Origin of the sequence: Emticicia sp. CRIBPO, assembly GCF_009905725.1 — a bacterium.
Taxonomy (GTDB): Bacteria; Bacteroidota; Bacteroidia; order Cytophagales; family Spirosomataceae; genus Leadbetterella.
On sequence record NZ_JAAAKV010000002.1, the window covers coordinates 634385 to 692055 of the forward strand.

Genomic DNA, 57671 nt, shown 5'->3' on the forward strand with positions numbered 1-57671 from the left:
CAGTACATTGTACCATGGTCCCATTTCAACCAGTTTATTTACTTCTCCGGTATGGATCTGGATACATCCTCTGCTTGAAACAAATACCATAATGGGCAGTTGGGTGTCAGATGCCTGTTGAAAAGCCTTCTTAACCTGCTCTACAGATATTTTGTAAGCATATCCTTCAGGAGCCAGTCTCAACGATTGCTCTCTGGCTACGTTAAACTTACGAAGCAAAGGGAAGAAATCGTGCGTATCCTGCAAGCCAAGCCATTCGGCTCTGAAGTTTTCAACGTCAATTTCGTTATCAGGAAGTTCTTCCGGAAGTTTAGCCACAGCTTCGGTTACGATTTCAGTGTCCTGGAGTTCGTCTTTAAACTGGTTCACGATTTCATGATAAGCTTCTTCGTTGCTTGATTCCTGCAGGAAAATTTTATGAACCGCCTCGCCGTCTGCTCCGAAAAACTGAAGGCTTTTGTTTTTATCATTTACCGCAAATCCGTATTTCCAGTGCATCATAAACAGACGCAGGTCGATGTCTTCACCCAATACCAGACCTACATGACCGTTGAATGAAACTGCTTTGTATTCTCCTTTACGCTCATGCACGCAACTGTCATTACGGGTCAGGGCCATTACGTAGCCTAATTTCGGCACTTCTTTTAGTAATTCCTTAAAATCGCCGGAAAGCTTGGTGACGGTATCACCAATACTTGTAGCCAGCAATCCTGCTTCTGACGATCCCAGCTGTTGAGCGGCATCCCTTATTCTTACTTTCGGGTTCTCTATTTTGAACTGCTCGTAGCGTTCCTTTAAACTGACAAGTGTTGCTTCCATGAAACTGATGGTTTTGATATTGGTTCTTTACAATGAATTAAAAAAGGACACTCTGCTCCTGCCGGATGCACAAGGTCCATTGATATGTTAAATGCTTCAAGAATATTGACCGGACTCAGTACTTCCAGAGGATGGCCAAATCCGAGGGCAGCACCGTCTTTTAATAAAAGTACTTTGTCTGCATACTGAATGGCCATATTGAGGTCGTGCAAAATAGCCACGACACAAAAACCTCTTTTGGTAAGACTGGCTGTTAATTCCAGCAACTGATGCTGATAATATAAATCAAGACTACTGGTAGGTTCGTCCAGTAACAGATACTTAGGTTTGGAAATGGCTTTTTTGTCATTCACCACCTCATCATGTTCCAGCAACTGGCACATGATTTTAGCAAGATGAACCCTTTGCTGTTCCCCACCTGACAGGGTCATATAAATCCTGTTGACCAGGTGACCTATTCCTGTTTTTTCAATGGCATATTCCACTACTTCGTGGTCCTGTACAGTAGGCCTTCCCTGAAAATGCGGATAACGGCCCATCATGACAAGGTCTGACACATTGAAATTAAAAGACAGGTTATTTTGCTGGGCCAATACAGCCCTTGACTTCGAAAGTTCTTTTGAAGAATAACTCTTTAACGGCTTGTTGTTGAATTTTATAGTCCCCTCACTGGGCTTGTTTTCATTACTGAGTGTTTTCAGAAAAGTAGACTTTCCTGCACCATTTGCCCCGATGATGGCTATAAATTCTCCTGCCCCGGCATCAAAAGAGATCTCCCTGAGAAGGGTCTTCCTGCCAATCTGGTAACCTACGTTTCGAACTTCCAGCATCACAATTCGTTTTTACGGTTTTTAATTAAAAGCCAGATAAAGAACGGGGTCCCTACCATAGCTGTGACAATTCCGATGGGCAATTCAGCGGGAGCCACAATGGTTCTCGACACCAAATCGGCCAGGGTAAGCACAATAGCTCCCAGCAACGCAGAAGCAGGCAACACCAGCCTGTGATCTGCACCGGCAAACAGCCTGATGATATGCGGGATGATCAGACCTACAAATCCTATCGTTCCACACAGGGCCACTGATACTCCCACGCCCAGCGTCGTCAGAATGATCACCTGGTTTTTAAGTCTCTGCGGATTAATGCCCAGGTGTCCTGCCTGGCTTTCGCCCAGGGCAAAAGCATTAAGGGCTTTCCCTAACCCCGGAACCAGAAGAATGGGGATCAGACAAACAGGGCCTGCCACTTTCAGGGCTTCCCAGCTCGCTCCTCCTATACTGCCTAAATTCCAGAATTGTATCGTCCTGATCTGGGCATCATTGGCCATATAAGTCATCAGACCTGTAGTAGCCATTGAAAGGGCGTTAATAGCAATTCCTGCCAGCAGCATCGTCGTGACCACAGCTTTGCCTTCTACTTTCGAGATCTGGAATACCAGCACCGTAGTAATAAGGGCTCCGAGAAATGCCGCAAACGAAAGGCTGTACATTCCCGCCAGCAGGTTAAATTCTTTGATAAAATTGATTTCCAGTACAACCATAAATACGGCAAAGAGGGTTGCACCGGAAGAAATACCAATAAGAGTAGGGTCTGCCAGCGGATTTCTGAAGAGTCCCTGCATAGAAGCCCCGGTAACACCCAGCACAGCCCCTACCAGCATACTCATTAAAACCCTCGGAAGCCTGATAACCATCATGATGGTCTCTTTTTGCTCTTCCACAGCTCCTCTCTCAAAACCTATCTGACTTAGTAAAATATTCCAGACTTCGCTGAAAGAGATTTTTACAGCTCCCACACCGACAGCCCACATGGACACTATCACCAAACCCAAACTCAGCACCGACAAAACCAGTGCTTTCTTTGACCATGTGTAGCCTCTTGTCTGAATATTGCTGATGGTTAATACACTCATCGGAAACTATAGATTATTTAATTTTTTCGTTCAATTGAATTACTGCATCACCCAGTCTCGGCGTAAATCCCAAAAGTAAAACGCCGTCCATTTCTATTATTTTCCTGTTTTTACCGGCATTGGTCTGAGCCACACCAGGCACTTTCAAAAGGCCGTCAACCCCTCCCAGGCTTTCCAGTCCGCTGTCAAAAAGCAATATATAATCAGGATTGGCTGCAATCAGAGCTTCGGCAGTGAGCGGTTTAAAACCATCAAAATCATTCGTTGCGTTTTTACCTCCGGCCAGTTCTATCACGCTTTTAGCCTGGGTCCCTTTCCCGGCTACACTCATGGTCCCGAGCCCTCTCGCATAAATGAAAAGTACCTTAGGGGCTTTAGGCAATTTTTTGACCCTGGCGATCTGGGTATCCAGTTTTTTGATCATTTTCGCCGCCTGGGCCTTTCTTCCAAATAAAGTGGCGACGTCGTTGATCAGTTTTTTAGTGCCTTCAACGGAATATACCTGGGTAAAAGTAACCACTTTGATACCCGATGACTTAAATTGTTCTTCAATTTCAGGCTTCAGAAACGACTGTCCTTTTTCATCTTTTGTGCCGACCACCATGGTCGGTCTTAATGAAAGGGTAGCTTCTGCCCCGATATTGCGGTTGTGTCCTACTTTAGGTAATTTATTGACCGATGCCGGATAATTCGAAGTAATGTCTGTGCCAACCATCAGGCTTTCCAGACCCAGTTCCACCATAATTTCAGAAACAGCACCGCTTAACGACACGACACGCTGGCCCTGAGCCTTTCCGATCGTCTGAACTGAGGTTATCAACAATAGAACAAAAAGTATTTTTTTCATTTTCAGAATCATTTCATCCCTTCGGGAATCAAATATAATAATTAGTTTTATAAAATTTATTTAGTCTTAATTTAAATTACGTTGTGACATTTCCAGTATCTGGTACTTGGCCATAGCCGCACTCAGCAAGACCTGCAACTCGCCGAACTCTTTTTCTGTAAAGGTGAAATAGAGGTTTGGCACACTGGTATTGACAATAATTTTAGAGTAAAACGGGCACCTTTTAAAATACTCCTCAGGCGAAGTCGCACTGATGTTTCTTTCCAGCACACTGAAATCATCATAACTGAAAAGCTGGAAAATAGGCCCAAACTCAAAAGAAATGCATTCTTTGCATCCGCGGCAAACAGCCACCTGCCCGTTTTTGCTGGTCGCTAAATTTATAGGTCTTTCGTTTTTGTTCATGGTCTGCTGATTTAAGAAAATTGTGCGGATCTAGTGCCTGAAGAAGCCGGAACCCTCTGACCCCGGCAACTCTTTCAGGGCTTTATATTCGTTATCCTTTTTTTACAAGTTTATAAGTGATGGTCGGTTTACCACGTTCTCCTCCGTCAGAGCTATGGAAGTTCACGAATTTCACTTTGTAGATGTTCCCGGCAGAATCCTTGATTACATAGAATCTGTCTGTTTTCACACCAATCGGTGTACCGCTTGTGATTCTCCAGTTGGAGCCGATCACAAACTTGCCTGCCACACCGCCGGCAAAAACGGTTGTCGCAATGTTAGATTCAGCGTAGTTGTCGTAAGTCACTGCAGAAGTCAATACTTCAGCTACCTGCGTGCCACCGTAGATATTGGTAAAAACAAGGTCTGAGAAATAATAAGGGATCAATTCAGCTCCGTTTGACGTCTTGTTAATAGAGCCTCCCCAGACAAAATCCCACGAAGTTTTGGCCGGTTCAACATCTACCGTTTTCTCTGTTTCTACTGAGAAGAAAGTAAAGTTGTTGGCAGGCACTTTGGTTATTGTAGCGGTCTTAAAGGTAGTTTCTGACAATTTAGCATATTGTAAAGTATAATTGCTTCCGTTTCTTAATACCCTCACTTTGACCAGGTCTTTGGCTGCTAGGCCTCCGCCTGTTCCTCTTCTTACGATGTAAACTTTGTTGTCAGCATCGGTAGCAGAAACGGGCTTGATGACAGTTTTAGTAAGGTCACCGTCGATATCATCTACCAAAGCCAGCTGACCTGCACCAAAGTTCAGTACCAGTCCTTTTCCTAGAGTATCTGCAGCAGTAACGGTATTGATATCAGATTTTGTAGTGGCGATGGCCGTGGTGGCAATGAAGTTGTTCAGAATGACATTGAAATCAGAACCTGTAGAGAATCCGAAGTCCCAGCTTCCGCGAACAGCTGCAGTCTGGGCGTTGTTACTCAAATCAACATACACCGCGTTCAATGCATTCGCTCCGCCGGTCCCGCCATTCAGCTGAATAGTGGTTCCTTCCGAAACGATGGTTGAGAACTTAACTTTCAGGCTTGGCACTGTTCCGACCAACACCGGAGAATCCACAGACTGCACTGCAAAAGTCACCGACTCTGTACCTTTAAGAAACACCCCGTCTTTTCTCGTCAATTTGAACGATCCTTCAGCAGAAGCCGCAGGAATGGTTAATGTGATAAGGTCAGAAGCCACTTCGGGTGTTGTAGTCACTTCAGTACCGTAAGTCACACCATCAAAAGTCGGCTTGATCACTACTTTGGTAGCCACATCCACGGCTCTTGATAACTTCAATTTAACAGTCAATTCTTTTTGTGAAGATTCCAGGCCTTGCTCGGCAGATTCAAATTGTAAAAGGTTATCCGGTAGCGGAGGATCTTTTTCTTCACAAGCAGAGAAGAGTGCAGTAAAAAGAAAAACCAGACTTACTTTAAAAAGATGTTTCATCGTTATTTATTTTTTTGTTTTGAACTGAAAGAATAATTTAAACCTAAGAAATACGAGCGTCCGTAACTGGTAGCCACCGGGCCACCTGTGCTATGAGCACCGCTTCCGCTTGTTGCAGTATTGTTGATTCTTGTGATATTGAATATATTTTTAACCCCGGCATTCACATTGAAAGCCTTGAAAGTTTTCAGCAAAGTGAAATCAGCCCAGCTGAAAGCCGAGATTTCGGTCAGCTTAAGGTCCGTTCCATCCATAAGGTAGCCAGGTCTTTTGCCGGTAAACTTGTAAAACAAGCCAGCTGTCAGGTTAACTTTTGGGATGGTATAGGAAACGTTCGCATTTACTTCCGGAGACCACAGGAAAGTAGCCAGGTTTTTGTCAGCATAATCCTGGTTATCGGTAAACGAATTATACCTTCCTATATGAGAGTATCCGATGGTTGATTCCAGGTTTTTAAAGTGTAACTGAGCCTCCAGCGTTCCCCCGGTAGTTTTAAACTTATCAATGTTGACCGTCATGCTAACACTCGGGTCTGAAGGGTCGATACCGTAGCTGATCAGATCATTGAACTGGTTATAGAATGACCCCAGGGTAACTTTGGCAAGACCCTTCGGCTCTTTAGCCGTCCAAACCAGGTAACCATTAAAGCTATTCGAATACTCAGCCTTCAGGTTCGGATTGCCTTTAATAGAGTGGCTGGCATCAAAGAAATTAAAGTAAAGTTCTCTCAAAGCCGGAGACCTGAATCCACGGGCATACGCCAGTCTCAAATCGAGTGCGGGAGTGATAATCAACTTGGTGTTGATCGAAGGAATCGCCGGAGGGGCATCGTAAACAGAGTTTCTGATGAACCTCAGTCCCGGGCGAAGCGAAAGTCTTTTACCGGCATTGACAGAAGAAGAAACAAACAAAGCCAGGTCGGAAATAACCGGATTGCCCAGAATTCTTTGTCCGCCGGCCTGCTCCCTGTTAAAATCAATCCCCGGCTGTAATGAAACAGCATCTGATATTTTGTAATGTAAGGTACTTCTGATCATCTGGGCATCCAGGTCAGCGACATCCTGTTCTCCCTGACCCAGCGACAAGGTTCTGCTCCCTGTGGCAAGGTCCAGAATTGAAGTCTGCGTTCTGCGGGTGTAATTGGTAATGGTGGCTACGGTCGTCCACTGAAAACGGTCATTGATTTTCCATTCAGACTGTGCCTGGTGCATCATTCTCCTCGTGATGTACTTCTGATCACGGGCTTTCTGTGTATTTGTGTTGACAAGACCTTCACTCAGGATGGTCTCACCAAGGGCATTATTCCTGTACCAGATGTTAAAATCCTTACGGGTGTATCCAAGTCTGATGGTTCCAAGCAGCTGATCTTTAGGCAGCCAGTCTTTTACCCTTGTGGTAGAATAACCCTGCCAGCCTCCGAAGTTATTCTGAGTACCCGAAGCTTCCACCGACCAGCCTTTCCTCTGGTAGGCTAAACCTAAGTTCCTGTTGTGCACACCTTCCTCAGTCAGGCTGTATTCTTTTCCTACGGTTTCTTCCTGCAGTTTAAGATTAATCCTGAACTGCTGTATTTCCGGTTTTTTAGTGATGATATTGATCACGCCCGCCAGGGCATCAGAACCGTAATTGACTGACATAGGCCCTTCTACGATCTCAATTCTTTCGATAGCGTTGATGTCGATCTGGTTAAGACTTTCCCTCGTATCTCCCCGGTCCACCATCGGCACACCGTCAAGCAAAATCTTTACGTTACGGCCCGTCATCCCCATCAGCTGGATGTCTGTCGTGCCTAAAGTATTATCGTTCGTAAACCTGATCCCCAGCTCATTATTCAGCAGCCCCAACATATTGGTAGCCCCTCTTTGCTGAATCCTCTGCTGGTTAATGGTCCTGACCTGGAACACTGATTTCTTTAAAGATTGTGGTTCATATTGCCCGGTAACTACCACCTCATCCAGGCTTTTCTGCGATGTCTTTAGCTGAACTAAAACCGTTTCCGGGTCACTTTTAGCCCTTGCTTTTAAGGTATAAGTTTCAAAACCGACCATTGAAATTTCGAGAGTGTAGATACCTGAGGGAATATTCCTGAACCTGAAGTTACCATGCTCATCGGCAATGGTATTCTTGCTCAATTCCTTTAATTTAACTGACGCAGAAGCAGCAGGGACCTGCTGATCAAGAAGTACTTTTCCAAGTATGGAAGCCGGTTCGGATTGTGCAAAATTCTCATGAAAAGAGCACAGCAATACCAGCAGGATAAATCCGATATTTAGCCTTTTTAAGTTCATTTTTTTAGTAATTACCAATAATAAAACCGGAGACACCGGATAAAGCACTTTGGCTTTGTGTCAGTTCTGTTTAATTTTTTTATTCTCGCAGTTCTCTTTCCGGCACTTGCCGAAGAGCAATAAATCATGGGACTGAATCTCAAATTCCATGATGCTGCTTACCGTTTGCTGAATCTGCTGTAATCTGGGGTCGCAGAATTCACTTATTTTGTTACAATCAAGACAGATCAGGTGATCATGCTGTCTGAAGTTGCTTGCCTTTTCGTAACGTGTCTTGTTGGTTCCGAACTGGTTTCTTCTGATAAATCCGCTGTCGCTCAACAGGTCCAGAGTATTATATATAGTAGCCCGGCTGATCAGTTGATTCCTGTTCTGGAAATCCATATAGAGTTCCTCAGCGTCAAAATGGTCATTCCTTGAGTATATCTCCTCCAGAATCATGATCCTTTCGGTAGTTTTCCTAAGGTTATTCTCCTCAAGATAGATGGAGAACTGAGCTATAATCTTGATCAATTGAGGATTTTTCATCGTCATTTCTTTATTTCCGTTACAAAGCAAAGTCTTATTTAGAATTTTTCCAAATAATTAGGATATTATTTTTAATTAATCTAAATAAAAAAGGATGAAGTGAGCGATTGAGAAGACAAAATGCGGAAGATAAGTGAGGTTAAGCTGTCCTCTGAAAGCTTTTAGCTCTAAAAGTTGCAGGAAATCTATCATTCCTTCACTCCATTCTATCACCGAAGCACTCGATTATTCTATCATTGAGGCATTCTATCATTGTCCATTCCATCACTGAATCATTCATCATTAACGCTGTCCGGAAACGGAGCTTCATTGTCCATTTCCGAACAAAAAAATAGCGGCCAAAATACATAAAACACTCACAATGAACCACTTACAAAATTGGCATATTTTGTGTAATTTCAGAAAGTGAAAAAGCATACCTGTTAAAAACATTCCCACCCAACTTGCAGCAATAAATCTTAAACCTTAAACAAGCTAAAAGTCTGATGCTGATAGCTTACAACCAGTTATGATACTCAATTATCTTAAAATCGCCTGGAGGAATTTACTTAAAAACAAGGTTTATTCTTTCATCAATATCGGTGGCTTAGCCGTGGGAATCACCGTATTTTCTCTTATCTCACTCTATGTTTATGACGAACTGAGCTTTGAGAATCATCATAAAAAAGCGGATGATATCGTGAGGTTGGTCCATCATGCAGAATGGACGGAAGGCGAAGCTCACCATGCCGTCACTTCAGCGGCGTTTGCTCCGGCACTTAAGACCGAATTTCCTGAGATAAAAGAGGCGGTCAGAATTGTACCGGAGGGCGGTGGAGTCATCACTTTCGAAAACAAAACCATTAAAGCGGGAAATATCTTTTTCGCTGACAAAAATGCCTTTGATGTATTTACCTTCCCTTTTATAGCGGGTAATCCGAAAACTGCCCTTTCAGAACCCAATACGATCGTTATCACCGAATCACTGGCGAAAAAGATATTTGGTACAGCACAACAAGCCTTAAATCAAACCATAGATTTTGATAAAACAGTACTTAACAAAGTGACCGGGGTCATTGAAGACATCCCAGGCAACTCACATCTGCAGTTTGAAGGCCTGCGTTCATTGCCTGAGGGCTTCACGGGCGGCTGGCAGGATTCTAATCTTTATACCTACTTACTTCTTGACAACGGGGTAGATAAAAACAGGCTGGAGGCCAAGTTACCGCAGTTTGCACAAAAAACCATCCTGAAAGAAATGCCGGTGGTATCATACAAAATGGAGCTGCAACCTCTGCGTGACATTCACCTGCATTCCAATTTACAATATGAAATAAGTGCCAATAACTCCATTAACCGCGTTTATCTGTTCATGGCACTGGCGGGTCTGATCCTGGTTATCGCCATGATCAATTACATGAACCTGGCCACCGCCAGAGCAGGCATGCGGATCCGTGAAGTGGGCGTACGCAAGGCTGTTGGCTCCACCCAAGGCAGTCTGATCGGCCTGTTTATGGTTGAGGCCGTCACCTTCAGCATCATTGCTTCCTTTATTGCATCCCTTTTAATAAGCCTTTTGCTTCCGTTTTTCAACCAGCTGGCAGATAAATCTTTAACATTGAGCAGCATCGGTTTTTTCAAATCTGTTTCTGTATTAGCCCTTTTCAGCCTGGTCATCGGGTTTATGAGTGGCAGTTATCCGGCCTTGTTTCTTTCCCGTTTTAAAACCATCCTGGCATTAAAAGGCCTGACAGGAAGTTTGAACCAAAGCATCATTTTCAGAAAATCACTGGTAGTATTTCAATTTGCAGCCACCATCATTCTCATTGCCGGAGCGTGGATTATTTACGAGCAATTGCAATTCTCGGAGAAGAAAGACCTTGGATTTAACAGGGAACAGGTGGTAACAGTCCATATTGACGACAGGAGTTTACGTTCAAAGATTGCATCCCTGAAAGACCAGCTGATGAAAAGCCCGCTGATAGAAGATGTGGCGGCGGCAGGCAACCCTATCGGCAATAATAACCTGGGACAGTCTTCCTACAATTTCGAAAAAGCTGATGGATCGATGGCTACGAACGGCAAAATAGTACAGGAACTGACTGTTAATCCTTCGTTCGTCCCAACGATGGACATAAAAATGAAACTAGGGAGTAATTTTTCGGAGAACAAACCGACTGAAGTCACCGATGCCGCACTTATCAACGAAACTTTGATGAAAGAGCTCGGTTTTTCAAATCCGCTGGGCAAAAGAATCCAGGTCAAAATTAATAATGAAGGGGTTGTAGCGGAAAGACAGATCATCGGTGTTTTTAAAGATTTCCACACTTATTCCCTGCAACATAAAGTAGAGCCGATGGTCATGGTGATGCGGGAAGAAGCTATGCAGTATGATAATCTCTATATTAAAATAAATTCAGCGAAAGCCAAAGAGGCATTGGTTCATATTGAAAAAACCTTCCGTGAATTTGACAAACTCAGTCCGATAGACATAAATTTCCTGAATCAGAATTTTGCCCGTCAGTATGAGTCCGAACAAAAACAAGGTGTCTTGTCCCTGACTTTTGCCATTGTCTCCGTTTTACTGGCTTGTCTTGGCCTGTTCGGTCTGGCGGCCTTCACGGCCCAGCAAAGGGTAAAAGAGATTGGTATCAGGAAAATACTGGGGGCCAGCCTGGGTTCGATATTCTTTTTGCTGAACAAAGACTTTATAAAATTGGTGTTGATTTCGTCAGTGATAGCTATCCCGTCTGCTGTGTTTCTTATGAACAGCTGGCTGCAAAACTTTGCGTACAAAATTGACATCCAATGGTGGGTATTTGCCGGATCCGGTTTTATTTCCCTATTGATTGCCTTATTAACGGTGAGTTATCAGGCCATAAAGGCAGCTTTGATGAACCCGGTGAGGAGCTTAAAGAGCGAATAAAGGGAGAACGGAAACTGAGCAGGCGGAATTGACTGGATGCTGAGAAGTTACCTGAAAACGCCTGCTCCGATAAACCCAAATCGGAATCAGACGAAAATGGAGAATACGAAAAACCAAACCCGTTTCTTCATTTTCCTTTCTGTGTTCTCCCGCCTTACAATCTCTGCATCAATTTTTTAACCATTACGGCCTTCCATTCATAAAAATCGCCTTCAAGGATATGCTTGCGGGCCTCACCGACCAGCCACAGATAGAACCTGAGGTTATGGATGCTGGCGATCTGGGCGGCCAGCAATTCCTGGCATTTGACCAGGTGCTTTAAATAAGCTTTGGTATAAAAGGTGCTTACATAACCACCCAGCTCCTCATCTATAGGACTGAAGTCGTCTTCCCACTTTTTATTCTTTATATTGATGATGCCTTGTGTTGTAAACAGCATGCCGTTCCTGGCATTCCTGGTCGGCATCACACAGTCAAACATGTCGGTTCCCAGGGCTATCCCTTCAAGAATATTTTCGGGAGTGCCTACGCCCATAAGATATCTCGGTTTTGACTCGGGCAAAATGTTGTTCACCACTTCCAGCATGGCATACATGTCTTCGGCAGGCTCCCCTACCGACAGTCCGCCGATGGCATTACCCGGCTGATCCTGTGCGGCAATAAATTCGGCCGACTGAATCCTGAGGTCTTTATAAGTACTTCCCTGCACAATCGGGAAAAGAGCCTGGGAATAACCGTATCTTCCTTCGGTTTCTCCGAATCTTTTGATACACCTCTTCAGCCAGCGGTGTGTCAGGTGCATTGATTTTTCTGCGTAATTATAGTCCGAAGGATAAGGAGGGCACTCATCAAAAGCCATGATGATGTCTGCTCCGATGACCCTCTGAATGTCCATGACATTTTCAGGTGTGAAAAGGTGCTTGGAACCGTCAATATGGGAATTGAACTGAACACCTTCCTCCGAAATTTTCCTGATTTCTTTCATAGAAAACACCTGGTACCCTCCCGAATCGGTGAGAATGGGCCTTTTCCAGCCGTTAAAACCGTGCAGGCCGCCTGCCTTGCTGAGGATATCAAGCCCTGGCCTGAGGTAGAGATGATAGGTATTTCCTAATATGATCTGTGCATTAACGTCATTTTCAAGTTCACGCTGGTGAACTGCCTTCACCGTACCGGCAGTACCGACCGGCATAAAGATCGGGGTCAGAATTTCCCCGTGATCGGTGGTAATTTTGCCTGCTCTGGCCCTGGTTTTGGTATCTTTTTTCTCTAAATCAAATTTCATGCTGCAAATTTCACCCTAACATGTGGCTAATACAAGGAGTTTTATTAAAAACCTTCGCTGATATTAAGATTTTAAGTAAACGAATACGTATTTTTGTACGACTTTGAAGTTTAACTACTAATACTGGCCAAATTTGGAAATAATTGTACCTGTCATTTACTTTACGGCGATATCCCTTCAGCTTATCTTTATTTTATTCATATTCACCAAGCTCAACGGACATCACGATTCACCGACCGATATTGAAGGACAGCAATTCCCGGGTGTTTCTATAATTATTGCCTCTTTTAACGAGTTGCATAACCTTAAAGAGCTTATTCCGCTCCTCGAAAGTCAGGACTATCCTGATCTGGAAATCGTAATTGCAGACGACCGCTCCGAAGACGGCACCTATGACTACCTCCTGACTAATGAGGGCCGGTTCAGTAAAGTGATTTTTGTCAGGATCAAAGACCTTCCTTCTCATTTCACAGCCAAGAAATATGCAGTGACCATGGGCATCAAGAAATCAAGCAAAGATGTGCTTCTTTTTACGGATGCTGACTGCCGCCCTGCCAGCGATCAGTGGGTGAAGCAGATGGTAGCCCAACTGACTGCAGATAAAGATATTGTCTTAGGTTTTTCACCCTATACCTATTTCCCGGGAAGGCTCAATGCTCTCATTCGTTATGAGACATTCCAGACGGCCCTCCAATACCTTTCTTTTGCACTGGCTAAAATACCTTATATGGGTGTGGGCCGCAACCTGATGTACCGCAAATCTCTTTTCTGGAGTACCAACGGATTTGCCAAACATGTCGGTCTACTCAGTGGTGACGATGACCTGTTTATCAATGAAGCCTCACGATCCAATAATGTGGCCGTTTGTATCGGTAAGGACACCCATACAGAATCCATCCCCAAACTGACCTGGGAAGAGTGGTATACCCAAAAAAGAAGACACCTTTCTGTAGGTAAAAAATACAAATTCAGGGATAAATTTAACCTCGGCATCCTTTGGTTCGGACAGATCCTTACCTGGTTCGGTCTCATCCCGATGCTCTTCGTCAATCCCGACTGGTTTATTGCCCCTGAGTGGTCCAGAATCCCCTCTGAACTGCTGAAAGAATACGGACTACGTCACTGGTATCCCTTCAACGACTGGATACGCCTGATCCTGGGTATTTTTGTATTCTGGCTGATCGTAAAATGGATCGTGCTCGCAGTAGCCAACAAAAAACTCGGCAAAACCATCAACGCCTGGAAAATCCCCTATTACGATTTTCTTTACGCCGTTTACCTGCTGATTTTCGGGGTTATCACGGTTTTCTCGAATCCTAAGAAGATTAAGTGGAGGTGATCACCTCGGTACCGTAAAATACATGATCACCGCGATCGTCGAGAACACAATATTCGGCAGCCAGACTGCGAGTATGGGGTTCATGTTGCCGGACTCTGCGATGCCTTTGGACATGATGTAAAAGAGAATGTAGACAAATGCGAGGACAAAGCCAATAGCGATCTGGAATCCGACCCCTCCCCTGGCTTTTCTGGCAGAGACAATCAATCCCATCAGGGCCAGGATAATGACGGCAAAGGGTGTGGCGAACCGCTGGTAAAATTCTATCTGGAAAACCGCAATACCCTCTGCTCCCCGGCTTTCAATCAGCCTGATCTTTTCCCTGAGCTGGGGTATGCTCATGGTTTCCTGTATGGCGTGGTTACTTTCAAAATCGGACGGAAACATATTAAGCGTGGTATCCAGGGGCGTGGCGGTGCTGAAAATGAGCTCATCTTTCATGATCCCCAGTTTTCTGACCCGGTAATCATATACCTGCCATTTACGGGTGCTGTCAAGCCAGACGATCCTCCTTGCAGTCAGTTTTTCTTTCAGCTGGTTGTTCTCAAATTTCTCCAACGTAAAATCGTAGGCAGTCTTGGAATTGTTATCGTAAGTAGAAAAATACGCATACACATTCGGACTGACGGCCATGTGAAAATCCCTGTCTGAAAAATAGAATTTGTCCTTCACATACTCATTTTCAAATCCGATCCTGACTTTATTAGCCCTGGGCAGAATCCAGCCTACCATAATAAATGAAAAAACAGCGACTACACTGGCAGCCCAGAAATAGGGCCACATCAACCTTCTGAAACTGGTACCGGTGCTCAGGATTGCGATAATCTCTGAGTGACTGGCCAGCTTGGCCGTAAAAAACACCGTAGAAATAAAAATCATCAAAGGGCTGATGTAATTCGCCCAGTACGGAGCCAGGTTAAGATAGTAAGAAAGGAGGATTTCCCGCATCGGGGCTTTGTTCTGAATAAAATCATCGTTTTTCTCAACGAAATCGATCACCATGATCACCAAAACAATGATAAACACCGCAAAGACATAGGTAGTTAAAAACTTCTTAATTAAGTAGCGGTCTATCTTCTTCATCCAACAAGTCCTGAAAATTGATTTTTATACCGCAAATTTAAGCTATTGACTTAACTTTTCTTAGCAATTAAGATATTTTAAGGCTCCCGGCACTTCTAAACCGGGTAATAAGATGCTTTGAAACTTACTTTTTACTCACAAGAATACTGCAGGCCACTTCTTTGCTGATGTGGATAGTGCCGGCTTTGTTGATCTCGATATGAAGGGACTGGTCGTAGCCGCTTACATCCAGCACCCTAAGTTTGGCTCCCAGATGAAGGCTTAATTTGTCAAGATGTTGTAAGAAAGGAGCCGAATCTTCTGAAACCCCCAGCATTACCAGCTCGGTGTTAATGACGGCTTCGGATAACTTAAAGCTCACCTGCGAAGGCATATTCCCTTTTTCGTCGGGAATCGGATCTCCGTGCGGGTCAAATTTCGGATTCCCCAGGAAATTATCCAGACGCTCGGTAAGCACTTTTGAATCGATGTGTTCCAGCTCTTCCGCTATTTCATGGATCTCATCCCAGCCGAAACCCAGTTTTTCAACCAGGAAAACCTCCCATAAGCGGTGTTTCCTGATGATCTTAAGGGCAATTGACTTCCCCTCTTCTGTAAGGGTAACCCCCTGGTACTTTTTATAAAGTATCAGTTCCTTTTCAGAAAGCCTTCGAAGCATGTCACTTACAGAAGCCGCACGGGTCTGGGTTATTTCAGCCAGCTCGTTGGTACTTACCGCCAGCCCGTTCTTATTCTCACAAAGGTGAAAAATGGCCTTAAGGTAATTTTCTTCTGTAAAAGAGGTCATTTGCTTGTTATTCATCATCCGTCTATCTCCAAATCCCGTATTGTTTATATGGAACGAGAGAAGGCCTGCAAAATTAAGTTATTCTCTGGAAAAATAAAAATTTAGACTAATCTAAAAATTTATTTTGATCGACAGGTTTTTTAATTTACATTTGTCTAATACTTAAGATTTTTATATGGATAACAATGCTCAAGGCTGGAAAAACAGAATCACAAACCACTCACTTCCTGAAGTCTACGGCTCGTTAGAAGTCAATGAACATGGCAATTTCTGGAAAAAACTCAGGTCATTTATCGGTCCAGGACTGCTGGTGGCTGTCGGATATATGGACCCGGGAAACTGGGCGACGGACATTGAAGGAGGGGCTAAATTCGGTTATACCTTGCTTTGGGTGATCATGGTTTCCAACTTTTTTGCCATGCTTCTGCAGCATCTGGCCTTAAAACTGGGCATAGCCACAGGACGTGACCTGGCTCAGGCCTGTAAAGATTCTTACTCCAGAACCACCTCTTTTATCCTGTGGGTACTGGCTGAAATAGCCATCGCCGCCACCGACCTGGCTGAAGTGATCGGTTCTGCCGTAGCCATCAACCTCCTGTTCGGTATTCCGCTTCCTGTCGGGATCATCATCACAGCCATAGATGTTTTATTGATATTGTTTTTACAGTCCAAAGGGTTCAGATACATAGAAATCATTGTAGGAGCTCTTTTGGGGATTATCTTCCTGTGTTTTGCGTATGAAATCATCATCTCCAGACCTGATATGGTGGCGGTGTCAAAAGGATTGATTCCCAATGCACAGATCATCTCGAATCCTACAATGCTTTATATCTCTATCGGGATTCTGGGAGCGACGGTGATGCCGCATAACCTGTACCTCCATTCCAGCATTATCCTGACCCGTAATTTTTCAAAAACCAGCGAAGGAAAAAAGAATGCCATCAAGTTTGCGACGATTGACTCCACGACCTCATTGTTCCTGGCTTTCTTTATCAATGCCGCGATCCTGATCATGGCAGCCTCTACCTTCCACTTCAGCGGCAACCAGGAAGTAGCAGACATCCATGAAGCCTATCACCTCTTAGACCCGATACTGGGGGTTAAATTTGCAGCGTTATTGTTCGCAGTAGCTCTATTGGCGGCAGGTCAGAACTCTACCCTGACCGGAACACTCGCCGGGCAGATCGTCATGGAAGGATTTCTGAACATCAGGCTTAAACCATGGCTGAGAAGACTGATCACGCGTCTGATTGCCATTGTACCTGCCTTGGTGGCGGCTCTGTATTTCGGAGACCGGGGGGTGAGCGAGTTACTCGTGTTGAGCCAGGTGATACTTTCTTTGCAACTGAGCTTTGCGGTCGTTCCTTTGGTGCTGATCACTTCCAACAAAAAGAAAATGGGAGAATTTGCCAACCCTGCCTGGGTAAAAAATCTTTCCTGGGCCGTGGCTTTGCTGATTATCTTCCTGAACGGCTATCTTTTGTTTGATACTTTTACCGGATAAGTTCAATCTTCATTTTTGAAACACCAGCTTTGTCCAGCATACGTTTTCCTTATGCTTCATGAGGCTGGGCTGATTTTCAAGAAATAACAAGGTCTTTAGTCCTGAATTCTCCGCATTTGCGATGGTTTGTTTTCCGTCCGTAGGAAAAACACGGGTGCCTACTCCTGCCGGGCCGCTTCTGAGTGTGAGAGCAAAAACACCACCAGGGCTTAATAATTGAGCTATCCTTGACATGGCCTGATGCTGCTCTTCCCCGTTGAGGTGATGCCAGACTCCCGAAGCAAGGATAAAATCGAACGCCCCATACAGCGACTTAAGTTCCGGCAAAGCATCACGGAGCCATCTGATATCCAATGTAGCATACAATTCCATTGCTCTTATCCTGAGTGCATCAGCAGGTTCTGCTGCAGTGACATCATGCCCCATTCCGTAAAACACAGAGGCATCCCGGCCTATTCCTGCACCGGCATCTAATATTCGGCTTGGTTTATGAGGTATAAAAGGCATGAAATCCCGGTGCAAATCTCTGCAAAGTCAATGGCCAGTGTGGCTTCAGTAAATTTCTGTACAGCACCGGAATATCCCTTGGTTCCTGCTACATTATTTTCTTTCATTTCTCTATTTCAGGAATCTCTTCGGTTTCTTTTTTATCCTTCTTCCCGGAAAGAAGCACGGGACGAATCACGACCTTACCTTTTTCATCCCGGGCTTTGAGATAAAAACTCCTGCCCACACTGTCAGGGTGATAAACTTTGAATTCATAGTTTTCATCCCGTTTTTTCAGGTTGGAAAAAGGTATCTGGATATTGATATCGGTCTTGTTGCCGAAGCTGTAAACACCATCCACAAAAAGTGTCAGGACATTAGACTCGACCTGCATTTTATTGATCTCAATTTCTTCACCCCTGAGCACAAACTCTCTTTCAAAAAGGTCAAACCTGACATGTTCGAGGTTTCTGCGTTTAAAAATCAGTTTCTTGATCCTCAAAAACGGCTCAAAGTTAATGATCTGGGCCTGGTTCAGCTTTATTTTGATCCGACCGCTCATGCTTGAAGGGATCAGCATGACATTGTTGCTCAGCAGCGAATTAAACTGGAAACTGGACGTCAGCTTTCCTTCGATGTTCTCATGGGTGATGGCGTTCTGCCCGAAATTTTCCAGTGAAGCAAAAACAGACTGTACATCGGCGTTATTCAGATTTCCCCTGAGATACAGCTGAGGGGTTGATTTCTGGTTCTGAAAGTTAATTCCCCCGGAGATTTTAACGGACCCTCCACAGGCATTCATGGAGAAATTGTCAAGCACCAGGCTTCCGGCTGTCAGGTTCATCTTACCTTTCACTCCGGAGGCCACGAGCGACTTGTATTTCAAAGTCTTCGCATCCAGGGTGGCGTCAATCTGTATATGGTCAATGGCATCATCCAGCAAATCTGACAGTTTGACTTTTGATGGCCTTTTTTTTCTTATTTTCTGTGGGTTATTGTTGATAAACTTACTGATCCAGTTCAGACTCCACTCCGGGATTCTGACTGCCAGCGAAGCTACCAAGGGCATTTCTTCCTGGTAAAAATGCTGCAGAAAACCGGTCATCTTACCCGAAAGGAAGACTTTGTTCTGCCCGTCAGAAAAATGTACATCAGGCATACTGACTATTTTCTCATCAAAATGCACATCCCCTTTGATTTTACTGACCGAAACCTTCTGCGGCACATACAACATGGCCAGGTCGTTAATAGAAACTTTACCTTTGAGTGAACCGTTAAGCCTGCTTTGTTTGTAATTGTAAAAATCTTTAAGCGGCCCTTTGTAATCCATTACCAACCTGACCTCTCCTCCCGTAGCCCTGTATCTTTGCGGATCCAGCATACCGTTCAGCGTATTTTTATCGCCCCTCACTTCACAACTCAGCACAGCCTGGGGATCTTTAAAGTTATTCACCGTCAATTTACCTTTAACAGGAAGTGTTTCAAAAAAACCGCTAATGTCATGGGCGGTCACCATAGAGTTCAAGCTGCCAGGCGGTAAAAGCGGGTTAGCCTGGTTCGTAAAAATACCATAGGCCTTTGCCCCTTTGATATTACCAAACCGCAAAACATAGGCCAGCGAGTCTGCCCTGAAATCTACAAAAACCCTCGTAGCTTTCGTCCCGAATTTATTGGCAATATTGACCTTAGCGGTAGCTCTTGCACTTTTACCGAAACGGTCGAGCTGTGTCTGAAGATGTTCGCTAAGAAGCTCCAATGCCGCCGGAACGCGAATATCCTGACATGAAAACTGCAGGTTCAGGTTTCCCGGAGCAGTTGAAAAATCAATATTTCCGCTGATTCCGATCACGTCCTTATTGTCTGTTTGTAAATCAGAGGGCTTTATTGTCAGCCGGTTACTTTTGCTGTTATAGCTGAGATGGAGATTCAGGAGGGTATTTTTATTCCTCAGGAAACTTCCGTGATCTGCCCTGAAAACCATCTTTTTAAACAACACAAAGCCCTCAAGATCATTGTTTACACTTGTATCGCTGCTTGAAATGTAGTTGGTCAGCTGCGGGATTACCGCTTCCAGATTCCTGTTGCTGATGGAATCAATGACATTGACTTTAAAATTGGCAAATGTAATCCGCTTGATATTTTTAAGAAAATCGGTATTCGGAGGGGTTTTGCCACCTCCTGGTGCCTGTTTCTTTTTGGATCCGAACATAGAAAGGTTGGAAAACCCGTCCTTTCTTTTGAAAATAAAGATCTGACCGTTGTCCAGCTTAATATTCCTGACCACTACCTTTCTTTTGAAAAGCTCCCTGATGTCCAGGGTCACCAAAAGCTGTTCGGCTTTGATCAGGTCTGTTTTATGCTCCTTAAAGCGGCTATCATGCAGACTGATTCCGTACAACTTAAAAGTAAACCCAACGCCATCGTAAAGCGGGGCAAAATGATAGGAAGTCACTTCCAGTTCACCATCAATCTCTTCATTGACAACATCCTGGACCCTTCTGAAAATCTCTTCCTGGTTTTTATAAATCCAAAGGCCCGCCGCAAGCGTCAGCAAAAGGAAGAAGGCAATTACAATTCCGGCTATTTTTAAGGTTTTACGTAGCATGGCTGTTTATGATAGGTCCAACAGGGTGTTTTATCCATTTTCAGGGCACCACTATTGAAGGGTAATTTAATATATAATTTCTACAAAGCCCATGATTTTAAGCAAGATTACGTGTGAGATTGTGCAGAAACTATAACAGGTGGATAAAATACTGTTCCACAGACATTTTACCGGGAAATTTCCGGGAAAAATTGCATCAAAAAACCCGCTGAGTTTATCAGCGGGTCTTTCTTCAATAATTTACTTCCAGCCTCACGAAACCGTAGCTCCGCTCCAGACTTCTTTGTGGGGCTGGAGCAATGACAGGCTGCCGTCTTTGTCTTCGGCCATCAGGATCATGCCGTTAGACTCCACGCCCATCATTTTTCTCGGGGCCAGGTTGGCGATGAACGTCACCTGTTTTCCGATCATTTCTTCCGGTGAAAAGTGCTCGGCAATACCGCTCAGTATCGTTCTTTTCTCCAAACCATCGTCGATCAGGAATTTCAATAACTTCTTGCTCTTCGGCATCGGTTCTGCTTCCAGGATTTTACCTATCCTGATGTCTAATTTAGCGAAATCATCAAAAGTGATCTCGGGTTTTAATGGCGTTACTTCCTTTCCTTCCAATTCGTTCTGACGTTTGGTTTCCAATAATTTATTCACCTGGGCCTCTACTACACTGTCTTCGATTTTCTCAAACAGCAGTTCGGCTTCTTCTATTTTTGTGCCGGTTTTGATGAGGTCGTCTTTTCCTGCTTCGCTCCACCCTTTATGTTCCAGGTTGAGTTGTTTTCTCAGTTTCTCTGCTGTAAACGGCAGGAAAGGCTCACAGACAATACTCAAGGTAGCCGTAATCTGCAAAGCGACATACATGATGGTTTTTACCCTTTCTTCGTCCTGCTTGATTACTTTCCATGGTTCGGTGTCTGCCAGGTATTTGTTACCCAGACGGGCCACTTCCAGCATGCCGGCCAGGGCCTCCCGTTGTTTGTAGTTGCGGAGCGACTCCCCGATCTGACCCGGTAACTGGGCCAGGGTCTCAAGGGTTTGCTTGTCGAAATCCGTCAACTCACCTTTTTCAGGCACAACGCCTTCGTAATACTTATTGGTCAATACCGTCGTACGGTTCACGAAATTGCCGAAAATACCTACCAGCTCCGAGTTATTCTTTGTCTGGAAGTCTTTCCAGGTAAAGTCATTGTCTTTTGTTTCCGGAGCATTAGCTAGCAATACGTACCTCAGCACGTCCTGTTTGCCCGGGAATTCCTCCAGGTACTCATGCAACCACACCGCCCAGTTTCTTGACGTTGAAATTTTATCATTTTCAAGATTCATGAACTCATTAGCCGGTACATTGTCTGCCAGGATAAAACTTCCCTCGGCCATCAACATGGCAGGGAAAATGATGCAGTGGAACACGATGTTGTCTTTACCGATGAAGTGCACCAGTTTGGTATCCTCGTCACACCAATAGTCTTCCCATCGTTTTCCGGCTTGTTCAGCCCACTCTTTGGTCATAGAGATATAACCGATCGGGGCGTCGAACCATACATATAATACTTTACCTTCAGCATCTTTCAAAGGCACTTTGATGCCCCAGTCCAGGTCCCTGGTCATGGCACGCGGCTGCAGTCCCTGTTTCAGCCACGACTGGCACTGACCGAAAACGTTGGCTTTCCACTCAGGATGGCTGTTGACATATTTCTCAATCTCCGGCTGCATCCTGTCTAATGGCAGGTACCAGTTGTTGGTCGCCTTCATCACAGGCTTGGAACCTGAGAAAGTCGACCTGGGGTTGATGAGGTCGGTTGGCGAAAGTGTCGAACCACATTTCTCACACTGATCACCGTAAGCTCCCGGATTGTGACAATTAGGGCACTCTCCTACAATATACCGGTCGGCCAGAAACTGCCCGGCGGTTTCGTCATAATATTGTTCTGTTGTTACCTCGTCAAAATAGCCTTTATCGTACATTTTCACGAAGAAGTCCTGCGAGGTTTTGTGGTGTATTTCTTTGGAAGTTCTGGAATAGATATCAAAGGAAATACCGAAGTCTTCAAACGACTTTTTGATTATCCCGTAGTATTTATCCACTACCGCCTGAGGTGTAGTGCCTTCTTTTTTAGCCTTGATGGTGATGGGCACGCCGTGTTCGTCAGTTCCGCTGATAAAGGCCACATCTTCTCCTGCTGCTCTCAGGTACCTTACATACACGTCGGCAGGCACATAACACCCGGCCAGATGACCGATGTGAATAGGTCCGTTGGCATAAATCAGGGCTGCTGTGACGGTATATCTTTTAGGTTTATTCATTTTGTTTGACATTATATTTGGTAAGAATAAATGCTGCCCGAGAAAGGAGAAAGCCCGCCCGGCGTGACCGTCAGGTCGGACGGGGAAAATGAATTTCCCGGCATCTGCCTGTCTGCATTCACATTTGCGGCATTTTTCCGTTGCAAAGGTAGATAAAATGGACAAAATTCCACGTTTTATTTGTGCTTTGATTTTCGAAATGAAAGGGCAGAATACTCACTTTCACCCAGCTCAGCTTTCCTGTTTTTCTTTGTCCGAAACAATTTCTACCTTTGAATCCCTGGATAACAAAATTAAATTTTATGCCTTTCCCTTCCATTTTTGAACCCAAAACGACAGAAGATCTCGTAAAACGGATCAATCAGCTTACGCCCGCTACTGCCCCGCTTTGGGGAAAAATGAATGTGTCGCAGATGCTGGCCCATTGCTGTGTTTCGTACGACCAGATTTTTGGTGATCAGACCGGCCGGCCGCCTTTGCTGATGCGGAAATTGCTCAGTCTGCTGATCAGGAAGAAGTTAACGAATGAATCTCCCTATCCGAAAAACGGACGTACGGCCCCGGCTTTCATCATCAGCGATGAGCGTGATTTTGAAACCGAAAAGAGCCGCCTTGTCAATTATATCTCACGGGTTGAGAAACTCGGAGCATCACATTTTTCAGACAGGGAGTCGTTTTCTATGGGTAAACTGACTACACGGGAATGGAACAACCTGTTATACAAACACCTCAACCATCACCTGAGTCAGTTTGGAGTTTAATTCACTTTCAATATTCTGAAACCTGAACCCGGTACTGTGATGCTTTCTTTTGCCGGGAATGTTTCGTCTGTCAACACATCTTTAAAGCCAGCGGCTCCAGCTAATACCTCGGTGTATGAACCCGGATCAACCGTCTTAGCCGATTCGTTTTTATTGAAAATGATGAGGTGCCTTTCTTTGTTATTCGTTCTCGTGTAAGCATAAATGCCATGTTGAGGAGCAAACTGAATCAGTTTTCCATCATGAATGGAAGTGGCGGTTTTCCTCCAGTTCAGCAGTTTTTTCAGGAAGGCCATGAATTCCTTTTCCTGACCGGTGAGGTTTTGCCCGGTGAATGCGTTGCGGACATCGCCTTCCCAACCCCCCGGAAAATCGCCGCGGATTTCACCATGGGCATCACTTTTCGGATTCGTCATCCCGATTTCAGTACCGTAGTACAGCTGAGGCACTCCCCTGGTGGTCAGAAAATAAGCCAGTCCCATTTTAAATAAGGCAGGATTTTCTTTTACCTGGGTAAAGAAACGGCTCATGTCGTGATTGTCAGGAAAAACAACAAGATTATCCGGACCTGCATACAAAAAGTCTTCGGCCAGTGTCTGGTAAATTTTCGTCAGGCCCTGGTTGTATTTTTTATCGTCCTCGTTCAAAGCCTCCGCCACAGCATTTTGTAAAGGAAAATCCATCAGGCCCGGAAGATAAGACACATAGCCGTCATGATTTTTCTTCCCCTTCTGCCAGTAAGAAACGATAGAAGGCTTCAGCGACCATTCCTCGCCCACCATGTTCAGACTTGGGTATTCTTCCAGCATTCTCCGGCTCCACTCAGTCAGGAATTGCTTGTCGGAGTAAGGATATGTATCAATTCTTAACCCGGCCAGTCCGGCGTATTCGATCCACCAGATGGTATTTTGAATCAGGTATTTGGACATAAACGGGTTCCGTTGGTTCAAATCAGGCATACTGGGCACAAACCAGCCGTCGACATGATTTTTAGCGTCTGCTTTTGAGGCATGAATGTCCTGGTGGGTTTCTCTTTTGTGACTGGTGGGACTGAATTTCCCCTCAAAGTTGATCCAGTCTTTGGAAGGAAGGTCCTTCATCCACCAATGGGCTATGCCGCAGTGGTTCAACACCACATCCATGATCAGCTTGAGGCCCTTTTCCTTAGCTTTTACAGATAACTCTCTGAACTCCTCATTGGTCCCGTACCGCGGGTCGGTCTTGTAAAAATCACTGATGGCGTAACCGTGATAGGTAACGGCTTTCTGGTTGTTTTCCATGAGCGGCATATTCCAGATGGTGGTGTATCCCATGTCCCGGATAAAATCCAGGTGATTAATCACCCCCCTGATGTCGCCGCCATGGCGGCCGTCTTTGTTGCTTCTGTCTGTTTTCTCTATTGTGTCAGGCGTATTGTCATTCGCAGGATTTCCGTTGGCAAACCTGTCGGGAGTGATCAGGTAAATGACATCCGAATTGTCATAACTTTTCCTTTGGGCTGATCCTTTCTCACGGGCATTCAGTTTGAAATTGAATTTCTCAGCTTTCTGACCGGGTTTTGTAAAACTGATAACCACTTCGCCGGGCACAGTGGCCTGGGCAATTTTCAGGTCAATAAAAAGGTAATTCGGATTTTCAGTTTTATTTACTTTCATCAGGGATACACCTTTGTAACTTAGCGAAGGCATATAAGTGGCGATATCTTTGCCATACACCAGGATCTGTACAGCAGGATCTTTCATCCCAACCCACCAGCTGGAAGGCTCGGCTTTCTGTATGACGTTCTGGGCAAAAAGCGGCGAAACAAGGCCGCATAATATCAGTAAGATTAGTTTTTTCATGATTTCAGAATTTGTTAAGTGACCAGACGGTATAACTTCTGGCCGGCACTTCAAGAGTCACTCTTCCGGTATTATCCGTTTTAAGGACTGTTGAGGTATTTTGTGAATAATCAAGCAGGGTGGCGTTTTTCCAGTTGGTAGATACCGACTGTTTTTGGGCCACATTGCTGTTGTTGATAAAAACCACCAGGCCGGGCACTTTGGCGTCTCCCGTGCGTGAGGCTATGTATTTTTCATTGTCGGCAAACAGCACACCGGTTTTCCCCCTGGCCAGGGAGCGGTTGATCAGTATCAGCCTTTCCAATTTGGCTTTATCCAGTTGCTGCTCATAATCCAGGTAGAAAATACAGGGATAGCCTTCATGCGTCAGGATGTAGGCATACGCCAGCATTTTGGCTTCTTTCGTACCAATCCTGTTACTCTGATTGGTTTCTTTCTCGGTGTCATGGTTGGTGACAAAGGTGACAGCTTTGGCAGCGTTGCTTTTGATCAGTGTCTTCCGGTCCTTCAGAATGGTCATGTTATTTCCTTCCAGGGCTTGTTCAAGAGCATAGAAAGTAGAAAAGTCAAACACATTGGTAGTACTTTGGGTACTGTAGTTTTGCAGGGCATCGGGATTGCCGTCCCAGAACTCGCTCACCGAAAAACCACCCACCTCAGTCATCCAGGCTTTCACCACAGAAGGATCAAATCCCTTGACATAATCAAAACGCCAGCCGTCAAACTTCAGGGTGTTTTTGTAATATTTAGCCACCGAACTGTCGGACTTCCAGAACCATTTCTGCACATTGGCCTGGTCATGACAAACGTCCTGCTCTTCAAAAAACAGGGCCTCCGCATCTTTCTCGTGGGTTTTGTTGGGATGATAGTCTTCGTAAGTCCTGAAGAATCGTCCCGATTTCGGCCTGAATTTAGTGTAGGTGTTTTTATTCCGGTAAGGATTAAATTCAAGTTCCCCGCCGCTATTATGGTTCAGCACGATGTCGGCTATCACTTCGATTTTGCTGGCGTGGGCTTTGGTGATGAAGTTTTCCAGCTCAGCCCTTGAGCCAAACCGGGTCTCAGTGGTACCCATCTGGTCATATTCGCCCAGGTCAAAATAATCCATCGGGTCATAACCCATGGAATAGCCCCCGGACATACCTTTCGAAACAGGCGGAAGCCAGACCCTGTCTACGCCCATCTTTTTCCAGCCTTCCAGTTTCGGGCTGACGGTATTCCACCACTCTCCTCTCGGTTCCACATCCCAGTAAAAAGCCTGCATCATCACCCCTCTTTCTTCGGTATGAAGATTCAGATCAACCAATGCCGTTGACTCTTCTCCCAGTTCGTTTTTCTCACAGGAACTGATCATCAGAAAAATCCCTAGAACATATAATAAAGCGTGTAATTTCATTTTTTGAAAGGTTAAAGTTTAATATCAGCATAAAAAAATCTGTAAGGAGAAGCCCCTTACAGATTTACCATTACGAATTACAATTTCTCACTATTGTACTAATCAGTTAACAAAAAACTATCTTTTGACCATTTTATAAGTCGGGCTTGACGCCACGCTGAAATCAAGGGTAATGTCATAAACTCCGGCTTTGACTACGATGTTGGCTCCGCCTGCTTCAAGGCTGCCGTTGGCTCCGTCGTCACCATAGTTTACCGCCCAGTCATCATTCTGACGGAATTTTACTTCCCCGTCTTTCAGGGTGATGCCCTTCAGTACCCAGTTCCCTTCTTTGAAGAAATCAGGGGTAAACTTGGCATCAGGCCCATCCCAGCCGTTGGCGGTGGCACTGCCCACAATACCATAAATCTTGATCGGTTCAATGGTATATTTAAGGCTCTTGAAATCAACTGTCACCAGGTAGGTACCTGCCGTTACTTTGATGTTATCTCCGTTTGATTCCAGTATTTTATCTGCTCCGGTGTCACCGTAGTTGGTGCCCCAGTCATTGTTCTTACGGATTTTAACATCACCATCTTTCAACGTTACGATCAGCCTCCACTGGTCGGAAGAAGGATCATAGAAGAACGGTGCATCCGGGCCATCCCAGCCGTTCGGCGTTGCACTGCCCACCAATCCCCAACCGAACTTCTCGATGGTATAGCTCAGGGCTGCAGTATTGAAAGTGATTTTATAGGTTCCTGCTTTTACCGCAATGTTGGCTCCGTTTACTTCCAGGCTGCCGTTGGCTCCGTCGTCGCCATAGTTCAGGTCCCATTTGTTGTTCGAACGGATCTTCACTTCACCGTCTTTCAACGTCACATAAGCCACAAGGGTATTGGCCTGGTCTGTGGTATAGAACGGCATATCAGGGCCATCCCAACCGTTGGTCGTGGCACTGCCCACGAGTCCCCAGATGGTAGAAAGGTCCAGCTTATCCAGATAAGCCGTGGCTTTCAGAGGCATCACGGTAGAGGCCAGAACAGTAGAGGTGCCCAGCTTGGATTCCACTTTCAAGTCCAGGTCAGCGGCTGTACCAGCCACAATACCCAGGCTCAGCAGCAGTGAGTTCAGTTCTGCTACCTTGAAAGTTTTGGTCAGGTTGACACCCGTAGATACGGCAACGGCTTTTGAAAAATTCCCGCCTTTTTTATCAAACAGGATGGTATAACCGGCTCCCGCATTGAAACCGTAATCAGGCTTGGGCCAGGTAACAGTCAAGGCGTCTTTGGCTGCATTTTCTTTTGTCAGAACGACATTGGAAGCCGATAAAGTCACTGAGGGAATCGCTCCCTGGTTCAGCACCGGCTTCAGGAAATCATCCTCGCATGAACCTAAAAAGGCCACTGCTGATAATAATATGATGAATCTGTTAAATATTCTTTTCATTGTTGTTCAAATTAGAGCATTAGTATCCTGTATTTTGTTTCAAGTTGGGATTGGCTACCAGATCAGCCGCCGGGATCGGGAATAACTTTAGGTTGTCACTCACACCGCGTCCGTCTTTGATACCGCCTTTCCACTGCCAGATGTATCCGCCTGCCGTGAATTTATTGAAGCGGATCAGGTCGGTACGACGGTGTCCTTCCCAGAACAATTCCCTTGCCCTTTCGTCCAGGATAAAATCAAGGTTGATAGAAGTCACATTGCCGGTTGTACCCTTGTAGGCTCTCTGACGCAGCTGGTTTATATAACCCACCGCTGTGGTTACATCACCACCTGTACCTCCTCTCAGCACCGACTCCGCATAGATCAGGTAGATGTCAGCCAATCTGAATAGAGGAAAATCTGTATCCACAAACGATTCCTGCAGGTTGGAACCTATCGCCCCGGTTGAGGTTACGTTTTTGAATTTCTTCATGGCATAACCGTCCGCAAAAGTGAAGATATCATTGATGTCCAGTTTTTGTCCGTCGGTATGGAACATGGCTCTTGAGTCTGTTTTACCCGTTATGTCCGTGAATTTACTGACAAAAGCAGAGGTAGTTCTGACACCTGACCAGCCGCCGTTGATACCGAACTCAGCCGGGTTCATGGTGCCGCCTACCGGAGCATGTACAAGGAAAGTCATCCCGCCATAGGTTTTGGTGTTTTGTCCGTCAAACCTGATCGGGAAAATGATCTCAGGCGACGTATGGTTATCCGCCAGGAACAAACCCTGGTAGTTGGTATGCAGGGTGTAACCAGCTCCAATCACTTTCTTGCTGTAATCAATCGCTTCTGTATATTTCGGTGTACCGATGTAAACCTCCGCGTTCAGGTAAAGTTTGGCCAGCAATGTCCACACGGCTGCCCTGTCGGCTCTTCCGAATTCGTTTTGTTTAGGCGAAGGCAACTCGTTTTCAATGGCTTTCAGCTCAGACTCCACATAGGCAAAAATCTCTGCCCTGCTGCCTTGTTTCGGCAGGAATGAACCCACAGCGTCCTGCTCGGTCACGAAAGGCACACTGCCGAACATGTCAATGCCATGGTAATAACTCAAAGCCCTCAGGAATCTTGCTTCAGCCCTGTAGGTTGTAAATTCTGTACCTGTCAGGTTTCTTTCTTTCAGTTTGGCATCACTCGCTTCCCTGATCAGCTCATTACACAAGGTAATCTGATAGAAAATACGGTTGTACATGGTGGTGATAAACTCGTTCGAAGAACTCCAGTCCATGTCGTGGTAATCCGGTAAACTACCGTCGTTCCAGCCGATCACGGCCTCGTCGGTGGTCAGCTCCTGGGCAAACCAGTACTGACGCAGGTAAGATGAAAATCCTTCATCAATACCGCTGATGTCAGGTTGACCTGCCGGGCCTTGTTGTCCGCTGACAGCCAGACCGGCATAAAGTTTGGCCAGCACTTTTTTATAATTGGCCGGATCGTTATAAACCGACGCCGAGGTTACTTCAATAAAAGGCTTGCGGTCAAGATCTCCGATACAGGAATTCAGAACGGTCATGCCGATGACCAAAGCCCCTGTTTTTATGAATCTGTTAATATTTCTCATGATGTAATTTTCGATAAATTGACTTAAGATGTTGGTTTAGAATCCAATATTGAGACCCAGCGTGAATACCCTCGGACGCGGATAGAAATTGTTGTCGATACCTCCGCTGATCTCAGGATCAAGTCCTTTGTATTTCGTGATCACCAGGGCATTCTGGATATTTCCGCTCAAAGTAGCATCTGCTTTTTTATTGAATATCTTGCCGAGGCTGTATCCGAAATTGATGTTGTCAATCCTGAAGAAAGAAGCATTCTGCAGATAGTAATTGCTGAAATACTGGCTGTTTGTAAACCCGCTTTTCAAAGCATCTGTCGTCACATTGGTCAGGTATGGGGTAGAATTCGGTCTGAAAACACCTGCCTGGGAATTCACGTTGTTGTAATTATAATTCCCAAAATTGGCTCTTGACACAAATCCGGCAGTGAATTTTCCGAAAGTAAACTGTGAAGTAAAACCAAGGAACACATCAGCCTGAGGGTCTTTCATACGCACCCGGTCGTCCGGCGTGATTACACCGTCTCCGTTCATTTCTTCATACACACCCTCGATCGGTTTTCCGGCAGCATCATACACCTGGTTGTAAACAAAATAAGTGTTGGTCGGGTAACCTACCGTATGAATCTGAACCGTATTACCCACACCACCAGAAATACCTCCGGTCAGTACGCCCGGGAAGGTCGGGTCAGCTACTTTGGTCAGGTTGGTAATCGTATTTTTGTTATAAGTAATGTTAAATCCTAAGTCCCAGCTGAATTTCGGGCGAATCACAGGAGAAGTATTCAGGGCAAATTCCACCCCGCTGTTTTCAATATTACCCACATTGGTCAGGATCTGGTTGGTCAGGTTGGAACCTGCAGGAACCGGGATTACGCTCAGCAAGTCTTTTGTTTCTCTCATGTAATAGTCTAAACTACCTGAAATCCTGGCTGTTTTCAGGGCGAAATCAATACCGGCGTTATAAGTTCGTGTCTCTTCCCACTTGATGTTGGCATCATAACCTTCCGGTCTCAAAGTCTGGATAAAAGTATTGCCAAACTGATACTGGGCCGTGCTCTGGCTCAAGGTATACCTGGCCAGGTACGGATAGTCATTCGGGTTGTCGACCCCGATATCCTGCTGACCTGTCACCCCATACCCTAATCTCAGCTTAAGGTCTGACAGTACCGCTGAGTTTTTAAGAAATCCTTCCTCGGAGATTTTCCATGCCAGGGCCGCAGATGGGAACAAGCCCCATCTGTTGTCAGGCGAGAATCTCGAGGATCCGTCACGACGTAAGGTAAAGGTTAACAAATATTTGTCAAGCAAAGCATAGTTGGCTCTGCCATAAAACGATACCAGTGTATTTTGTGTCTTGTACCTGAAATCCGTGAAAACCTCACCGTTCAGGTTTTTGTCAAGATTGGTGTTTTCTCTCAGGAAGTCCTGGTAAGAATATCCTCCCATGATGTCGATACGGCTGCCGATGGAAGGCAGGTCTTTGACATAATTCAGGTAAAACTCCAGGGTTTTGTTGTTCTTGTTCTGTGTATACACCAGGTCCTGACCGTTTCTGTTGTAAGCAATTGACGCACTGTCAGAAACATAGTTGATCCCGTCACTTTTTGAAACATCATAGCCTAAGTTCAGGTTGGCTCTAAGATCAGGCAGAAAGTGGAATTTATAATCGAAAACAATGTTACCGATACTTCTCTGCACGTCGCTGCTGTTGTTTCTCGACTCCAGTAAGGCCAGCGGGTTTCTCGGGGCCAGGGTATTCGGCTTGCCGGTCGCAGGGTCCAGCCACTCAAAATAACCACTGAACCTGTCTGTTTTGGAATAAACCGGTTGGGTGGGGTCAAAGAAAACCGCCGCTCCGATGGCTCCCTGGTCTGCAAACCTGTTGTTGGTGATCGAGCCTTTCAAATTCACATCCACTTTCAGGTGATTGTCAAGGAACATCGGTGACAAAGCTACTGAAGCAGACGTACGGCCAAGGTTCGAAGTCTTAAGTATACCGTTCTGGTTCAGATAACCCAAAGAAACCCTGTAAGGCATCTTTTTCACGGATCCGCTGATGCTCAGGTTGTTGTCTGAGGTAATGGCAGTTTTATAAATCTGGTCAGCCCAGACCGTATTTTCTGTTCCCAGCAAAGCCTGCTGTGCTTCACTTCCCCTGGTAGTGATCATCTCACGGAACTGGTCAGCAGAAAGCGTTTCAATATTTTTGGTACGGATCGAAGTAGAAAGCAAAGTGCTGAAATTCACACTCATTTTACCACTTTTGGTCCCTTTTTTTGTCGTGATGATGATGACCCCGTTAGATGCCCTTGAACCATAAATGGCTGTTGCAGAAGCATCTTTCAATACCGTGAAAGTCTCAATATCATTAGGATTGATCAGACTCAGGGCATTCGGAGAACCTTCAATTTTATTTTTATCCAGGGGCACACCGTCAAGGACAATCAGCGGATCGTTGTTCGCCGTCAGCGATGAACCTCCTCTGATCCTGATGGTGCTTCCGCTACCCGGTGCACCACCGTTTGAGGTGATCTGCACACCAGCCAGTTTACCTGAAACCAATTGCTCGGGTGTGGTAATCTGACCTTTCACAAAGTCTTCAGAACTCACCGAAACGATAGAACCTGTTAAATCTTTTTTCTTCTGGGATCCGTAACCGATCACGACCACCTCACCCAGGGTCTGGGCATTGTCAGCCAGGGTTACATTAATCACCGACTGGTTTCCGACTACGATTTCCTGGGAAATCTTACCGATAAAACTAAAAACCAGGGTAGCAGTTTCCTTAGCCATGATCTGGTACTCACCGTTGATGTCGGTCTGCGTTCCTGTCAGTTCGCCTTTGACCTGTACGGTTACGCCGGGCATACCCGAGCCGTCAACGCTGTCAGAAACCTTGCCTTTCACAGTTCGCTGGGCGAAGGCTACGCCTGCAGACATCATCAGGGATGCCACCAAGCCGATCGTCAGAAAACTTCTCCGGAAAAAGCCCGGGAAATTTGTAATTGTTTTTTGCATTAGTTAAAGTATTAGTTATGAAAATATTAAAAAGAGTCCTTAAAAAATTTGAATACAGGCAGGGCCTCATTATCATTGGCGGCATCAAAAAACGCCGCGTTTTCCCAATGTGAGCCTTCCCCCCACTGTGTTTTGCATTTGGTGCTGATCCAGGCGGGCTCCCAGTAAATGATACCCTCAGCCCCGGCTTCCCTGCAGACTTTTTTGAGGTCTACCATAAAACTCAGCTGGCCTTCTATCGAAATCGGGTAGCCTTTAATGCCGGCTTCCCCGTCCAGTACATTGTTGGCTTTGTCAAATTCCTTGTTGGTATAAGGGTACCCGGTTTCCACAATCATGACCCGTTTGGCGTAAGTCTTTTTCAGGGTTTTAATGGTATTCTGTAGTTTCAGGAAATCGTATTTCGACCATTTAGGGTAATAACTCAGGCCAATCCAGTCGTAATTGACCACCTGATGGGCCAGGGCCTGGTTGAACCACGGCTCAGCGTTTTCAGGCTGAGCTACGTGGAGCATGGTTTCTATTTGTTGATTGTATTTTTTATTGAAAGCCTTCACCGCCTCAATGCCCTTGTTCAGCAGGAAAGCGTTTCTTTTCCAGTCGATGTTTCCCTTATTGAGCGAGTCGGGATGTTGAATGATGCCTATATTGGTTTCATTGCCGATCTGCACCATCTCAGGTAACAACTTCTTGCTGTTTAAACTCTGTAGGGTTGAAAAAGTGTAGTTATAAACTGAATCTCCGAGCACCGCCAGGCTGTTTATTTTTTGCCAGGCTTTCGGCATCACCTGTTTGGAAGGATCGGCCCAGTCGTCCGAATAATGAAAATCAAGCAGCACCGCCTGTTTCAGATCTTTGGTCCTGCGGATCGATTTCTCTACATCTGACAGTGTCGAATAGCTGGTAAAGTCAGGCGAATGCCAGAGTCTGAGACGGACAATATTGGAGCCTTCGGAAGCAAACAATTCATAAGGATCTACCGGCTGTTTGTTTTTCCTGAACACCCCTCCGCAATCTTCCAGTTCATTGACATAGGACATATCAGCCCCCAGGTAAAAGGAAGGAGCAGGTGAAGATGACTTCAGGCAGGAAGCCAGCAAAACCAAAGCAGAAAACAAAGACAACCTCAGGGCAATGGTACTAATCATGGATGCATTTTGATAAAATCAAGATGCAAAAGTAGAGGTAATACAAAGGCCAGTCGCCCCACATTGCATTATTCTAACAAATAATTGAATTGTTTCAATTAGCTGTCTATCAGATAGTTAATCACACCACAAGTACCATTTTAATAAAATGGTACTAAGTTTTTCCGTTTTTTACCTGGTCAAAGTAGTCCCGGGGAGTCTGGTCTGTGATTTTTTTGAAGGAACGGTTGAAGGCGGTCTTGGAATTGAAGCCAACTTCGTAGGCCAGGCTCAGAAAAGTCAGGTGATGGTTTTTAGGATCAGACACCATCCGCTTGAACTCGTCAATCCGGTAAGAGTTAATGTAGTCGAAGAAGTTTTTATGCAGGTGGTCATTGATCACTTTCGAAACCAGGTGCGGTTGTAGCTTGATCTGAACGGCAAGTTCATTAAGGGTCAGTTTCGGGTTAATGTAGGGCTTGTTTTCGGCCATGTGTGCTTCCAGTTTTTCCAGGTAGGGCAACAGGTTTTCGTCTGAAGTATCCTCCTGTTTCGGTGACGACGGGCTTAAGCCGTGCCCGATTTCGGTTTCCAGTACATCGTCAAAAATCGAAATGGTCCGCGGAGCAGCTTTGAAGGTCTCTGACTGGTGTATCGCAAAATAGCCCAGGAAATAGGGTATGATGGAAAATGCCAGCCAGGTGATATCGATACTGTTTTCGGTGATGGAGACAATATCAAGCGTAAAAATCCTGCCGATAAATGCAATAAAAAATGAAAACGCCCACAGGCAGAGGCAGATAAACTGGATAATCAGCACCGTATTCAGGTAGTTCAGGTTCTGATCATAAGAAAGGTTGGTCTGGAACTCAAGCCGGTATGTTTTGATGGTTTTCCTGAAAAGATTCCAATAGTAGGCGTTCCATAAAAAACCCAGTACACCCGAAATCAGGAATAAGCGGATGATGCCCTGCTTCTGGTTCATGACGTCCAGCAGAAAATTCTTATCCGTATTGAGCATAAACGGCAGATAAGCAAAAAACTGGATAAGGGCCGGTACAAAATGCAGGTACCACCTGGAAGGCAACGACCTGACGTTAAACAGTAATTTGATCAGGTAAAAATAAAAGACCGGGGCATACAGAAAATAGATGAAATCAGAAAAGAGGATAAGCCTCGGAAACTGGTTGACAAACAACTGGTAGTTGCTCATCAGGTACAGCAAAATCGCCACCGAAGAGATAACAATGGAAAAAATCAGCCAGCGGTTGGCGTCAATGTTATTCGACTGAATAGACGGGATGGCAATGATCAGCAAAATGCCCTGGAAAACGGAAAAAATCAGCAGCAGGTCATACAGCGAGAAAAAATGGAGCGTCCCCATGAGGTCTTCCCACCCTTCTATGTCTACGGTAACCGATTTATTGTTGATCTTCGAATCGCGGTTGATGATCCTGTTCGGCCTGGCCTTCCCGGTACTCCGGGCTTCCACCGACGGCCAGCCTCCTCTGGTAAATTTATATTCTATTTTTTCCAGGTCGGAATAAATGATGGTCTGGTAAGTACCGTCAATTTTCCTCTTCAGCTGATAATAAGCGTTGCCCGGGTCCCAGTTGTTAAAGTTACCCGTCACAAAAATCCGGGCATCCTGGGGCGTATTTTCAGGAATATTCTTAATAATAAAAGTATAAGCCACCTGTTTCTCCCAGCCGATGATGGTGTTGGAGATCAGTCCTGAGGGATTGATGGTGCGTTCATAAGTCCTGTTGGGCAGGGTTTCTCCCTGAGGCGTACCTTCCACCAGCATCCAGGTACCCTGCGTAAACTTGTACTCAAATTTATCAGGAGCATCTTCCAGTTCTATATAATACTTATTGTTCTCTCCTTTTTTCAAAGCAAACCTGGGGTCACCTGGGTTCCAGTTGTTAAAATCAACGGCAATAAAAAGCGGGTTATCCGGTAATAAAGGCGTGGCAACCAGCTCGACCTCCACCCTCACCTGGGCCTTCACAACGGTGATCCACGTGATAAAAAACCCTATAGATAGAGTCAAAATTCTGATGTACTGCCGGATTTCTGATAGCATGTGTTTGGAATAATTACTGTGTTCCATTCAGTTACTTAAAATACAAAATTCTGAATACCAAAGCCGGGTAATTCAGGCTGATGAAGCTGAAAACCGGGTTCAAAATTATAAGTTAAATAAACACAGGTTAATGGTAGTTAATATGTTGCTGAGGATAAAAATGAAATTGAAAAACTAAAAATACCAAAGATTTAAAGGATAATCCAATCAAAACAGTGAAAATTTCCAAAAAACACATCCCCGGCCTCCCCGGCTAAAACCATTGAAAATCTGTCTCAATTACTGTCTCCCGAATTTTCTATTCCTATTTTAACACGAGCCAGAACAAAAAAGAAAAATTACATTATTTAAAGGAATATTATAAAAGCTTTGAAAATCATTGCGTATTTTTAGTCAAATTTATCAACCTCAGTATTCAACCTTAAATGATTAAAATTAATTATTCACTAACACCTGAAGACCTTTCAAAAAAACTTCAGGAGTTTTGGGAGCTTTCGGGTCAGAAGATACTTTCCATTGAACACAATTATGATGTCAGCCAGGGTTCACCTGTATTCACCGTCAAAGGAAAATATACCACAAGAGGGTGGACAGAATGGACGCAAGGCTTTCAGTTCGGGTCAGCTATCCTTCAGTTTGATGCCACCGGAGACCCCAGATTTCTGGAATCCGGCAGAAAAAACACCCTCAATGTCATGGCCCCGCACATTTCCCACATCGGCGTACATGATCATGGGTTCAACAACGTAAGCACTTACGGCAACCTGCTCAGGCTCATGAAAGAAGGAAAAATTGAAGCCAACGAGTGGGAGAAAAATTTTTATGAACTGGCCCTTAAAATCTCCGGGGCTGTACAGGCCAGCCGCTGGACCAGTATTCCTTCCGGAGGGTTTATTCATTCTTTTAACGGCTCCCACTCTTTGTTTGTAGATACCATCCGCTCCTGCCGTGCTTTGGTCATCAGTCATTTGCTCGGGCATGTTTTCCAGGCGGAAAATGATGTCAGAATCAACCTGCTTGAAAGGGCTCTCCAACACATCAAAGCCACCGCCGACTATTCGGTTTTCTATGGAGAAGGCCGGGATACGTATGATTTATGGGGCAGAACAGCCCACGAGAGTGTCTTCAACACCAAAGACGGAAACTTCAGATGCCCGAACTCGCAGCAGGGCTATACAGGTTTCAGTACCTGGACACGCGGATTGGCATGGGCTATGTGCGGATTTTCGGAAGAACTCGAATTACTAGAACTGATCGACGAAAAAGAACTTGAAAACCTCGGAAGCAAAGCCAGCCTGAGAGCCATGATGCTCAAAGCAGCCACCGCCACCTGTGATTTTTATATAGAACATACGCCGGCAGACGGCATACCATACTGGGACACCGGGGCTCCGGGTTTGTCGCAACTCGGCGACTACCTCGACAGACCGGCCCAACCTGACAATGATTTTGAACCGGTCGACAGCTCTGCTGCGGCCATCGGGGCACAGGGTTTATTGCGTCTGGGGCATTACCTGAGAAACTACGGAGACTCGGAGCTGGCAGAAAAATACTGGCAGACAGGTTTGACTGTCCTCGATTCTTTGTTTCAGACACCCTATCTGAGCACAGACCATGAACACCAGGGGTTGATCCTGCACTCCATTTATCACCGGCCGAACGGCTGGGATTATATACCGGAAGGTAAAAAGATCCCTTCCGGTGAGTCGAGCATGTGGGGAGATTACCACGCTCGTGAAGTGGCCCTGTATCTGCAGAAAGTCATCAATAATGAACCTTATTATTCATTTTATAACTGTGCCCGATGAATCCGAAATCCAAGCCTAAGTATACCCGGATGGCACAGCTCAAAACCGCTGATGACCTCCGTAAATATCTGTCAGATATCCATGTTAATCTGGATTTTGACGACACCCTTTCCCCGTCAACAGAATCTCCTTATAATAAACCGATACACCTTAAATCGGGAAAAACCATCGGCAACAGGTTTTGTATCCTGCCTATGGAAGGCTGGGACGGCACTGAAGACGGCCGTCCGGGAGAGTTTACCAAAAGAAGGTGGGAAAATTTTGCCATCAGCGGGGCCAAATTGCTCTGGGGCTGTGAAGCCGTGGCCGTTTGTCACGAAGGCCGGGCCAACCCCAACCAGCTTTACATCCACGAGTCCAATCTTGATGAATTCAAAGGATTATATCAGCTCGTCATTGATAAACATACCGAGAAATTCGGCAACACCGGTGACCTCCTCGTGGGTCTGCAGCTGACCCATTCAGGCAGGTTTTGTAAACCGAACGACAAGAAAAAATTCGAATCAAAAATACTGTACGATCATCCTGTCTTGAACAGGAAATTCGGATTAGCGGAATCTCACCCGCTCATGACCGATGAAGAGATTGACGAGCTGATCGGGCAATTTGTCAAAGCGGCAGTGCTGGCACAAAAAGCAGGGTTTCATTTTGTAGACATCAAACACTGTCACGGTTACCTGGGACACGAATTCCTGAGTGCCTTTAACCGGGAAGGTAAATACGGCGGCAGTTTTGCCAACCGGACGCGTTTTTTAAGAAACATCGTTGAAGGTATCCGCAAAGAGGCTCCCGGCCTTGAAATAGGGATCCGCCTCAGTGCTTTTGACTGGATTCCCTTTAAAAAAGGACCTGACGGCACAGGAGAACCTGAAAACTTCCCGAAAGACGAATACATTTATGCTTTTGGCGGAAACTGCACCGGTGTTTCGATAGACCTCACCGAAACCAAATCCTTTCTGACCCTTGCAGCCTCACTGGGGGTCCAGCTGATCTGCATTACCGTAGGCAGTCCTTATTATAACCCTCATCTGATGCGACCGGCGATATTTCCGCCTTCGGATGGTTATCAGCCGCCTGAAGACCCGCTGGTAGGTGTGGAAAGAATGCTCAACGTCACCCATGATTTAAAGAAATCATTCCCGGAAATGGTCATTGTAGGTTCTGGGTATTCTTATCTCCAGGATTGGCTCCCTAACTTCGGACAGTATGTGCTGAACCATAACATGGCTGACTCCATCGGGCTGGGCCGGATGGTTTTGTCTTATCCCACATTACCTGATGATGTGCTGAACGGAAGGCCCATGGAACGCAAACTGATATGCCGGACCTTCTCTGATTGCACTACCGCCCCCAGAAACGGCCTGATTTCCGGTTGTTTTCCGCTGGACCCGGTCTATAAGAATCTGCCCGAAGCCGAAGAACTCAAACAAATCAAAAGTACAATATGAGAAAGACGGCTCTTGTAACGGGTGGCAGCAGGGGCATCGGCCTGGGCATTTCGGAGCAGCTGGCCAAAAGCGGCTTTGACCTGGCAATTAACGGCGTCAGACCGGAAGAAGGGGTCTCTGAAATGATTACCCATCTGAAATCCTACGGCGGAGAAGTGATCTATTGCCAGGGCAATATCGGTGACAAAACAGACCGTCAGAATATCATTAACAAAGTCAGGAAATCCTTCGGAAAGCTGAATCTGCTGGTTAACAATGCCGGTGTGGCTCCGAAAGAACGGCTGGACATCCTGGAGGCCACCGAAGAAAGTTTTGACCATGTCATGGGCATTAACCTCAAAGGTCCTTATTTCCTGACCCAGTCAATAGCCAGCTGGATGGTGGAACAAAAGGAAACTGACCCTGATTTCAGCGGGGGCATTATCTATATTTCATCCATTTCAGCCACAGTAGCTTCGGTCAACAGGGGCGAATACTGCCTCTCCAAAGCCGGCATCAGCATGGCAAGCCAGCTTTTTGCCGTCAGGATGGGGGAATTCGGGATACCGGTTTATGAAGTCAGGCCCGGGATTATAAAATCAGATATGACGGCTGGTGTGACAGCCAAGTATGATCAGTTAATAGAAAACGGCCTGACCGTCCAGAAAAGATGGGGTTTGCCGGAAGATGTAGGGAAAGTGGTAGCTTCTATCGCCAGGGAGGATTTTTCGTATTCAACAGGTCAGGTTTTTATGGTAGACGGAGGATTGACCCTCTCCAGGTTATAAGCTGAAAATCAATATTCAACCTTAAATAGTTACCTTTTATGAAAAAATTTACCAGGCGTGATGTGCTTAAAACCGCATTACCCGGCTCTTTGGCCATGATGGCCATACCCACCATCATCCCCTCTACCGCGTTCGGGGCCAACGACCGCCTCAGGGTCGGAGTCATTGGCGTCAACGGTCGCGGCAAAGACCACATCAAAGGATTCATGAGTCAGGAGAATGTGGAAGTGGTTGCCTTGTGTGACGTCGACAATGTGGTTTCACAAAAAGCCGCCGCAGAATTCAAAGCCAAATACAACAAAGATGTCCAGACTTTCCAGGACCTGAGAAAACTGTATGACGACAAGAACATCGACGCCGTCAGCATCGCTACCCCTAACCACTGGCATGCTCTGGCGGCCATCTGGGCTTGCCAGGCCGGGAAAGACGTTTACCTTGAAAAACCTGGCTCCCATACTTTCAATGAAGGCCGAAAACTGATAGAAGCGGCCAAAAAATACAACAGGATTGTGCAACACGGGGTACAGCTCAGAAGCTCAGTTGCCATCAAAGAAGCCATTCAGCACCTGCGTGATGGCCTGATCGGCAATGTCTACATGGCCCGCGGGGTAGTTTACAAATGGCGTCCGGATATCGGCAACCAGGGCAAATCTGCTGTGCCGGAAGGACTCGACTGGAACATCTGGCAGGGACCGGCCCAGACGAGAGACTTCAGCAAAAACTATGTGCATTACAACTGGCATTGGTTCTGGGACTACGGCAACGGCGACATCGGCAACCAGGGTGTGCACGAGACCGACCTTTGTATGTGGGGTCTGAATGTGGGCCTACCTGAAGTTATTTCTTCTTCAGGAGGCAAATTCCTGTGGAATGACTGCAAGGAAACGCCTGAGCTGCTCACCACCAGCTATCTGTATCCGAAAGAGAAAAAAGTAATAGAGTTTGAGGTGCGTCCATGGATGACCAACAAGGAAGACGGCGTGGAAGTCGGTAATTTCTTCTATGGCGACAAAGGCTACATGGTCATTAACGGCTATTCCAACTATAAGACCTTCCTGGGCAAAGAACGAGAACCGGGTCCGTCAAAAAATGAAGGAGGCGACCACTATGCCAACTTTGTGAAAGCCGTAAGGGCTCATGACACGGGGCTTCAGAACGGTCCCGTCGAAACCGCCCACCTGTCATCAGGTATCGCTCATTTGGGTAATATCTCTTATCGTCTGGGTCGCAGGTTGAATTTCGATCCCGCCTCTGAGAAATTCATCAATGATAAGGAAGCGAATGCGATGCTGACCAGAAATTACAGAGCTCCTTTTACCATACCTGAAAAAGTCTAAAATATTCAAACCTTAACTCATGGAAAATAAAGAACAAAGCCTGGCAAAACAGCTGCTCAAACTCCCGGTCATTGTAGCAGCTCTGGGCTATCTGGTAGACATGTACGATTTGTTTTTATTCAGTGTGGTGCGTGTACCCAGTTTAAAGTCGCTTGGTGTCCCTGACGGGCTTCTGCTTTCAGAAGGCGTTTTCCTTCTGAATATGCAACTCGCCGGGCTCCTTATCGGTGGGGTATTCTGGGGCATTATGGGTGACAAAAAAGGCAGGCTTTCTGTACTTTTCGGCTCCATTATTCTGTACTCACTGTCCAACATCGCCAACGGCTTTGTCCAAACCCTTCCTCAATACGCTGTTTTAAGGCTTATTGCCGGAGTTGGCCTGGCCGGAGAGCTTGGGGCAGGAATTACCCTGGTGGCCGAGCTCCTCCCTCAGCGATTGCGGGGTTACGGAGCCATCATCGTATCTACCATGGGTGTTCTGGGGGGCGTACTGGCCTATTTTGTAGCCGACCTCTTCCAGTGGAGGGTCTCTTACTTTGTCGGTGGAGGTTTAGGTCTGTTATTATTGGTTCTGAGGATCAACGTCTTCGAGTCCGGTTTATTTATGAAGCTCAAGGAAAAGCCGGTGGAGCGGGGAAACATCCTGATGCTGTTCAACAACTTCAAACGGTTCAGCCGTTATGTCCTGGCCATCATCGTCGGTATCCCGATCTGGTTTGTTGTCGGGGTTTTGATCACGTTCTCTCCTGAATTCGGGCTGGCTCATGGTCTTACCGAACCCATTGTTGCGGGAAAAGCCGTCATGCTCACTTTCTTCGGGCAGGCCTTCGGAAACATCGGCAGTGGTTTGCTGAGTCAGAAGCTCAGAAGCCGCAAAAAAGCCATTGCCATTTTTATGCTTTGTTCTTTTGCCATGATCCTGGTTTACCTGCTCATCCCTGTCAAAACCAATAACCTGTTCTATTTCCTTATCTTCCTGTTGGGGATATTTAACGGATACTGGGCTTTGTTCATCATCATGGCAGCGGAGCTTTTCGGTACGAACATCAGATCAACGGTCGCCACCTCCATCCCGAATTTTGTCAGGGGAGCAGCCATTCCGCTGACAGCGTCTTTCGCTTTCCTGAAGCCAGATTTCGGGGTCATCAACGGATCCATCATCATCGGGACCGTTTCGATCCTGATTGCCCTGGTCGCCCTGATTTTTCTGCAGGAAACTTTCCATAAAGACATGAATTACGAAGAATAAGAAGGTTTTAACATTCCCGAAAATACAAAAAGAGAACACGGATAAGCGTCTGTGTTCTCTTTTTTTAAATCCCTGATTATCTTATTTGCAGTAAATTCCGACGACTTATGCGACCCTCTCGGGGTCGGATTCTCAGGTAGCGTCCTTTAGCTATAAACATTTGAATCTTTAAGATTCATTTGGCGAGGCCTTTGCGTTCCGGTCAAATGATATTTCCGTCCCAAACAGGGTCGCACAAATCCACGTGGCTGTTTGTTGCCAACCTGTGAATGCAATAGATACACTCCCGGTATTTCAATTGACAGGCTTAACTGACTTCGCCAGAAAAACACTCAGCAAAATCATCGCCATGGCAAAATAGCCTACATAATAATAATGATCGATGTATCCGGATGATCTTTGTACAATAATGGCCCCGCCGATGTTCGTCGCTACTGCCTGGGCCATCAGCTGAACAGAAGAATTAATCGCCATAAAACCTCCCCTGTTCACCGGTGTCACGACCCCTGAAACCATCGCCTGTGTTGGGATTAACCGCCCGTTGGAGAAAATGAAGAACAATCCCGAAATACACAAAATAACCCAGAGCGGTGTCGGGAAAAGATTGGTGATCAGGAAAATCGGGATGGTCGAAAGAATAGCGAAAATAACAAAAATAGGGTATTTCCCTTTCCTGTCTGCCAGTCTGCCCACCATAGGTGCTGAGAATATCGTTAACAAACCTCCGACCAGGTAAATCAGGTAAATATCATCTTGTTTATACCCGATATTGGCCACCAGGGTAGGTGCGATATAAGGTATAATACTGAAGTGTCCCAGCATAATGATGGTAGACAGCCCCAGAGCTCTCATCTGATTGGGTGTTTTCAGAATATCTGTGATCACGGCAAACGGACTTCTTTTTGGCGTATCTGACTTCAAATGCTCATTGATATTGGGAATAAAGATCATGATCAATACCCCTACCAGAATACTCAAACCACCTACGGTAAAGAAAGGAGCATGCCACCCGAAAAGGTTGGCCAGGTATAATCCTCCCGGAACACCCACCACCGAAGCCACTGAGAAAGCCGTCATAATGATACCCATCGCCGAAGCCCTTCTCTCGTAAGGAAATTTATCAGCCACAATGGACAAAACCTGTGAACCGATCATCCCACCGAAAATGCCGGCTACGATCCTGGCCAGGATCAGAATCTCGTAAGTCGGGGCCAGACCACAACCAAAAGTCCCGATGATGAATCCGGTATAAGCAATCAGCAGCATTTTCTTCCTGTCGAACTTGTCGGCCACAAAAGCCAGGCAAAAGCCGGAGATGGCCGCCGCAATACCATAAGCAGACACCACAAAACCAAACTGATAAGGTTTGATATCGAAAATTTTCATGAGTTGCGGACCCAGCGGCATCAGGATCATGAAGTCTACAATGTGGGTAAAATTGACGCAGGCCAATGTAAAAAGCAATAGTTTTTCTTTTGTTGTCATGAGAAGAGGGTAGCTGCAGCCTCTTACTGTCAGCTATAAAAAATAGTATTTAAATACTCCTGTTTGAAAATCGGAAAGCGGGCGTTTTCAGAATGAAATTATCAACTAAAGGCAGAAAAATTGAAAACCAGACCAAAAAATCCTACTTTTGTAAAATGTTTTGAATCTAAAAAAAGTTCAATTTGAGCAGCGAGCAAAAATATCATGTCCCCGTCATGTTGAAGGAGTGCCTGGATGGTCTGAACATCAATCCGGAAGGTACTTATGTGGACATCACTTTCGGTGGTGGCGGACACTCAAGGGCTATCCTTGAACAACTGACTACAGGACACCTGTATTCATTCGACCAGGATCCTGATGCCAAAGCCGAATCGAAAAAAATAGATTCTCCGAACTTTACCTTCATCGAAGCCAACTTCAGACACATCAAAAAATACCTGAGGGTGTATGGTGTAAAAGAAGTTGATGGCATCCTGGCCGATCTGGGGATATCCTCACACCAGATCGACACCGCAGAAAGAGGCTTTTCAACGCGGTTTGAAGGGGAGCTGGACATGAGAATGAACCAGAAAGCAGAAATCAGTGCCAAAGAAATCATCAATACCTACAGCGTAGAGCAGCTGCACAAAATCTTGGGCATGTACGGCGAAATCAAAAATGCCAAAACAGCCGCACAGACCATTGTAACCGCCAGGGCCAATTCGCCGATCAACACCATCAATGAACTCAAAGCAAGCATTCAGGACATTGCTCCGAGAGGACGTGAGTTTAAATATTATGCACAGATATTCCAGGCTTTGAGAATTGAAGTCAACGAAGAAATAAAAGTGCTCGAAGATTTCCTTCTTCAGACCCCCGAAGTCCTCAAAACAGGAGGAAGACTCGTGGTGATGGCTTATCACTCCCTGGAAGACCGTCCGGTGAAGAACTTTATCCGTAGCGGTAAATTTGAAGGTGATGTGGAAAAGGATTTTTTTGGTCATGAAATCAAACCATTTAACAGCATAACACGCAAACCGGTTGAAGCATCAGCAGAAGAACTGGAGAGAAACCCGAGATCACGGAGTGCTAAACTAAGAATTGCCGAAAAAAGGTGATTTGAGTTTTTTTACTTCCGAACCCCTTACACCCCGGATTTTTCAGAAAAGAAACTGGTTCTTTCATAGCAAGGAATAAAATCAAATTCAGTATTTTTGATTACCGTGCTTTATGAAGTAGAAAAGCTTCAACCTAAAAACTTACAAAAATGTCATTTAACCGCCCAAGAAGACCGGCTAAACAGCCTGTCAGGCTGTTCGGGAATTTAAACCTCCTGAGCAGGCTCACCGATTGGATCAACACCAAAATTGACATTGGTGACGAGCTCCCTACCAAAACCATCAGAAAACTGATCTGGTGCATCTGCCTGGCCATCATCTACATTTATTTTCAGCATAATTACGAAACGCAGATCCGTAATCTTGGCAAAACCGAGAAAGAAATGAATGAGAAGAGGGCGGAATACATTACTTACAAATCGAAGTACATGTTTTCAAGCAAGCAATCTGAAATAGAAAAAAAGCTTGCCGACCAGGGATTGGAAAAGAATATCCTGCCTCCGCTCAAGATTGTGGTTTCAGAAGAAAAATAACAAAAGCTTACCTAAAATGTCTGCTAAAAGCATCATCAAAGAACAAATTAAAGACCGGTCACGCTGGACATTCCTGAGCATTGCCATCATCGCCATTCTTATATTTATTAAAATCATCTATCTCCAGACTTCAAAACGCAAGGAATTGCTGTCAAAAGTGGCAGAGATACAGAGAAGGGAAAGGACCATCAAAGCCACCCGTGGTAATATTTTCGCTTCAGACGGCAAAAGCCTCCTGGCGACTTCCGTGCCCAAATACAGGGTGGGTATTGACCCAAAACAAGCTAAAATCACGCTTTACGACAAACACATCGACTCGCTTTGCCTCAGGCTCTCGAATTATTTCGGTGACATGAGTGCCAAGGAATACAAAGAACTGATCACCACCACCCGTAACAGAAGCAAGGCCCGCTTTCTGCCCTTAGGCGGCAGGCTGGTAGATCACCAGGAAAAACTGATCATTGAGAAATTCCCATTGTTCAGGGAAGGCTCATTGAAAGGTGGCGGTAAATTTGAAAAGATCGAAAACCGTTTTATGCCGTTTAACAACATGGCTATGAGAACCATCGGGAAACTCGACAGGGAAACCAACAGCAAAGGCGAATTCGGTATAGAAGCCAGTTTTGACAATTACCTGTCGGGAAAGGACGGCAAAGGTTTTTATGAAAGAATAGCCGGGGGAGTCTGGAAACCCATCGACACCGAAACAGATGTGGACTCAGAACCAGGACTGGACGTCATCTCCACCATTGATGTTAATTTCCAGGATATCGTTGAAAATGCCTTGAGAAAACAGGTATTTGCGACCTCCGCCAAATATGGCTCAGCCGTGGTGATGGAAGTCGCCACAGGTGAAATCAAGGCCATGGCTAACCTCAGCAGAAAAGAGCTGCCCGACGGAGAGGTTGTTTACATTGAAGACCTTAACTACGCCGTAAAAGAAGGAACCGACCCGGGATCAACTTTCAAGTTAGCCTCCATGATAGCCCTGATCGAAAAAGCCAACCTGAGTGAGAACACCCATGCGGTAGATTGCACGGGCAAGATCATTCATAACGGGCTTGATTTTACCTGCTCGCATGCCCACGGGCCGCTGACGGTAAAAGAGGTTTTCGAACAATCCTGTAATGTCGGCATTTATGAGCTGATGAAGCGTTATTTCGGATTCAGCAACGGCGATGATTATATTGAATACCTGAAGCAATTCAGGCTGGACAGACCCACAGGATTCCAGCTCAAAGGAGAGCCTTCACCCCTGATCAAAAGCAAGAAAAGCAGCACATTCAGTAACACCACCATCCCGTGGATGTCTATTGGCTACGAGTCCAGGATGACCCCGCTTCAGATGCTGTCTTTTTACAATACCGTGGCCAACGACGGCTATTGGGTACAGCCCATCATTGTGAAAGAAACGCGGATGGCTGACAAAGTCATTGAAAAATTTGAAGCCAACCGTGCCGAAAATGCCATTTGTACAGACAGAAGTATCAAAATGGTCAGAAGGATGATGAAAGGTGTGGTCGAAAACGGGACCGCCAAAAACGTCAATGTAGGGATATGCAAAATCGCAGGCAAAACCGGGACTTCACAGAAGAGGTCGGACGGTATTTATAAAGCCGGCAAATATTATACTTCATTCATTGGTTATTTCCCGGCAGATCAGCCGACTTACAGCTGTATTGTCGTGATCGACGAGCCGCAGGGAAGCAATGTTTACGGGGGTGATGTTTCTGCCCCGGTGTTCAGACAGATAGCAGACAAGATTTTTGCCTATGATGTTAATATTCACCCCAAGATGCTGGTTAAATCAGATGTTCAGAAAATCACTAAATATGCTGCTATAGGTGAAGCGGATGATCAGCGATCAATAGCGGAAGGATTTAAATTTACCCAGGCTCCGTCACAGACAGGCCTGATTAAACCTGTCAGGAAAAACGGCTCAATAAAATGGGAACAGGTCAGTCAGAAAGGTGAACTCTCGGCAGTCATCGGTATGACCCTGAAAGACGCCCTGCCCCTTCTTGAGAATCGCGGGTACAGGGTAAGACATACGGGAATAGGAAAAGTAAAAGAATATGCCATAGTGTCTAGAAACACCATCTCACTGACACTCAACTAAAAAAGCGGGGAGATGATCCCCGCTTTTTTTATAGTTACTCCAAGAAAAAAAACCTTCTTTCCTTCTCCTTTCTCCATCCTCCCCGTCCGAACCTGACGGTCACGCCGGGCGGGCTTTCACCAATCAGAGATACTTCTTAAACCAGTCAATATACCTCACCAGTCTGTCTTTCTGATAGCTAGGCACTGTGATACCGTGGAATTGTCCAGGATAAATAATCAGTTGGGTAGGAATATTCTGTGATTTTAAAGCCTGGTACATCTGCTCACTTCCCGCGGCAGGCACATTGAAATCTTTCTCCCCTACCATAAACAATGTAGGCGTTTTGATTTTATCTGCGTGCAGGAACGGGAAAGAGACTTTCAGATAATTGTCAATGCTCTTCCACGGCAAGCCCAGTTCGTTCTCATTTTGAAGAATGTATTGATCCACGCCGTAAAATGCCAGCTGGAAAGAAACCCCGGCTCCTGAAGCCGCTGCCTTGAACCTTGTATCTGTAGCGATCAGGGCATTGGTCAATATACCGCCATAACTCCAGCCCACCGTTCCCAGTCTGTTCGGGTCTGCAATACCTTTCTCAACCAGGTAATCAACCGCTCCGTGTAAGTCAACCACTTCTTTTTTACCCCAGTCGGCGTAAATGGCTTTACTGAATTCAATACCTCTGCCGTTACTTCCCCTGTAGTTGACAGACGCCACCGCATATCCGGCTGCGGCTAATACCTGCCCGTTCAGTCCGAAGCTGTATTCATCCTGTGACACCGGGCCTCCGTGGATCAGGAGCAACAAAGGCAAATTCTTTTTGGCTGAACCGAACGGTGTATATAAAATCCCCCCTACAATGGTTCCGTCTTTGCTTTTGGAGGTAAAACCTTCCACATTAGCCAGGTTGACCTTGCTGAAAAATTCATCATGATGTTTGGTCAGTCTGCGGGTTTGCCCGTTTTCCAGAGCATAAATCTCCGGAGCCAGAGTCGGATCAGAAATCATCGTAATCCAGCTGCCGTTCGGGTGTGGTTCCAAAGCACTGAAAGAACGCTGGCCGGAAGCCAGTTTCGTAAACTGTCCGGTTTTCAGAGAAAACTGACCTACATACCTTTCACGGTCGTCAGCTATCAAAGCTACAATATTTTGTCCGTCAGCCGTCCATTGGTGATTGTTAACAGGTCTATCCAGTTTATCAGAAATAAGTTTAGGCTCTCCGCCCGCCACGGGTATAACGGCCAGAACCGCCTGGTCATACATATTATAAGTAGCAGAAGTCGATTTCAGATAAGCGATGGATTTACCATCCGGGCTCCACATGGGGGCATAATCTCCGCCCTCCCAGGTGGTCAGCTTTCTGATAGCCCCTTTGGCTTTCGCCTCCACAATCCAGATATCACTGTTGGTATTGCGGTCAGGATCTTCAGTCTGATTACTTACAAAAGCAATGTATTTGCTGTCCGGCGACCATCTCGGGCTTCCTTCGTCAAACCTGCCGGTAGTAAGCGTATCCAGTTTCTTAGTGGCTACATCATATAAATAAAGGTGGGTAGCACGGTTCTGAAGATACCCCTGCACATCCACTTTAAATCTGTAGCGGTCGATTTCTATCGGTTTCGGGGTTTTATTTTTGGAGGTATCCCCGGCATCTTTGAAAGTCAGGACGATTTTCTTCCCATCCGGCGACCATTCATAGCTGCCCATATCATTTTTGAAGGTCGTCATCTGTTTAGCTTCTCCCCCACGCCTGTCCAGCAAAAATATCTGGCTTTTTTCCATGCCGTTACGGGCTGAAACAAAAGAAATGTATTTTCCGTCCGGACTGAATTTCGCCTGGGATTCGCCGTCAGGACTGTTAGTCATCTGGATATTCTCTTTGCCATCCCATGAAATGATCCAGACGTCAGAATTCCGCTTGTTTTTGACAGAATCGGTGGTGGTGAGGCTGTAAGCAAGCCATTTACCATCCGGCGAAACTTCCGGTCCGGAAACCGTCTGAATATTGTACACATCCGATGGTTTGATAGCACGTTTGGCGGGCGTCTGGGCAAAAACCTGAACACCCACAAAAAATAAGGTAATTAGTTTTTTCATGTATGATAGTTTTAAATGAAGTCATTAACAAAACAAAAATATACATTTCCTTCAGACAGCCATTTAATTGACCTGATTTTGTTATGCACAGTCCGATGAAATCCGGAAATGAAAAGATGAAAGTTAAAATAAGGCCACCTATCCGGCATTCTGGTGCCTGTTTTAAGCCATCCGGAAAAAAAATGAAATAAAGCTTGGATAAATATACCGATTGGTATATTTTTGTATCATCATTTTAATCAGTCCAATGAGCAAGGCAGAAAGAACAAGGTCATTTATCATCGAAAGAACCTCCTCCCTTTTCAATACGAAAGGGTTTGCAGGCACTTCTATGAATGACATCACCGAAGCCACCGGACTGACCAAAGGTAGCGTTTACGGCAATTTCAAGAACAAGGACGAGGTTGCCCTGGCGGTTTTTGAGAACAATTCCACCAAAATGCAGAAACTCATTGCCGCGGAGATCAGTAAAAAGAAGTCGTACCGCGAAAAACTACTGGCTTACCCTGAGATGTATGAGAGCAATTACCTCGGAGGGGCCCTCGACGGAGGCTGCCCTATTCTGAACACAGCGATAGAAGCAGATGACACCCACAGCGAACTTAAAGAGGCCGCCAGCCAGGCATTTACAGACTGGAAAGACAAGATAGCGGCCCTGGTAAAAGCAGGTATAGAGAACAAAGAATTTAAAAGCACTACCCAGCCGGAGGAAACGGCCATCAACATCCTGGCTTCTATTGAAGGCATGGTGATGATTTCACGCCTGACCGGAAAACTCAACTACAGAAGGTATGTGCTTGATGCTTTAAGAAAACAAATACAGGAATTATAATTTTTTTTTAATCAAAAATATACCGATTGGTATAAAACAAAAAATGAAAACAAGTAACAACACGATCCTGATTACCGGAGGCGGATCAGGCATAGGATTTGAAATCGCTAAATTATTCTCTCAAAACGGCAATAAGATCATCATTACCGGCCGTAACGAAGAAAGATTACAGAAAGCAGCTGCCAGGCTCGAAAACACCACGGCCATAGCCGCCGACATTACCAGTGAGGAAGATGTCCATCAGCTGGTTGAAAAAATAAAACAGGATTTTCCTGAGCTGAATGTGTTGATCAACAACGCAGGCAATGCTTCTTATTACAGCCTGGTCACTCCGGAAATCAACGCCTATGAAAAAGCGGCTGAAGAAATGGATACTAATTTCCTGTCCGTCATCAGGCTGACAGAAAAGCTTCTGCCTGTTTTAAAAGCACAGGAATCAGCGGCTGTTGTAACAGTTTCTTCGATTGTAGCTTTTGCTCCGAGAAAAGAATTGTCAAGCTACGGAGCCAGTAAAGCGGCCTTGCACTCTTATTCACAATCATTGAGACTGGCCCTTGAAAAAACTTCTGGTGTGAAAGTATTTGAACTCATGCCACCACTGGTCAATACCGAATTTTCAAAAGAAATCGGCGGTGAAAACGGTATCGCCCCGGAAGTAGTGGCAGAAGACCTGTTCAAAGCATTTGAAGAGGACACTTACGAAATCCACGTAGGTAACACCGCGAATATTTACAAATTATTCCTGTCATCACCTCAAATGGCCCTCGAAGCCATGAACCAATAAGCAACATGAAGAAGAAAATCGCTTTCGCCATGATCATGGGAGTAGCCACTACCGGGATCATCTCTTTTCTGCTGATCTCAGTCAATCTCGGATACAGCGATAAGTTTCTGAAAATATGGTTTAAATCATGGCTGCTGTCTTACACCATCGTGATTCCATGTATACTCGTCATCGGGCCGGTGGTAGAGCGTTTTGTAAACAAATTATTTCCGGAAGGCGTAAGGGAAACAGAATAACTACAAAAGTTGCAGGGAGATCTCCCTGCAACTTTTACCTTACTGATCCCAACTGCATCACAGAAAACCCTCTCCATACAAACTTTAAGGTATTTTTGGTTTTATAGAACCCTAAGAATTCGTAAGTTTAGGTTTTAAATTAAAAACTGACTTATGCAAGTTCTCCAGTCGTTGTTTGAAAAGTACGATTCATTCAGACACACAAGTCCCGCACTCAGTAAAAGACGCTTTAAGCACAAAGACATTCTTCCGTTAATCCAGCAGCTTCCTTATGAAAATATGGTCATCGGAAAATCATTTGAAGAAAGGGAAATTGTCAAATTAAAGGTAGGTGAAGGTAAAACCAACATCCTGCTGTGGTCACAAATGCACGGCAATGAAGCCACCGCCACCATGGCCATGTTTGATATTTTTAATTTCCTTAAAGCCAGAGGCGACGAATTCGATTCATTCAGAAAAGATATATTAACAAATTACAGCCTGCATTTTATCCCCATGATCAACCCTGACGGAGCCGAACGCTTTGTCAGGAGAACGGCCCAGGGGATAGACATGAACCGCGACGCCCTGGCCTTGCAATGCCCGGAAAGCAAGATCCTGAAAAATATGGTGGGCGTGCTTAAGCCGGAGTTTTCTTTTAACCTTCACGACAAAAGAACCTTGTACAGTGCCGGTAAATCAGGAAAACAAGCCACAGTTTCGTTTCTGGCTACAGCTTACAACGAAGCCAAAGACTGGAACGAGGTCCGGACCAAAGCCATGAAGGTGATTTGCGGTGTGATCGAATTCCTGCAGACCAAGATACCCGGCCACATAGGCCGCTGGAACGATGATTTTGAACCACGTGCTTTCGGGGACAATATCCAGAAATGGGGCAGCAGCCTCATCCTCATCGAGTCGGGCGGATACCCGGATGATACTGAAAAACAGTTTATCAGGAAACTGAATTTCGTTGCTATTTTGGGAGCATTGCACAGCATCAGCCGGAAGTCCTATACCAAATACAAACTGGCTGATTATGAGAAAATTCCCCAGAACGACAACTACCTCTTTGATCTCAAAATCAAAAATGCCAAAACGGAAGTAGACGGGAAAATTTATGAAACCGATCTGGGCATAAACCTGAACGAAAAAAACAACAAAGCAGCAACAGATTTCACCGTTGACAGCGTTATTGCTGACATGGGTGACTTGTCGACTTTCTGGGGAATCGAAGAATTTGATGCCGCAGGAGCTGTAGTCAGACCTTTAAGCCTTTATCCTGAGCTGATAGAAAAACATAAAGTAAAGAAAAGTCTTTCCGCCGCTGTCGGATTAGACAGTTCAGCCTATTTTGTACTGGAAGGAAATCAGACCCAAACCATCGTTATCAACGGAAAAATTATCAAATAGATTGAACCGGAAAAACTGTAAATATTTAGTTTTAATAATTTCTTTACTTATTATCACCTTTCATGTTTCCGGACAGGACAAGTCGGTATATGGCAAAGTACTGGCCTCCGAAGACAACAAAGGAATGCCGGGGGTGAATGTCACCAACAAACGTACAGGCTATGTGGTAGCCAGCAATGACAAAGGCGATTTTTATATCCGGGCCCAGAAAGGCGACTCACTGATCGTCACTTCTGTTGGTTACAACAACCTCGGGATTAAATGGGATGGTGTTAACAGAGAGCCTGTCATTTTTCTCAAACGATCTGCATTTACGCTGGATGAAATTGTCGTCAAAGACAAAAAACCGGAGAATCTTTACCAGGAAATCCAGGAATTCCTCAATAACCCCAACGATTCGAGGGTCATCAAAAGACAGATCATGCGAAACATGATCAATACCAACACCAGCCTCGGCCCCGGACTCGGCATTTCTATTGATGCCTTATATGATATGTTCAGTAAAGAAGGGAAAAACAGGAGAAAACTTGCGGATGTACAGTTTCAGGATGCCAAAAAATTCTATGCTGAACTCAGGTATAATAAACGTGTAGTAGCCCAGATCACCCACATGGACGAAGAAAACCTGGATGAATTCATGACCTTCTGCAAAATGCCCGAAGACTTTATCCTCAGGGCTACCGACTATGACCTCACCTACAGGATTCTTTCCTGCCAAAAGGAATTCAATACCTCTAAAATCATCAGGAGAAGGAATTGACTTGTCAACCCTTCTAAATAAAGAGAGACGTTGCATGCAAGTCTCTCCAGAATAATATCATAGAAAACGCTGATCAGCGTTCATTGATTTCTTTGAAAAGCCTTTCAACATCTTCCGGTTTACAAAGCTCTGTCCCCGAATTCATAGTAGCGGCGGAGCCGCAGGCTACACCGAATTTTACCGCTTCTTCAGCAGAATGCCCTACGAAGAATTTAAAGACCATCCCGGCTACCATACTGTCGCCCGCTCCAACCGTACTTAACTTTTCGACTTTCGGGGAAGGCACATGCAAAGCCGTTGTTTTATTGATCAGGAATGCTCCGTCAGGCCCGAGCGACACCACCATCTGTTCACATTTACCCGAATCAATCATCGGCCGGGCATACTCCTCTATTTCAGAAATCCCCAGGTCTTTGGCTCCGGCAAGAGACGACAGCTCTCCCAGGTTAGGTTTACAAAGAAACACGCCTTCTTCAAGAGCCAGTTTCAAGGCAGGCCCTGAAGTATCTACGACCAGTTTTATTTCCTTCTTTTTAGCTATTTTAGCAATCCTCGCATAAAAATCATCCGGGATTCCGGGCGACAAACTTCCGCTGGCCACCAGGTATTCCACACCTTCCAGTTTCTCGATGACTTCAAGAATCCCTTCCCACTCCTGCTGAGCCACAAAAGGACCTTCCATTCCGAACCTGAATTGATTATTCTTCGATTTTTCTACCAGGATCAGGTTTTCCCGCGTTTGATTTTCAATTTCGAATGCTTTAAAATCCAACCCCTCTTTGGTGATGAGTTCAATCAGAAACTGACCTGTATGCCCTCCTTCGAGGAAGAAAGCGGTAGATTCCCCACCCAGTTTCTTAATTACCCTCGAAACATTAATCCCGCCGCCACCCGGTTCAAATTTGGGCGTTTCGCAACGGATCTTTTGCTCCGGCACCAGTTCATCAAAAGCACTGCTTTTATCAATAGATGGATTTAAAGTAAGCGTTACGATTTTACTCATTATGTTCATTTTTTAAATACCATGCGGGTTCTCACACAACCGCCTGTTTCACTTCCTTGCGTTCACCGATCTGCTGACGCCACATGGCATAATAAAGACCTTTCTCTTCCAAAAGCTCGGCATGACGCCCCACTTCTATGATCTGACCTCTTTCAAGCACATAGATCCTGTCTGCATGCATGATCGTACTCAAACGGTGAGCGATCATCACAGTAATATAACTTCCGTTGGCGGTGACTTCTTTTACGGTATTGGTAATTTCTTCTTCAGTGATAGAATCCAGGGCAGAAGTGGCCTCATCAAATACAAATATTTTCGGATCTCTCAGCAAGGCTCTCGCAATAGACAATCTTTGTTTTTCACCCCCTGAAATCTTGATTCCACCCTCACCAATGACAGACTCAATGCCATTATCCGCCCTCTGAAGCAGGTTCTGGCATGAGGCTTTATGCAAAGCATCCAGAATCTGGTCGTCTGTGGCTGAAGGATTCACAAACAGCATATTTTCCCTGATTGTACCCGAAAAGAGCTGGGTATCCTGGGTTACAAAGCCTATCTGTGACCTAAGGTCTTCAATGTTCAGTTTTTCTGATGGAATTCCATTATAAGAAATCTTACCCGGCTCGCCGCTGTAAAGTCCTACCAGCAGCTTCACCAGCGTTGTTTTTCCTGAACCGGATGGTCCGACAAATGCAATGGTTTCCCCTTTCTCCACCTCGAAACTGATATCCTCCAATGCAGGTGAATGAGCGGTAAGGTGCTTAAAGGTAAGGTTCTCAAATTTCAGACTTTCCACTTCTCCCAAATGTACCGGAGACTCAGGCGTTTCTTCAATTTTAGTACCCAGGAGTTTTTCAAAGTTATTCAGGGAAGCCTCTGCCTCTCTGTAGGCGATGATCACATTGCCGAATTCCTGCAAAGGCCCGAAAATAAAGAAAGAGTAAAACTGAAGGGTAAGCAACTGACCTATAGACATTTCATTCTTAAAAATCAGGTACAACAAGGTAAACAGGATAGCCTGACGCATAAAATTCACAAAAGTACCCTGCACAAAGCTGATAGAGCGGATACCTCTCACCTTCTTCAGTTCAAGCAGAAGTATTTTCATCGTATTCAGATTCAGACGTTTGATTTCCTGGTTGGTCAGCCCGAGACTTTTGATCAGTTCGATATTCCTGAGCGATTCAGTGGTAGTACCGGCCAATGCAGTGGTTTCCTTGACGATGGTTTTCTGTATTTCCTTGATTTTCTTACTCAGGAAATTAGTCAGCGTTCCCAAAGCAAAAGCCCCGGCAAAATAAACCGTAACCAGCCAAGGGTTAATGTTGATAACGTAAACGATCACAAAGACTATCCCGACAAAAGAAGTGAAAGCTACATTGATAAAAACCGTAATAAACTTCTCTGAGTCCGTACGCACCTTCTGCAGAATGGAAAGCGTTTCTCCGCTTCGCTGATCTTCAAACTGCTGATAAGGCATTTTAAGGGTATGCTTCAAACCATCGGTAAACACCTGGGCACCGAGTTTCTGGATCACCATGCTCACCACATAATCCTGGAGGGTTTTGGCGATACGGCTCACCATCGCCACACCGATAATGGCCAGCAGCGAAAGCCCCACACCTTTGAGAAAAGTATTTTGGGCATATTCACCAGGCTTTTTGGCAAAATCATCTATCAGCTTACCAAAAATATAAGGATCCAATAAAGAAAAAGTCTGATTGATAGCGGCTAAAACAAACGCAAGAACAACCTGCCACCTATAACGGCTGAGGTATTGTAATAGTAATTTCATACAAAAGGATTAAAGGATAACAAAACATCAACAACAAGCCGTGTTTAATAATTCCAGTGTTGTATCTTATTAGAAACTTTATCCTCCGTCAAATTACCCGGACAATTCATTTTTGCCAGTTTCCTCTCAGGTGATAAGCTTTTGGTTTGGTAAATGCCCTTAAACCCGCATGCGATAAGGTAGCTCCGAATCCGGAATGTTTTCTGCCGCTCCATGGCAAAGCCGGCGAAACCCTGTCGCAACAGTTCCAGTAGCCTGAACCCGAGTTGACTTCCGAAAGGATGGCCTCTGCTCTTTCCTGTGAAACAGAATATACAGATGCTGTGAGTCCGTAGGCCGTATCGTTCATTAATGAGGTGGCCTGATGGTCATCAGACACTTTCATGATGCCAATAATCGGCCCGAAAGATTCTTCCTGCATCACGAGCATGTCCTGGGTCACATCAACGAGCACCGTTGGTTCAAAATAATTTCCGGCCTGGTCCAGACGTTTTCCACCTGTCAGAAGCTTCGCTCCTTTGCTGAGTGCGTCCTTCACCTGGTTTTCCAGCACATTCAGCTGGTCAGCCCGCGTAATGGCTCCTATATAAACACCTTCTTCTGTCGGTGTACCGGATTTCCATGATTTTACTTCCTCAACAAATGCAGCAACATATTCTTCATATACTTTTTCGTGCACATAGATTCTTTCCACGGCACAGCAGCTTTGCCCGTTGTTATAAAATGCCCCGTCTGCAGTTCCGGCAGCTACGCTCTTCACATCTTCAACATCGTCAGTGACATACAACGGGTCTTTACCCCCCAACTCCAGCTGGCAAGGTACCATTTTCGTGGCCACTTTCTGATAAATCGAATTTCCTGTTTTGTAAGATCCTGTAAAAAAGTATCCGTCAAAAGCCAGGTCCAATAAAGAAGCCCCTACCTCTCCTTTTCCTACAGCCACCTCAAAAGCCGAAGCCAGCACACCTGCCTCAAAAAGCAACTCCTGTATTTTAAGGCCTGTTAAAGTCGCATATTCTGACGGCTTGTACATGACCGTATTCCCGGCCAGCAAGGCAGGCACAATCACATTGACACCTACCAGGTAGGGATAATTCCAGGCCGAAATATTACAGATAACTC

At 45.4% G+C, this 57671-nt stretch carries 43 protein-coding genes (2 of these 43 running past the window's edge); 17 read left to right on the forward strand and 26 right to left on the reverse strand.

All coding sequences use genetic code 11. The features are described 5' to 3' along the window. The 8 genes from GVN16_RS06615 to GVN16_RS06650 all read right to left on the reverse strand — a co-directional run. Positions 1-819 carry the 5' portion of a hemin-degrading factor gene (locus tag GVN16_RS06615; protein ID WP_166563058.1) on the reverse strand. 198 nt of this gene lie to the left of the window's left edge, so 819 of the gene's 1017 nt are visible here — the first part of the coding sequence; it begins with the start codon at positions 817-819; its stop codon lies off the left edge, out of view. Next, positions 795-1649, reverse strand: coding sequence for a heme ABC transporter ATP-binding protein (locus tag GVN16_RS06620; RefSeq protein WP_166563059.1), 855 nt, complete (start codon positions 1647-1649; stop codon positions 795-797). Before GVN16_RS06620 ends, GVN16_RS06615 begins: the two co-directional genes overlap by 25 nt. Continuing rightward, complete coding sequence (locus GVN16_RS06625; protein ID WP_166563060.1) at positions 1649-2731, reverse strand: iron ABC transporter permease; 1083 nt, start codon at positions 2729-2731, stop codon at positions 1649-1651. The genes GVN16_RS06620 and GVN16_RS06625 overlap by 1 nt, the downstream gene beginning before the upstream one ends. 13 nt (positions 2732-2744) lie before the next feature. Beyond that, a complete protein-coding gene (locus GVN16_RS06630) occupies positions 2745-3578 on the reverse strand; it encodes a hemin ABC transporter substrate-binding protein (RefSeq protein WP_229244066.1) in 834 nt (277 codons plus the stop codon). A gap of 66 nt (positions 3579-3644) precedes the next feature. Next, the gene (locus tag GVN16_RS06635) at positions 3645-3983 is read right to left on the reverse strand and encodes a DUF6686 family protein (protein ID WP_166563062.1); all 339 of its coding nucleotides are present in this window, start codon (positions 3981-3983) and stop codon (positions 3645-3647) included. A gap of 91 nt (positions 3984-4074) precedes the next feature. Next, the gene (locus tag GVN16_RS06640; RefSeq protein WP_166563063.1) at positions 4075-5466 is read right to left on the reverse strand and encodes an HmuY family protein; all 1392 of its coding nucleotides are present in this window, start codon (positions 5464-5466) and stop codon (positions 4075-4077) included. A 2-nt stretch (positions 5467-5468) separates the two neighbouring features. Next, positions 5469-7754, reverse strand: a complete 2286-nt coding sequence (locus GVN16_RS06645) for a TonB-dependent receptor (protein ID WP_166563064.1) — start codon at positions 7752-7754, stop codon at positions 5469-5471. A gap of 60 nt (positions 7755-7814) precedes the next feature. Beyond that, positions 7815-8282: a Fur family transcriptional regulator gene (locus GVN16_RS06650; RefSeq protein ID WP_229244068.1), complete on the reverse strand. Its 468-nt coding sequence runs from the start codon at positions 8280-8282 to the stop codon at positions 7815-7817. A 508-nt stretch (positions 8283-8790) separates the two neighbouring features. On the opposite strand from GVN16_RS06650, the gene GVN16_RS06655 reads away from it, so the two are divergent. Further along, entirely contained in the window at positions 8791-11187 is a 2397-nt protein-coding gene (locus GVN16_RS06655; RefSeq protein WP_166563066.1) for an ABC transporter permease, read from the forward strand. A gap of 154 nt (positions 11188-11341) precedes the next feature. Here the strand turns inward: GVN16_RS06655 and tgt are convergent, their stop codons facing one another. Continuing rightward, positions 11342-12472 (reverse strand): tRNA guanosine(34) transglycosylase Tgt, encoded by a 1131-nt coding sequence (tgt, locus tag GVN16_RS06660; RefSeq protein WP_166563067.1) that lies wholly within the window; start codon positions 12470-12472, stop codon positions 11342-11344. Between the two features lie 133 nt (positions 12473-12605). On the opposite strand from tgt, the gene GVN16_RS06665 reads away from it, so the two are divergent. After that, a complete protein-coding gene (locus tag GVN16_RS06665; protein ID WP_166563068.1) occupies positions 12606-13811 on the forward strand; it encodes a glycosyltransferase in 1206 nt (401 codons plus the stop codon). On the opposite strand, the gene GVN16_RS06670 is transcribed toward GVN16_RS06665, so the two are convergent. Together GVN16_RS06670 and GVN16_RS06675 are read right to left on the reverse strand one after the other, a co-directional pair. Next, on the reverse strand, positions 13812-14894 hold the full coding sequence (locus GVN16_RS06670) for an LptF/LptG family permease (protein ID WP_166563069.1): 1083 nt from the start codon (positions 14892-14894) through the stop codon (positions 13812-13814). It lies immediately after the preceding gene. A gap of 124 nt (positions 14895-15018) precedes the next feature. After that, positions 15019-15681: a metal-dependent transcriptional regulator gene (locus tag GVN16_RS06675; protein WP_166563070.1), complete on the reverse strand. Its 663-nt coding sequence runs from the start codon at positions 15679-15681 to the stop codon at positions 15019-15021. 175 nt (positions 15682-15856) lie between these two features. Between GVN16_RS06675 and GVN16_RS06680 the strand changes: the two genes are divergently transcribed. Beyond that, entirely contained in the window at positions 15857-17185 is a 1329-nt protein-coding gene (locus GVN16_RS06680; protein ID WP_166563071.1) for an Nramp family divalent metal transporter, read from the forward strand. Between the two features lie 9 nt (positions 17186-17194). Here GVN16_RS06680 and GVN16_RS06685 read toward each other — a convergent pair whose 3' ends face one another. From GVN16_RS06685 to metG, 3 genes are all read right to left on the reverse strand, one after another. After that, positions 17195-17692 (reverse strand): bifunctional 2-polyprenyl-6-hydroxyphenol methylase/3-demethylubiquinol 3-O-methyltransferase UbiG, encoded by a 498-nt coding sequence (locus GVN16_RS06685; protein ID WP_205748796.1) that lies wholly within the window; start codon positions 17690-17692, stop codon positions 17195-17197. Between the two features lie 103 nt (positions 17693-17795). After that, positions 17796-20276, reverse strand: a complete 2481-nt coding sequence (locus tag GVN16_RS06690; protein WP_166563072.1) for an AsmA-like C-terminal region-containing protein — start codon at positions 20274-20276, stop codon at positions 17796-17798. Between the two features lie 252 nt (positions 20277-20528). Next, positions 20529-22571 (reverse strand): methionine--tRNA ligase, encoded by a 2043-nt coding sequence (metG, locus tag GVN16_RS06695; RefSeq protein ID WP_229244070.1) that lies wholly within the window; start codon positions 22569-22571, stop codon positions 20529-20531. A gap of 302 nt (positions 22572-22873) precedes the next feature. Here metG and GVN16_RS06700 point away from each other — a divergent pair, with 302 nt between their 5' ends. Then, a complete protein-coding gene (locus GVN16_RS06700) occupies positions 22874-23332 on the forward strand; it encodes a DUF1569 domain-containing protein (protein WP_166563074.1) in 459 nt (152 codons plus the stop codon). Here the strand turns inward: GVN16_RS06700 and GVN16_RS06705 are convergent. The 7 genes from GVN16_RS06705 to GVN16_RS06735 all read right to left on the reverse strand — a co-directional run bounded on the left by GVN16_RS06705 (position 23329) and on the right by GVN16_RS06735 (position 35825). Further along, entirely contained in the window at positions 23329-25173 is a 1845-nt protein-coding gene (locus GVN16_RS06705) for a glycoside hydrolase family 13 protein (RefSeq protein ID WP_166563075.1), read from the reverse strand. The genes GVN16_RS06700 and GVN16_RS06705 overlap by 4 nt on opposite strands. A gap of 4 nt (positions 25174-25177) precedes the next feature. Further along, entirely contained in the window at positions 25178-26569 is a 1392-nt protein-coding gene (locus tag GVN16_RS06710) for an alpha-amylase (protein ID WP_166563076.1), read from the reverse strand. Between the two features lie 117 nt (positions 26570-26686). Beyond that, positions 26687-27997, reverse strand: a complete 1311-nt coding sequence (locus tag GVN16_RS06715; RefSeq protein ID WP_166563077.1) for a SusE domain-containing protein — start codon at positions 27995-27997, stop codon at positions 26687-26689. Between the two features lie 19 nt (positions 27998-28016). Further along, a complete protein-coding gene (locus tag GVN16_RS06720) occupies positions 28017-29597 on the reverse strand; it encodes a RagB/SusD family nutrient uptake outer membrane protein (protein ID WP_166563078.1) in 1581 nt (526 codons plus the stop codon). A gap of 36 nt (positions 29598-29633) precedes the next feature. Next, positions 29634-32612 (reverse strand): TonB-dependent receptor, encoded by a 2979-nt coding sequence (locus tag GVN16_RS06725; RefSeq protein WP_166563079.1) that lies wholly within the window; start codon positions 32610-32612, stop codon positions 29634-29636. Positions 32613-32638: 26 nt separating this feature from the next. Next, on the reverse strand, positions 32639-33760 hold the full coding sequence (locus GVN16_RS06730) for a glycosyl hydrolase 53 family protein (RefSeq protein ID WP_166563080.1): 1122 nt from the start codon (positions 33758-33760) through the stop codon (positions 32639-32641). A gap of 154 nt (positions 33761-33914) precedes the next feature. Next, on the reverse strand, positions 33915-35825 hold the full coding sequence (locus GVN16_RS06735; protein WP_166563081.1) for an AraC family transcriptional regulator: 1911 nt from the start codon (positions 35823-35825) through the stop codon (positions 33915-33917). Positions 35826-36250: 425 nt separating this feature from the next. Between GVN16_RS06735 and GVN16_RS06740 the strand changes: the two genes are divergently transcribed. From GVN16_RS06740 to GVN16_RS06760, 5 genes are read left to right on the forward strand one after another with little or no spacing between them, the layout of a single operon-like run. Further along, positions 36251-37633, forward strand: a complete 1383-nt coding sequence (locus GVN16_RS06740; protein WP_166563082.1) for a glycoside hydrolase family 88 protein — start codon at positions 36251-36253, stop codon at positions 37631-37633. Continuing rightward, positions 37630-39081 carry an NADH:flavin oxidoreductase gene (locus GVN16_RS06745; RefSeq protein WP_166563083.1) on the forward strand — a complete coding sequence of 484 codons (1452 nt, stop codon included), beginning with the start codon at positions 37630-37632 and terminating at the stop codon, positions 39079-39081. Before GVN16_RS06740 ends, GVN16_RS06745 begins: the two co-directional genes overlap by 4 nt. Continuing rightward, complete coding sequence (locus GVN16_RS06750) at positions 39078-39848, forward strand: 3-ketoacyl-ACP reductase (RefSeq protein ID WP_166563084.1); 771 nt, start codon at positions 39078-39080, stop codon at positions 39846-39848. The genes GVN16_RS06745 and GVN16_RS06750 overlap by 4 nt, the downstream gene beginning before the upstream one ends. Before the next feature lie 38 nt (positions 39849-39886). Further along, positions 39887-41185, forward strand: a complete 1299-nt coding sequence (locus GVN16_RS06755) for a Gfo/Idh/MocA family protein (RefSeq protein WP_166563085.1) — start codon at positions 39887-39889, stop codon at positions 41183-41185. A gap of 19 nt (positions 41186-41204) precedes the next feature. Further along, the gene (locus tag GVN16_RS06760; RefSeq protein ID WP_166563086.1) at positions 41205-42434 is read left to right on the forward strand and encodes an MFS transporter; all 1230 of its coding nucleotides are present in this window, start codon (positions 41205-41207) and stop codon (positions 42432-42434) included. Between the two features lie 294 nt (positions 42435-42728). Here the strand turns inward: GVN16_RS06760 and GVN16_RS06765 are convergent, their stop codons facing one another. Next, a complete protein-coding gene (locus GVN16_RS06765; RefSeq protein WP_166563087.1) occupies positions 42729-43919 on the reverse strand; it encodes an MFS transporter in 1191 nt (396 codons plus the stop codon). Positions 43920-44134: 215 nt separating this feature from the next. Between GVN16_RS06765 and rsmH the strand changes: the two genes are divergently transcribed. From rsmH to GVN16_RS06780, 3 genes are all read left to right on the forward strand, one after another. Then, a complete protein-coding gene (gene rsmH, locus GVN16_RS06770) occupies positions 44135-45016 on the forward strand; it encodes a 16S rRNA (cytosine(1402)-N(4))-methyltransferase RsmH (protein ID WP_166563133.1) in 882 nt (293 codons plus the stop codon). A 149-nt stretch (positions 45017-45165) separates the two neighbouring features. Next, a complete protein-coding gene (locus GVN16_RS06775) occupies positions 45166-45549 on the forward strand; it encodes an FtsL-like putative cell division protein (RefSeq protein WP_166563088.1) in 384 nt (127 codons plus the stop codon). A gap of 16 nt (positions 45550-45565) precedes the next feature. Then, positions 45566-47668 carry a penicillin-binding protein 2 gene (locus tag GVN16_RS06780; protein WP_166563089.1) on the forward strand — a complete coding sequence of 701 codons (2103 nt, stop codon included), beginning with the start codon at positions 45566-45568 and terminating at the stop codon, positions 47666-47668. A gap of 123 nt (positions 47669-47791) precedes the next feature. On the opposite strand, the gene GVN16_RS06785 is transcribed toward GVN16_RS06780, so the two are convergent. Further along, on the reverse strand, positions 47792-49747 hold the full coding sequence (locus tag GVN16_RS06785) for a S9 family peptidase (RefSeq protein ID WP_166563090.1): 1956 nt from the start codon (positions 49745-49747) through the stop codon (positions 47792-47794). Between the two features lie 247 nt (positions 49748-49994). Between GVN16_RS06785 and GVN16_RS06790 the strand changes: the two genes are divergently transcribed. The 5 genes from GVN16_RS06790 to GVN16_RS06810 all read left to right on the forward strand — a co-directional run bounded on the left by GVN16_RS06790 (position 49995) and on the right by GVN16_RS06810 (position 53751). Continuing rightward, on the forward strand, positions 49995-50579 hold the full coding sequence (locus GVN16_RS06790; RefSeq protein WP_166563091.1) for a TetR/AcrR family transcriptional regulator: 585 nt from the start codon (positions 49995-49997) through the stop codon (positions 50577-50579). Positions 50580-50622: 43 nt separating this feature from the next. Further along, positions 50623-51363 (forward strand): SDR family oxidoreductase, encoded by a 741-nt coding sequence (locus tag GVN16_RS06795; protein WP_166563092.1) that lies wholly within the window; start codon positions 50623-50625, stop codon positions 51361-51363. Between the two features lie 5 nt (positions 51364-51368). After that, positions 51369-51599, forward strand: coding sequence for a DUF2798 domain-containing protein (locus tag GVN16_RS06800; RefSeq protein WP_166563093.1), 231 nt, complete (start codon positions 51369-51371; stop codon positions 51597-51599). A gap of 153 nt (positions 51600-51752) precedes the next feature. Beyond that, positions 51753-52991, forward strand: coding sequence for a M14 family zinc carboxypeptidase (locus GVN16_RS06805; protein WP_166563094.1), 1239 nt, complete (start codon positions 51753-51755; stop codon positions 52989-52991). Position 52992: 1 nt separating this feature from the next. Continuing rightward, positions 52993-53751 (forward strand): carboxypeptidase-like regulatory domain-containing protein, encoded by a 759-nt coding sequence (locus tag GVN16_RS06810; protein ID WP_166563095.1) that lies wholly within the window; start codon positions 52993-52995, stop codon positions 53749-53751. Positions 53752-53824: 73 nt separating this feature from the next. Here the strand turns inward: GVN16_RS06810 and GVN16_RS06815 are convergent, their stop codons facing one another. The 3 genes from GVN16_RS06815 to GVN16_RS06825 form a co-directional block, all read right to left on the reverse strand. Beyond that, the gene (locus GVN16_RS06815) at positions 53825-54754 is read right to left on the reverse strand and encodes a 1-phosphofructokinase family hexose kinase (RefSeq protein WP_205748797.1); all 930 of its coding nucleotides are present in this window, start codon (positions 54752-54754) and stop codon (positions 53825-53827) included. A gap of 31 nt (positions 54755-54785) precedes the next feature. Continuing rightward, positions 54786-56549, reverse strand: coding sequence for an ABC transporter ATP-binding protein (locus GVN16_RS06820; RefSeq protein ID WP_166563096.1), 1764 nt, complete (start codon positions 56547-56549; stop codon positions 54786-54788). A gap of 106 nt (positions 56550-56655) precedes the next feature. Next, a protein-coding gene (locus GVN16_RS06825) for an aldehyde dehydrogenase family protein (protein WP_166563097.1) crosses the window boundary here: on the reverse strand, positions 56656-57671 show its 3' portion. Its footprint extends 367 nt past the window's final position; only the last 1016 of its 1383 coding nucleotides appear in the window; the start codon falls outside the window, past its right edge; the stop codon is at positions 56656-56658.

Bases quoted from the DNA above. Each gene is read 5' to 3' on its own strand.
- GVN16_RS06820 (WP_166563096.1), bottom strand. From the start codon at position 56,549: ATGAAATTACTATTACAATACCTCAGCCGTTATAGGTGGCAGGTTGTT.
- GVN16_RS06785 (WP_166563090.1), bottom strand. From the start codon at position 49,747: ATGAAAAAACTAATTACCTTATTTTTTGTGGGTGTTCAGGTTTTTGCC.
- GVN16_RS06805 (WP_166563094.1), top strand. From the start codon at position 51,753: ATGCAAGTTCTCCAGTCGTTGTTTGAAAAGTACGATTCATTCAGACAC.
- GVN16_RS06760 (WP_166563086.1), top strand. From the start codon at position 41,205: ATGGAAAATAAAGAACAAAGCCTGGCAAAACAGCTGCTCAAACTCCCG.
- GVN16_RS06750 (WP_166563084.1), top strand. From the start codon at position 39,078: ATGAGAAAGACGGCTCTTGTAACGGGTGGCAGCAGGGGCATCGGCCTG.
- GVN16_RS06725 (WP_166563079.1), bottom strand. From the start codon at position 32,612: ATGCAAAAAACAATTACAAATTTCCCGGGCTTTTTCCGGAGAAGTTTT.
- GVN16_RS06720 (WP_166563078.1), bottom strand. From the start codon at position 29,597: ATGAGAAATATTAACAGATTCATAAAAACAGGGGCTTTGGTCATCGGC.
- GVN16_RS06635 (WP_166563062.1), bottom strand. From the start codon at position 3,983: ATGAACAAAAACGAAAGACCTATAAATTTAGCGACCAGCAAAAACGGG.
- GVN16_RS06790 (WP_166563091.1), top strand. From the start codon at position 49,995: ATGAGCAAGGCAGAAAGAACAAGGTCATTTATCATCGAAAGAACCTCC.
- GVN16_RS06645 (WP_166563064.1), bottom strand. From the start codon at position 7,754: ATGAACTTAAAAAGGCTAAATATCGGATTTATCCTGCTGGTATTGCTG.
- GVN16_RS06735 (WP_166563081.1), bottom strand. From the start codon at position 35,825: ATGCTATCAGAAATCCGGCAGTACATCAGAATTTTGACTCTATCTATA.
- GVN16_RS06795 (WP_166563092.1), top strand. From the start codon at position 50,623: ATGAAAACAAGTAACAACACGATCCTGATTACCGGAGGCGGATCAGGC.
- GVN16_RS06780 (WP_166563089.1), top strand. From the start codon at position 45,566: ATGTCTGCTAAAAGCATCATCAAAGAACAAATTAAAGACCGGTCACGC.
- GVN16_RS06690 (WP_166563072.1), bottom strand. From the start codon at position 20,276: ATGCTACGTAAAACCTTAAAAATAGCCGGAATTGTAATTGCCTTCTTC.
- GVN16_RS06675 (WP_166563070.1), bottom strand. From the start codon at position 15,681: ATGACCTCTTTTACAGAAGAAAATTACCTTAAGGCCATTTTTCACCTT.
- GVN16_RS06680 (WP_166563071.1), top strand. From the start codon at position 15,857: ATGGATAACAATGCTCAAGGCTGGAAAAACAGAATCACAAACCACTCA.
- GVN16_RS06670 (WP_166563069.1), bottom strand. From the start codon at position 14,894: ATGAAGAAGATAGACCGCTACTTAATTAAGAAGTTTTTAACTACCTAT.
- GVN16_RS06745 (WP_166563083.1), top strand. From the start codon at position 37,630: ATGAATCCGAAATCCAAGCCTAAGTATACCCGGATGGCACAGCTCAAA.
- GVN16_RS06710 (WP_166563076.1), bottom strand. From the start codon at position 26,569: ATGAAATTACACGCTTTATTATATGTTCTAGGGATTTTTCTGATGATC.
- GVN16_RS06755 (WP_166563085.1), top strand. From the start codon at position 39,887: ATGAAAAAATTTACCAGGCGTGATGTGCTTAAAACCGCATTACCCGGC.
- GVN16_RS06700 (WP_166563074.1), top strand. From the start codon at position 22,874: ATGCCTTTCCCTTCCATTTTTGAACCCAAAACGACAGAAGATCTCGTA.
- GVN16_RS06640 (WP_166563063.1), bottom strand. From the start codon at position 5,466: ATGAAACATCTTTTTAAAGTAAGTCTGGTTTTTCTTTTTACTGCACTC.
- GVN16_RS06620 (WP_166563059.1), bottom strand. From the start codon at position 1,649: ATGCTGGAAGTTCGAAACGTAGGTTACCAGATTGGCAGGAAGACCCTT.
- GVN16_RS06685 (WP_205748796.1), bottom strand. From the start codon at position 17,692: ATGCCTTTTATACCTCATAAACCAAGCCGAATATTAGATGCCGGTGCA.
- GVN16_RS06625 (WP_166563060.1), bottom strand. From the start codon at position 2,731: ATGAGTGTATTAACCATCAGCAATATTCAGACAAGAGGCTACACATGG.
- GVN16_RS06740 (WP_166563082.1), top strand. From the start codon at position 36,251: ATGATTAAAATTAATTATTCACTAACACCTGAAGACCTTTCAAAAAAA.
- GVN16_RS06800 (WP_166563093.1), top strand. From the start codon at position 51,369: ATGAAGAAGAAAATCGCTTTCGCCATGATCATGGGAGTAGCCACTACC.
- metG (WP_229244070.1), bottom strand. From the start codon at position 22,571: ATGAATAAACCTAAAAGATATACCGTCACAGCAGCCCTGATTTATGCC.
- GVN16_RS06630 (WP_229244066.1), bottom strand. From the start codon at position 3,578: ATGAAAAAAATACTTTTTGTTCTATTGTTGATAACCTCAGTTCAGACG.
- GVN16_RS06655 (WP_166563066.1), top strand. From the start codon at position 8,791: ATGATACTCAATTATCTTAAAATCGCCTGGAGGAATTTACTTAAAAAC.
- GVN16_RS06815 (WP_205748797.1), bottom strand. From the start codon at position 54,754: ATGAGTAAAATCGTAACGCTTACTTTAAATCCATCTATTGATAAAAGC.
- GVN16_RS06715 (WP_166563077.1), bottom strand. From the start codon at position 27,997: ATGAAAAGAATATTTAACAGATTCATCATATTATTATCAGCAGTGGCC.
- tgt (WP_166563067.1), bottom strand. From the start codon at position 12,472: ATGAAATTTGATTTAGAGAAAAAAGATACCAAAACCAGGGCCAGAGCA.
- GVN16_RS06705 (WP_166563075.1), bottom strand. From the start codon at position 25,173: ATGAAAAAACTAATCTTACTGATATTATGCGGCCTTGTTTCGCCGCTT.
- GVN16_RS06650 (WP_229244068.1), bottom strand. From the start codon at position 8,282: ATGAAAAATCCTCAATTGATCAAGATTATAGCTCAGTTCTCCATCTAT.
- GVN16_RS06775 (WP_166563088.1), top strand. From the start codon at position 45,166: ATGTCATTTAACCGCCCAAGAAGACCGGCTAAACAGCCTGTCAGGCTG.
- GVN16_RS06730 (WP_166563080.1), bottom strand. From the start codon at position 33,760: ATGATTAGTACCATTGCCCTGAGGTTGTCTTTGTTTTCTGCTTTGGTT.
- rsmH (WP_166563133.1), top strand. From the start codon at position 44,135: ATGTTGAAGGAGTGCCTGGATGGTCTGAACATCAATCCGGAAGGTACT.
- GVN16_RS06765 (WP_166563087.1), bottom strand. From the start codon at position 43,919: ATGACAACAAAAGAAAAACTATTGCTTTTTACATTGGCCTGCGTCAAT.